General features: G+C 68.4%; 54 protein-coding genes and 1 tRNA gene (2 of these 55 cut by a window edge). 11 read left to right on the forward strand and 44 right to left on the reverse strand.

All coding sequences use genetic code 11. The features are described 5' to 3' along the window. The 11 genes from J2W22_RS02415 to putA all read right to left on the reverse strand — a co-directional run. Positions 1–655, reverse strand: partial view of a glutathione S-transferase family protein gene (locus J2W22_RS02415; protein WP_307116673.1) — the 5' portion only. The gene continues 17 nt to the left of window position 1, outside the view; the window shows 655 of its 672 coding nt (coding positions 1–655); it begins with the start codon at positions 653–655; its stop codon lies off the left edge, out of view. Between the two features lie 180 nt (positions 656–835). Continuing rightward, positions 836–1,267 (reverse strand): hypothetical protein, encoded by a 432-nt coding sequence (locus J2W22_RS02420; RefSeq protein WP_307116674.1) that lies wholly within the window; start codon positions 1,265–1,267, stop codon positions 836–838. A gap of 260 nt (positions 1,268–1,527) precedes the next feature. Further along, positions 1,528–6,036 (reverse strand): glutamate synthase large subunit, encoded by a 4,509-nt coding sequence (gene gltB / locus J2W22_RS02425; RefSeq protein ID WP_307116675.1) that lies wholly within the window; start codon positions 6,034–6,036, stop codon positions 1,528–1,530. Continuing rightward, positions 6,033–6,773 carry a DUF2059 domain-containing protein gene (locus J2W22_RS02430; RefSeq protein WP_307116676.1) on the reverse strand — a complete coding sequence of 247 codons (741 nt, stop codon included), beginning with the start codon at positions 6,771–6,773 and terminating at the stop codon, positions 6,033–6,035. Before J2W22_RS02430 ends, gltB begins: the two co-directional genes overlap by 4 nt. Further along, complete coding sequence (locus J2W22_RS02435) at positions 6,773–7,465, reverse strand: DUF2059 domain-containing protein (protein ID WP_307116677.1); 693 nt, start codon at positions 7,463–7,465, stop codon at positions 6,773–6,775. The genes J2W22_RS02430 and J2W22_RS02435 overlap by 1 nt, the downstream gene beginning before the upstream one ends. A 13-nt stretch (positions 7,466–7,478) precedes the next feature. Beyond that, on the reverse strand, positions 7,479–8,915 hold the full coding sequence (locus tag J2W22_RS02440; protein ID WP_307116678.1) for an NAD(P)-dependent oxidoreductase: 1,437 nt from the start codon (positions 8,913–8,915) through the stop codon (positions 7,479–7,481). A 122-nt stretch (positions 8,916–9,037) separates the two neighbouring features. Next, positions 9,038–9,844 carry an undecaprenyl-diphosphate phosphatase gene (locus J2W22_RS02445; RefSeq protein WP_307116679.1) on the reverse strand — a complete coding sequence of 269 codons (807 nt, stop codon included), beginning with the start codon at positions 9,842–9,844 and terminating at the stop codon, positions 9,038–9,040. A 41-nt stretch (positions 9,845–9,885) separates the two neighbouring features. Next, complete coding sequence (locus tag J2W22_RS02450) at positions 9,886–10,806, reverse strand: NAD-dependent epimerase/dehydratase family protein (protein ID WP_307116680.1); 921 nt, start codon at positions 10,804–10,806, stop codon at positions 9,886–9,888. A 152-nt stretch (positions 10,807–10,958) separates the two neighbouring features. Beyond that, the gene (locus J2W22_RS02455) at positions 10,959–11,705 is read right to left on the reverse strand and encodes a hypothetical protein (RefSeq protein ID WP_307116681.1); all 747 of its coding nucleotides are present in this window, start codon (positions 11,703–11,705) and stop codon (positions 10,959–10,961) included. A gap of 258 nt (positions 11,706–11,963) precedes the next feature. Continuing rightward, positions 11,964–12,872: a formylglycine-generating enzyme family protein gene (locus J2W22_RS02460; protein WP_307117973.1), complete on the reverse strand. Its 909-nt coding sequence runs from the start codon at positions 12,870–12,872 to the stop codon at positions 11,964–11,966. Between the two features lie 114 nt (positions 12,873–12,986). Beyond that, entirely contained in the window at positions 12,987–16,580 is a 3,594-nt protein-coding gene (gene putA / locus J2W22_RS02465; RefSeq protein ID WP_307116682.1) for a trifunctional transcriptional regulator/proline dehydrogenase/L-glutamate gamma-semialdehyde dehydrogenase, read from the reverse strand. Between the two features lie 98 nt (positions 16,581–16,678). On the opposite strand from putA, the gene J2W22_RS02470 reads away from it, so the two are divergent. Next, positions 16,679–17,140 carry an Lrp/AsnC family transcriptional regulator gene (locus tag J2W22_RS02470; protein ID WP_307116683.1) on the forward strand — a complete coding sequence of 154 codons (462 nt, stop codon included), beginning with the start codon at positions 16,679–16,681 and terminating at the stop codon, positions 17,138–17,140. A gap of 209 nt (positions 17,141–17,349) precedes the next feature. Here J2W22_RS02470 and J2W22_RS02475 read toward each other — a convergent pair whose 3' ends face one another. Continuing rightward, positions 17,350–18,513, reverse strand: coding sequence for a phospholipase D-like domain-containing protein (locus J2W22_RS02475; protein WP_307117974.1), 1,164 nt, complete (start codon positions 18,511–18,513; stop codon positions 17,350–17,352). 208 nt (positions 18,514–18,721) lie between these two features. Here J2W22_RS02475 and rpoZ point away from each other — a divergent pair, with 208 nt between their 5' ends. Both rpoZ and J2W22_RS02485 read left to right on the forward strand, forming a co-directional pair. Continuing rightward, positions 18,722–19,066 (forward strand): DNA-directed RNA polymerase subunit omega, encoded by a 345-nt coding sequence (gene rpoZ / locus J2W22_RS02480; protein WP_116839672.1) that lies wholly within the window; start codon positions 18,722–18,724, stop codon positions 19,064–19,066. 82 nt (positions 19,067–19,148) lie between these two features. Beyond that, on the forward strand, positions 19,149–19,796 hold the full coding sequence (locus J2W22_RS02485) for an immunity protein Imm33 domain-containing protein (protein WP_307116684.1): 648 nt from the start codon (positions 19,149–19,151) through the stop codon (positions 19,794–19,796). Between the two features lie 4 nt (positions 19,797–19,800). Here the strand turns inward: J2W22_RS02485 and J2W22_RS02490 are convergent, their stop codons facing one another. From J2W22_RS02490 to J2W22_RS02500, 3 genes are read right to left on the reverse strand one after another with little or no spacing between them, the layout of a single operon-like run. Beyond that, positions 19,801–20,088, reverse strand: coding sequence for a hypothetical protein (locus J2W22_RS02490; RefSeq protein ID WP_307116685.1), 288 nt, complete (start codon positions 20,086–20,088; stop codon positions 19,801–19,803). Further along, positions 20,085–20,768 (reverse strand): RlmE family RNA methyltransferase, encoded by a 684-nt coding sequence (locus tag J2W22_RS02495; RefSeq protein ID WP_307116686.1) that lies wholly within the window; start codon positions 20,766–20,768, stop codon positions 20,085–20,087. The genes J2W22_RS02490 and J2W22_RS02495 overlap by 4 nt, the downstream gene beginning before the upstream one ends. Beyond that, positions 20,765–21,832, reverse strand: a complete 1,068-nt coding sequence (locus tag J2W22_RS02500; RefSeq protein WP_373422928.1) for a Ppx/GppA phosphatase family protein — start codon at positions 21,830–21,832, stop codon at positions 20,765–20,767. The genes J2W22_RS02495 and J2W22_RS02500 overlap by 4 nt, the downstream gene beginning before the upstream one ends. 170 nt (positions 21,833–22,002) lie before the next feature. Here J2W22_RS02500 and J2W22_RS02505 point away from each other — a divergent pair. Then, a tRNA-Gln gene (locus J2W22_RS02505) sits at positions 22,003–22,076 on the forward strand. 103 nt (positions 22,077–22,179) lie between these two features. Here the strand turns inward: J2W22_RS02505 and J2W22_RS02510 are convergent. The 6 genes from J2W22_RS02510 to J2W22_RS02535 form a co-directional block, all read right to left on the reverse strand. Next, a complete protein-coding gene (locus J2W22_RS02510; RefSeq protein WP_307116688.1) occupies positions 22,180–22,707 on the reverse strand; it encodes an RcnB family protein in 528 nt (175 codons plus the stop codon). 63 nt (positions 22,708–22,770) lie between these two features. Continuing rightward, positions 22,771–23,835 (reverse strand): pyrimidine utilization protein A, encoded by a 1,065-nt coding sequence (rutA, locus tag J2W22_RS02515; protein WP_307116689.1) that lies wholly within the window; start codon positions 23,833–23,835, stop codon positions 22,771–22,773. A gap of 2 nt (positions 23,836–23,837) precedes the next feature. After that, a complete protein-coding gene (gene rutD / locus J2W22_RS02520) occupies positions 23,838–24,614 on the reverse strand; it encodes a pyrimidine utilization protein D (RefSeq protein WP_307116690.1) in 777 nt (258 codons plus the stop codon). Continuing rightward, positions 24,614–24,997 carry a pyrimidine utilization protein C gene (gene rutC / locus J2W22_RS02525; protein ID WP_307116691.1) on the reverse strand — a complete coding sequence of 128 codons (384 nt, stop codon included), beginning with the start codon at positions 24,995–24,997 and terminating at the stop codon, positions 24,614–24,616. Before rutC ends, rutD begins: the two co-directional genes overlap by 1 nt. A gap of 4 nt (positions 24,998–25,001) precedes the next feature. Then, entirely contained in the window at positions 25,002–25,730 is a 729-nt protein-coding gene (rutB, locus tag J2W22_RS02530; RefSeq protein WP_307116692.1) for a pyrimidine utilization protein B, read from the reverse strand. Positions 25,731–26,148: 418 nt separating this feature from the next. Next, on the reverse strand, positions 26,149–26,739 hold the full coding sequence (locus J2W22_RS02535) for a TlpA family protein disulfide reductase (protein WP_307116693.1): 591 nt from the start codon (positions 26,737–26,739) through the stop codon (positions 26,149–26,151). 16 nt (positions 26,740–26,755) lie between these two features. Here J2W22_RS02535 and argH point away from each other — a divergent pair, with 16 nt between their 5' ends. The 5 genes from argH to J2W22_RS02560 are packed head-to-tail and all read left to right on the forward strand — an operon-like array spanning position 26,756 to position 31,333. Further along, a complete protein-coding gene (argH, locus tag J2W22_RS02540; RefSeq protein WP_307116694.1) occupies positions 26,756–28,135 on the forward strand; it encodes an argininosuccinate lyase in 1,380 nt (459 codons plus the stop codon). Continuing rightward, entirely contained in the window at positions 28,132–28,368 is a 237-nt protein-coding gene (locus tag J2W22_RS02545) for a hypothetical protein (protein WP_307116695.1), read from the forward strand. Before argH ends, J2W22_RS02545 begins: the two co-directional genes overlap by 4 nt. A gap of 22 nt (positions 28,369–28,390) precedes the next feature. Then, positions 28,391–29,650 carry a diaminopimelate decarboxylase gene (lysA, locus tag J2W22_RS02550; RefSeq protein ID WP_307116696.1) on the forward strand — a complete coding sequence of 420 codons (1,260 nt, stop codon included), beginning with the start codon at positions 28,391–28,393 and terminating at the stop codon, positions 29,648–29,650. Between the two features lies 1 nt (position 29,651). Beyond that, positions 29,652–30,383, forward strand: coding sequence for a precorrin-2 dehydrogenase/sirohydrochlorin ferrochelatase family protein (locus tag J2W22_RS02555; RefSeq protein WP_307116697.1), 732 nt, complete (start codon positions 29,652–29,654; stop codon positions 30,381–30,383). Then, positions 30,380–31,333 carry a CorA family divalent cation transporter gene (locus J2W22_RS02560; protein WP_307116698.1) on the forward strand — a complete coding sequence of 318 codons (954 nt, stop codon included), beginning with the start codon at positions 30,380–30,382 and terminating at the stop codon, positions 31,331–31,333. The genes J2W22_RS02555 and J2W22_RS02560 overlap by 4 nt, the downstream gene beginning before the upstream one ends. 4 nt (positions 31,334–31,337) lie before the next feature. Here the strand turns inward: J2W22_RS02560 and J2W22_RS02565 are convergent, their stop codons facing one another. Further along, positions 31,338–31,895 carry a response regulator gene (locus J2W22_RS02565; RefSeq protein WP_307116699.1) on the reverse strand — a complete coding sequence of 186 codons (558 nt, stop codon included), beginning with the start codon at positions 31,893–31,895 and terminating at the stop codon, positions 31,338–31,340. Positions 31,896–31,948: 53 nt separating this feature from the next. After that, positions 31,949–32,485 carry an NADPH-dependent FMN reductase gene (locus J2W22_RS02570; protein ID WP_307116700.1) on the reverse strand — a complete coding sequence of 179 codons (537 nt, stop codon included), beginning with the start codon at positions 32,483–32,485 and terminating at the stop codon, positions 31,949–31,951. A gap of 108 nt (positions 32,486–32,593) precedes the next feature. Here J2W22_RS02570 and J2W22_RS02575 point away from each other — a divergent pair, with 108 nt between their 5' ends. Continuing rightward, positions 32,594–33,679, forward strand: a complete 1,086-nt coding sequence (locus J2W22_RS02575; protein ID WP_307116701.1) for a CaiB/BaiF CoA transferase family protein — start codon at positions 32,594–32,596, stop codon at positions 33,677–33,679. A 116-nt stretch (positions 33,680–33,795) separates the two neighbouring features. Here the strand turns inward: J2W22_RS02575 and J2W22_RS02580 are convergent, their stop codons facing one another. From J2W22_RS02580 to J2W22_RS02665, 18 genes are all read right to left on the reverse strand, one after another. Then, complete coding sequence (locus J2W22_RS02580) at positions 33,796–34,200, reverse strand: flagellar export chaperone FliS (RefSeq protein WP_307116702.1); 405 nt, start codon at positions 34,198–34,200, stop codon at positions 33,796–33,798. Further along, a complete protein-coding gene (gene fliD / locus J2W22_RS02585) occupies positions 34,200–35,603 on the reverse strand; it encodes a flagellar filament capping protein FliD (RefSeq protein ID WP_307116703.1) in 1,404 nt (467 codons plus the stop codon). The genes J2W22_RS02580 and fliD overlap by 1 nt, the downstream gene beginning before the upstream one ends. A 48-nt stretch (positions 35,604–35,651) precedes the next feature. Then, on the reverse strand, positions 35,652–36,788 hold the full coding sequence (flhB, locus tag J2W22_RS02590; protein WP_307116704.1) for a flagellar type III secretion system protein FlhB: 1,137 nt from the start codon (positions 36,786–36,788) through the stop codon (positions 35,652–35,654). After that, positions 36,788–37,555: a flagellar biosynthetic protein FliR gene (gene fliR / locus J2W22_RS02595; protein WP_307117975.1), complete on the reverse strand. Its 768-nt coding sequence runs from the start codon at positions 37,553–37,555 to the stop codon at positions 36,788–36,790. Before fliR ends, flhB begins: the two co-directional genes overlap by 1 nt. 109 nt (positions 37,556–37,664) lie before the next feature. Next, positions 37,665–37,934 (reverse strand): flagellar biosynthesis protein FliQ, encoded by a 270-nt coding sequence (gene fliQ, locus J2W22_RS02600; protein ID WP_307116705.1) that lies wholly within the window; start codon positions 37,932–37,934, stop codon positions 37,665–37,667. 5 nt (positions 37,935–37,939) lie between these two features. After that, positions 37,940–38,770 (reverse strand): flagellar type III secretion system pore protein FliP, encoded by an 831-nt coding sequence (gene fliP / locus J2W22_RS02605; RefSeq protein WP_307116706.1) that lies wholly within the window; start codon positions 38,768–38,770, stop codon positions 37,940–37,942. Further along, on the reverse strand, positions 38,767–39,015 hold the full coding sequence (locus J2W22_RS02610; protein WP_307116707.1) for a flagellar biosynthetic protein FliO: 249 nt from the start codon (positions 39,013–39,015) through the stop codon (positions 38,767–38,769). The genes fliP and J2W22_RS02610 overlap by 4 nt, the downstream gene beginning before the upstream one ends. A gap of 4 nt (positions 39,016–39,019) precedes the next feature. Beyond that, positions 39,020–39,316 (reverse strand): flagellar motor switch protein FliN, encoded by a 297-nt coding sequence (gene fliN, locus J2W22_RS02615; protein ID WP_183999175.1) that lies wholly within the window; start codon positions 39,314–39,316, stop codon positions 39,020–39,022. Then, entirely contained in the window at positions 39,313–40,260 is a 948-nt protein-coding gene (locus J2W22_RS02620) for a flagellar motor switch protein FliM (RefSeq protein WP_307116708.1), read from the reverse strand. Before J2W22_RS02620 ends, fliN begins: the two co-directional genes overlap by 4 nt. A gap of 6 nt (positions 40,261–40,266) precedes the next feature. Next, positions 40,267–40,893 carry a flagellar basal body-associated FliL family protein gene (locus J2W22_RS02625; RefSeq protein ID WP_307116709.1) on the reverse strand — a complete coding sequence of 209 codons (627 nt, stop codon included), beginning with the start codon at positions 40,891–40,893 and terminating at the stop codon, positions 40,267–40,269. 18 nt (positions 40,894–40,911) lie between these two features. Further along, on the reverse strand, positions 40,912–42,387 hold the full coding sequence (locus J2W22_RS02630; RefSeq protein ID WP_307116710.1) for a flagellar hook-length control protein FliK: 1,476 nt from the start codon (positions 42,385–42,387) through the stop codon (positions 40,912–40,914). A 34-nt stretch (positions 42,388–42,421) separates the two neighbouring features. Beyond that, positions 42,422–42,847: a hypothetical protein gene (locus J2W22_RS02635; RefSeq protein ID WP_307116711.1), complete on the reverse strand. Its 426-nt coding sequence runs from the start codon at positions 42,845–42,847 to the stop codon at positions 42,422–42,424. 133 nt (positions 42,848–42,980) lie between these two features. Continuing rightward, positions 42,981–44,309, reverse strand: a complete 1,329-nt coding sequence (locus J2W22_RS02640; protein WP_307116712.1) for a FliI/YscN family ATPase — start codon at positions 44,307–44,309, stop codon at positions 42,981–42,983. Beyond that, positions 44,303–45,034, reverse strand: a complete 732-nt coding sequence (locus tag J2W22_RS02645) for a FliH/SctL family protein (RefSeq protein WP_307116713.1) — start codon at positions 45,032–45,034, stop codon at positions 44,303–44,305. The genes J2W22_RS02640 and J2W22_RS02645 overlap by 7 nt, the downstream gene beginning before the upstream one ends. Beyond that, positions 45,027–46,043 carry a flagellar motor switch protein FliG gene (gene fliG / locus J2W22_RS02650; RefSeq protein ID WP_307116714.1) on the reverse strand — a complete coding sequence of 339 codons (1,017 nt, stop codon included), beginning with the start codon at positions 46,041–46,043 and terminating at the stop codon, positions 45,027–45,029. The genes J2W22_RS02645 and fliG overlap by 8 nt, the downstream gene beginning before the upstream one ends. Beyond that, positions 46,040–47,725 carry a flagellar basal-body MS-ring/collar protein FliF gene (fliF, locus tag J2W22_RS02655; protein ID WP_307116715.1) on the reverse strand — a complete coding sequence of 562 codons (1,686 nt, stop codon included), beginning with the start codon at positions 47,723–47,725 and terminating at the stop codon, positions 46,040–46,042. The genes fliG and fliF overlap by 4 nt, the downstream gene beginning before the upstream one ends. A gap of 3 nt (positions 47,726–47,728) precedes the next feature. After that, positions 47,729–48,100 (reverse strand): flagellar hook-basal body complex protein FliE, encoded by a 372-nt coding sequence (fliE, locus tag J2W22_RS02660; RefSeq protein ID WP_183999184.1) that lies wholly within the window; start codon positions 48,098–48,100, stop codon positions 47,729–47,731. Then, positions 48,097–49,353: a sigma-54 interaction domain-containing protein gene (locus J2W22_RS02665; RefSeq protein WP_307116716.1), complete on the reverse strand. Its 1,257-nt coding sequence runs from the start codon at positions 49,351–49,353 to the stop codon at positions 48,097–48,099. Before J2W22_RS02665 ends, fliE begins: the two co-directional genes overlap by 4 nt. Positions 49,354–49,576: 223 nt before the next feature. Between J2W22_RS02665 and J2W22_RS02670 the strand changes: the two genes are divergently transcribed. After that, the gene (locus J2W22_RS02670; RefSeq protein WP_307116717.1) at positions 49,577–50,470 is read left to right on the forward strand and encodes a flagellin N-terminal helical domain-containing protein; all 894 of its coding nucleotides are present in this window, start codon (positions 49,577–49,579) and stop codon (positions 50,468–50,470) included. A gap of 159 nt (positions 50,471–50,629) precedes the next feature. Here the strand turns inward: J2W22_RS02670 and J2W22_RS02675 are convergent, their stop codons facing one another. From J2W22_RS02675 to flhA, 3 genes are all read right to left on the reverse strand, one after another. After that, the gene (locus tag J2W22_RS02675) at positions 50,630–51,985 is read right to left on the reverse strand and encodes a M28 family metallopeptidase (RefSeq protein WP_307116718.1); all 1,356 of its coding nucleotides are present in this window, start codon (positions 51,983–51,985) and stop codon (positions 50,630–50,632) included. A 343-nt stretch (positions 51,986–52,328) separates the two neighbouring features. Beyond that, on the reverse strand, positions 52,329–53,063 hold the full coding sequence (locus J2W22_RS02680; RefSeq protein WP_307116719.1) for a sigma-70 family RNA polymerase sigma factor: 735 nt from the start codon (positions 53,061–53,063) through the stop codon (positions 52,329–52,331). Between the two features lie 29 nt (positions 53,064–53,092). Then, positions 53,093–54,696: the 3' portion of a flagellar biosynthesis protein FlhA gene (gene flhA, locus J2W22_RS02685; RefSeq protein WP_307116720.1), read on the reverse strand. The gene runs 478 nt beyond the window's last position; the window shows 1,604 of its 2,082 coding nt (coding positions 479–2,082); the start codon falls outside the window, past its right edge; the stop codon is at positions 53,093–53,095.

Below are 54,696 nucleotides of genomic sequence, written 5' to 3' on the forward strand. Positions count from 1 at the left end.
CGTAATCGGCGGGCGGCGGGATGCCTTCCATGCGCTCGCTGAGCAGCGGACGGAAGCTCGGGCGGCTCTTCATCCGGACATACCAACCCTTGGCCTGCTCATGGCTCTTCCAGTCGATCCCGCCGAGATAATCGGCGATCGAGATCTGCGCGGCGGCGGCGAGATCGGCGAGGCTCATCGTCGGGCCGGCCAGCCAGGTGCGGTGATCGAGCAGATAATCGATGTAGTCGAGATGGTTGACCGCTGCCTTCATCGCATTGCGCAGCGCCTGGCCATCGGGCGACTGCTTGTAGACGATGCGCTTGAGCATGCGTTCGTGGAGCAGGGGCGCGGTGATCTCGGCATAGAAATTGGTGTCGAACCAGATCGTCAGGCGACGGATCTCGGCGCGATCGGTGGCGGTGCCGTTGAGCATCGGCGCCTTGTTCACCGTCTCCTCGAAGAACTCGCAGATCACCGAGGAATCGATCAGCGTCACCCCGCGCTCGGTATCGGCCATCACCGGCACCTGGCCGGTGGGGTTCAGATCGAGGAACTCGTCGCGCCGCAGCCAGGGCGATTCCCGCACCGGCTCATAGCCGACGCCCTTTTCGCCCAGCAGCAGCCGGACCTTGCGCGAGAAGGGACAGAGGGGGAATTGATAAAGCTGCCACATCGGCCCGCTTTAGGACTCGGGATGCGTCCGCGTAAAGCGCCAGCCGGCAGATAGCACAACTTCCTGCGTCACCCCGGCCCTGTGCTGGGGTCCACTGCACCGCGAGCTATGCCGGCAGAGCCTCTTGTCCATTACTCGCCTCCCGGTGGACCCCGGCACAAGGCCGGGGTGACGGGATGGTTATTTGGGGTCTAGCGCGCCGCGCAGGGGCTGGAGCGCGGCGCGGAGGCGTGCGGCGGTCTCGGCGAGCGAGTCCTGCATCTGGAGCGCGCCCTCGGTCAGCTTGCCGGCGACCACCACGGCACTGCGTGCGTTCTTGTGGAAGTTGCGGTCGAAATTGGGATCGCGGCGGCGCTGGATGTCGCCCAGCGTATCCTGCTCGCGGATCGTCGGATCAAGATATTGGGCGGCGGGGCCGACGCGGGTGTCGAGCACGATGCCGGCCAGGTTGGTCAGCATCGCCGCGGCGCCTTCCTGCACCATCGGGTTGTTGAGTGCGCGGGCGAGCGCCTCGGTCTTGTCGCGGGTGCTGGGCTCGGGCTGCGGCTGCGACTGGGCGAAGGCCGGGGTGGCGGCGGCGCAGAACAGGGCGGCGGTGAGGACGAGACGCATGACTGGCTCCGGTAAAGGACTCGGATGACGGAGCCTTATATCACAGATGGTTGGCGGTTGCGGAGCCCGGTTGCGACGAGTTGTGGCGGTATTGCCGTTGCACGATGCAATTCCTCCCCGAGCTCGCTCGGGGAGGGGGACCGCGACGCGAAGCGTCGTGGTGGAGGGGTCGGCGCACCGCGCCGTGACGCCACGCCCCTCCACCACCGCCTTCGGCGGCGGTCCCCCTCCCCCAGACAAGCTGGGGGAGGAATTGGAAGTTACTCCGCCGCCACCGCTTCGACGGTGTCGTCATTCAGCGGCATCGGCAGGCGAGTCAGCATTTCCTTGGGCACGACCTGCCAGAAGCTGCCGACCGCGCGGGCCCAGTCCTCGAGCAGACCGGCGGCCCATTTGCTGTCGGTGGCGAGCACATGCGCCTCGACCAGCCCGCGCAGCTTGGCTTCCCAATGCGCCGAGGACAGGCGCTGCCAGACGATGCTCTCCGGATTGGCGCGCTGCTCGAAGCTGCCGTCCTCGTCATAGACGAAGGCCATGCCGCCGGTCATGCCCGCTCCGAAGTTCATGCCGACCTGGCCGAGCAGCACCGCGGTGCCGCCGGTCATGTACTCGCAGCCATTGGCGCCGCAGCCTTCGACCACCACTTCGGCGCCCGAGTTGCGCACCGCGAAGCGCTCGCCCGCCTGGCCGGCGGCGAACAGCTTGCCGCTGGTCGCGCCGTAGAGGACGGTGTTGCCGATGATCGTGTTCTTCCAGCTCTCGACCGGCGAGCTGACCAGCGGACGCACCACGATGATGCCGCCCGACAGCCCCTTGCCCACATAATCGTTCGAATCGCCGAACACTTCGAGCGTCACGCCCTTGCACAGGAAGGCGCCGAGCGACTGGCCCGCCGAACCGCGCAACCGGACATGGACATGCCCGTCCGCCAGCGTCGACATGCCGTAGAGGCGGGTGATCTCGGACGAGAGCCGGGTGCCGACCGCGCGGTGGGTGTTCCGCACATTATAGGTCAGCTGCATCTTCTCGCGGCGCGCGAAGACCGGGGCGGCATCCTTGATCATCTGCGCATCGAGGCTGTCGGGCACTTCGTTGCGGAAGGTCGACAGGCTGAAGCGGCGCTCGGCGTCGTCCGCATCGACCTTGGCGAGGATCGGGTTGAGATCGAGATCGTCGAGATGCTCGGCGCCGCGGCTGACCTGACGGAGCAGTTCGGTGCGGCCGATCACTTCGTCCAGGCTGCGGAAGCCGAGCTTGGCAAGGATCTCGCGGACCTCCTCGGCGATGAAGGTCATCAGGTTGATGACCTTCTCGGGCGTGCCGACGAATTTCTGGCGCAGCTTCTCGTCCTGGGTGCAGACGCCCACCGGGCAGGTGTTCGAATGGCACTGGCGGACCATGATGCAGCCCATCGCGACGAGGCTGAGCGTGCCGATGCCGAACTCCTCGGCGCCGAGGATCGCGGCGACGACGATATCGCGCCCGGTCTTGAGGCCGCCATCGGTGCGCAGCTTCACCCGGCCGCGCAGGCCGTTGAGCGTGAGCGTCTGGTTGACTTCGGTCAGGCCCATTTCCCAGGGCGTGCCGGCATATTTGACCGAAGTCTGGGGCGAGGCACCGGTGCCGCCGACATGGCCGGCGACCAGGATGACGTCGGCATGCGCCTTGGCCACACCAGCGGCAACCGTGCCGATGCCCGCCGAGCTGACCAGCTTGACGCACACCCGGGCGCGCGGGTTGATCATCTTGAGGTCGTAGATGAGCTGCGCCAGGTCCTCGATCGAATAGATGTCGTGGTGCGGCGGCGGCGAGATCAGCGTCACCCCCGGCGTCGCGTGGCGCAGCTTGGCGATGAACTCGGTGACCTTGAAGCCGGGCAGCTGGCCACCCTCGCCGGGCTTGGCGCCCTGGGCGACCTTGATCTCGATCTCGTCACAGGCGTTGAGATATTCGGCGGTGACGCCGAACCGGCCCGAGGCGATCTGCTTGATCGTCGAGTTGGCATTGTCGCCATTCTCGTACGGCGTGTAGCGCAGCTTGTCCTCGCCGCCCTCGCCCGACACGGCCTTGGCGCCGATGCGATTCATCGCGATCGCCAGCGTCTCGTGCGCCTCGGGCGAGAGCGCGCCGAGCGACATGCCCGGGGTGACGAAACGCTTGCGGATCTCGGTGATCGCCTCGACCTGGTCGATCTGGATGCCTTCGTTCGGGAAGTTGAACTCGAGCAGGTCGCGCAGATAGACCGGCGGCAGGTCGCGCACGCCGCGCGAGAAGGCCATGTAGGACGAGTAGCTGTCGGTCGACACCGCCGTCTGCAGCAGATGCATCAGCTGGGCCGAATAGGCATGGGTCTCGCCGCCGTGGCGCTGGCGATAGAAGCCGCCGATCGGCAACGTCGCGACGCCGCGGTCGAACGCCGCCTCGTGGCGCATCATCGCCGAGAGGTGGAGCGAGGCATAGCCTTCGCCCGAGATCTTGGCGGGCATGCCGGGGAACAGGTCGTTGACCAGCGCGCGGCTGAGACCCACGGCCTCGAAATTATAGCCGCCGCGATAGGAGGAGATCACCGCGATCCCCATCTTCGACATGATCTTGAGCAGGCCCTCGTCGATCGCCTTGCGGTGACGCTTGAGGCACTCGTCCAGGGTGATGTCGCCGAACAGGCCGCGGGCATGGCGATCGGCGATCGAGGCCTCGGTCAGATAGGCGTTCACCGTGGTCGCGCCGACGCCGATCAGCACGGCGTAGTAATGCGTGTCGAGGCATTCGGCCGAGCGGACATTGACCGAGGCGTAAGAGCGCAGGCCGCGGCGGACGAGGTGGGTGTGCACCGCCGCTGCCGCCAGCACGCCGGCGATCGCGGCGCGGCCCTCCGAGACATGCTCGTCGGTGAGGAACAGCTCGGTGCAGCCGGCGCGGACCGCCTGCTCTGCCTCGTAGCGGATGCGCTTGATCGCCTCGCGCAGGTCCTCGGGCGTGCCGCCGGCGGCAAAGGTGCAGTCGATCTCGGCCGACTGGCTGCCGAAATGGGCGCGCAGCCGGTCCCAGTCGCCATTGGTCAGCACCGGGCTCTCGAGCACGAGCACCTTGGAGCCACCGCCCTCGGTGTCGAGGATGTTGGCGAGGTTCCCGAAGCGCGTCTTGAGCGTCATCACCTGACGTTCCCGAAGACTGTCGATCGGCGGGTTGGTGACCTGGCTGAAATTCTGGCGGAAGAACTGGCTGATCAGGCGCGGCTTGTCCGAAATGACCGCAAGCGGCGTGTCGTCGCCCATCGAGCCGATCGCTTCCTTGGCGGTCTCGACCATCGGGGCGAGGATCAACTCCATGTCCTCGAGCGTCTGCCCCGCCGCAACCTGGCGGCGGGTGAGCTCGGCGCGCTCGAAGCGCAGCGGCTGGGCCTCGGGCGCGGGCAGGTCTCCGACGGTGATGAACTCGCCGATCATCCCGGCATAGTCATGCTCGCCGGCGATCTGGTCCTTGATCGCCTTGTCGCAGAGCAGCACGCCCTGGTCGAGATCGACCGCGATCATCTGGCCCGGGCCCATGCGGCCCTTGGCGATGACGGTCGATTCGGGGATCTGGACCATGCCGGTCTCGGAGCCGACGATCAGCAGGCCATCGCTGGTCTGGGTGTAGCGGAGCGGACGCAGCGCGTTGCGATCGACGCCGGCGACTGCCCAGCGGCCATCGGTCATCGCCAGCGCGGCGGGGCCGTCCCACGGCTCCATCACCGAGGCGAGATATTTGTACATCGCCAGATGCTTGTCGGGCGTGTGCTCGTCCCAGGCTTCGGGGACCAGCATCAGCTTGGCGGTGGGTGCGTCGCGGCCCGAGCGGCAGATCGCCTCGAACACCGCGTCGAGCGCGGCGGTGTCGGACGCGCCAGCCGGGATCACCGGCTTGATGTCCTCGCTGCGCTCGCCGAACGCGATGCTGGCCATCTTGATCTCGTGGCTGAGCATCCAGTTCTTGTTGCCGCGGATCGTGTTGATCTCGCCGTTATGGGCAAGGCAGCGGAAGGGCTGGGCCAGCCACCATTGCGGGAAGGTGTTGGTCGAATAACGCTGGTGGAAGATCGCGACGCGGCTGGTGAAGCGCTCGTCCTTGAGGTCGGGGTAGAAGTCCGACAGGCTCTCGGCGAGGAACAGGCCCTTGTAGATGATCGAGCGGGTCGACAGCGAGCAGATGTAGAAGCCGCTGATCTGCGCGGCGATCACCGCCTTCTCGATCCGGCGGCGGACGAGATAGAGCTCCTTCTCGAACTCGGCAGCGTCCATCGCATCGGGCTGCGGGCCGGCGATCATGATCTGCTCGATCTCGGGGCGGGTCGCCTGCGCCTTCATGCCGATCACCGACACGTCGACCGGCACCTGGCGCCAGCCATAGATGGTGTAGCCGGCCTCGATGATCTCGGACTCGACGATGGTGCGGCACGCCTCCTGCGCGCCGAGATCGGTGCGCGGCAGGAAGACCATGCCGACGGCGAGCCGGTTCGGCAGCACGCGGTGGCCGCCGGCGGCGATCGCATCGTCGAAGAAGCGGACGGGCAGGTCGACATGCAGGCCGGCGCCGTCGCCGGTCTTGCCGTCTGCATCGACGGCGCCGCGGTGCCACACCGCCTTGAGCGCATCGATCGCCGACTGGACGACGCGGCGCGAAGGCAGGCCGTCGGTCGCGGCGACCATGCCGACGCCGCAGGCATCGCCCTCGAACTCGGGACGGTACATGCCCTCGCGGGCCATCCGCTCGCGTTCGCCCAACTTCATTTCGACTGCTCCTTCTCGAGGATCCTGGTCACCAGGTCCTCGGTGATCTTTTCCAGCTTCGCGTCCAGCTCCGGACTTGCCTCGCGGCTCCAGTCCGAGACCGCCTTGATCACCTGCGAATTCAACCGCTGGATCTGGGCACCGGCCGGGGTGAAGGCGAATTGCGCGAGCGCCTTCTGGTCTTCGGGCGAGAGCGCGCGGGCCGCGCCCAGCGCGGTCGACCCGAGGCTCGCCCCCAGCGCCTTCTCGCTGATATCCTTTTCGGGATCGGCCATCACTTCGCTCAGCATCGCCTTCACATCGAGATTGCCGACCATTGCCGCGCGCAGGCGCACACCGACCGGGCCGGAATAGAAGGCGATCGCGTCGCGCAGCTCCTGCTCGCTCATGTTGGCGGCATAGAGCGCGCCCAGCCGGTCCCAGAGCTTCGGCAGCGTCCGCAGCGTCTGCTCGCGGATCGGCGGTGCCATCGCGTCGAGCATCATCTTGATCACGCCGGGATGCTCCTTCTCGAGCGCCCGCATGTCCTCATTCTCGGCGAACATCTTGGCGACGCTGACCAGCATCGCGCTGATCTGGTTGTCGGCCGAGACCTCGTCATTGTTGAGCTTGGCAAGGTCGTGCCCGAGCGCCAGCTGCTGCGGCGAAGCGATGGCCTGCGTCTGCGCGGAGGCGCCCCCCGGCACGGCAAGCGGCGAGAGCGCGAACAGCGCGGCGGCGAGCGGAAGCGCGCGCATCAGCCGCCCTTCTTCTTGGCGAGATACTCGGCGACCGCCTTCATCGCCAGGCCTTCGAGCTGAGGACGATTGGCGGCGACGAGCTTGAGCGCCCAGGCCTGGCTGGTCGCGGCGATCTTCGGGTTGACGCTGCCCATCTTCTGCGCGGCAGGGCTGCCGGCGAACGCCATCAGCGCCGGATAATCCTCCGGCGTCAGCTTGGCCATCACCGCGGCCATCGCCGCCTGCTGCATCTCCTGCGCCGACTGGCCGGGCGCGCTGCCCATCGTCTCATAGACTTCGGCACGCACCTTCTGGCCGGTCGGGCTGGCGAAGAAGGTCAGCGTGTCGGTGATCTCGCCCGGGGTAAGATCGGCCTTGAGGATGGTCTCGATCTCGCCGCGCAGCGACGGCAGCGCCGCGATCAGGATACGGGTGAACTGGCCGCGCAGCTGGCCGCCAACCTGCTCGCGCAGCCCCGGATTGGCGTCATAGGTCGCCTTCATCTTGGGGTCGGCAGCGATCTGCTGGTCCATGCCCGTGTCGAAGGCGCGGCCCGCGATGCGCCCGATCGACTCCTCGGGCACCATCAGCGCGACGAGCTTCTGGAGGTCCCCCTCGGCGACGGACGCGGCGACCGGACCGGCGGCGAACGCCTGGGCCGGGGCCAGCAGGGCGGCGCCAAGAGCAAGGGCAGCGAGGAACGACTTCATCGGGTCAACCTTATCAAGCAGCCCGTGCCGCATCGGCGCGGGCGCGCATCCAGGCATGCATGTGCGCCGCCACGTCGCGGCCGTCGCGAATCGCCCAGACGACGAGACTCGCGCCGCGGACAATATCGCCCGCCGCGAAAACACCGTCGAGGCTGGTCATCATCGTGCGCCCATCGGTGCGCAGCGTGCCCCAGCGGGTGACGCCGAGTTCCTCGGCACCGAACAGGCGCGGCAGGTCCTCGGCCTCGAAGCCGAGCGCCTTGATCACCAGGTCGACCTGGAGCTGGAAGGCGCCGCCCGGATCGATTTCCGGCGCGCGGCGGCCCGAGGCATCGGGCGCACCGAGCCGCATGCGCGAGGCGCGCACGCCGGTGACCTTGTCGCCGCCATCGAACGCTTCCGGCGCCGAGAGCCAGACGAACTCGACGCCTTCCTCCTCGGCATTGGCGGTCTCGCGCTGCGAGCCCGGCATGTTGGCGCGGTCGCGGCGATAGAGGCACTTCACCGAGGTGGCGCCCTGGCGCACCGCGGTGCGGACGCAGTCCATCGCGGTATCGCCGCCGCCGATCACCACGACATGCTTGCCGTTCGCATCGAGGCTGCCGTCGTCGAACGCCGGCACCGCATCGCCAAAGCCTTTGCGGTTCGAGGCAGTGAGATAGTCGAGCGCCTCGACGATCCCCTGCGCGCCGACGCCCGGCGCCTGGATGCCGCGCGCCTTGTAGACACCGGTGGCGATCAGCAGCGTATCGTGGCGCTTGCGCAGATCGTCGAGCGTCGCCTCACGGCCGACCTCGAAGCCGAGATGGAAGACGACGCCGCCCTGCTCGAGCCGCTCGACGCGGCGCATGACGATGTGCTTCTCGAGCTTGAAGCCCGGGATGCCATAGGTGAGCAGCCCGCCAGCGCGGTCGTGCCGGTCATAGACATGCACGTCATAGCCATATTCGCGGAGATACTCGGCAGCGGCGAGGCCGGCCGGGCCGGCACCGACGATGCCGACCGACTGGCCCCGCGCGGGGCCCACCGCGACCGGCTCGACCCAGCCTTCTTCCCAGGCGGTGTCGGTGATGAACTTCTCGACCGAGCCGATCGTGACGGCGCCGTGTCCGGAGAATTCGATGACGCAATTGCCTTCGCACAGCCGGTCCTGCGGGCAGATGCGGCCGCAGATCTCGGGCATGGTCGAAGTGCTGTTCGACAGCTGATAGGCCTCGCGCAGCCGCCCCTCGGCGGTCAGGCGCAGCCAGTCGGGGATATGGTTGTGAAGCGGGCAATGGACCGAGCAATAGGGCACGCCGCACTGCGAGCAGCGGCTGGCCTGTTCCTCGGCGCCGGGCACCGCATAGCGATCCGCGATCTCGCGGAAGTCCTCCGCACGCAGTTCCGCCTCGCGCTTGCTCGGATAAGCCTGCGCCGTTCCAACGAATTTGAGCATCGTTTCCGCCATGCGGCGCGCCTAACGCCGCAAGCGAGTCGATAAAAGTCAGCAAACCTGACCTATATTGGGTTTTTCAGCCTAATCGGCGCAAATTTGAAAGATTATTGCGCCGATTTATGGCCGATCCGGACTTATCGCATCGAAAGCCAGGCGATGGCGGCGATGCCGGCGGCGATTCGGTACCAGGCAAAGGGCGCGAAGCCGTGCTTCGAGACGATGCCGACAAATGCCTTGATCACGACGATCGCGACGATGAACGCCGTGACGAAGCCGATGGCGATCTCGTCCCAGCCCACCCGGGCCGAGACGATCGCATCGTGGTTCTTGGCCAGCTCGAGCACCGTCGCGCCGAGCATGGTCGGGATGGCGAGGAAGAAGCTGAACTCGGCGGCGGTGCGCCGCTCCACGCCCAGGCTGAGCGCGCCCATGATCGTCGCGCCCGAGCGGCTGACGCCCGGGATCATCGAGATGCACTGGATGAAGCCGATGCCGATCACGCGGACCAGCGGGATCTCGGCGATGCCGTGGATCGTCGCGTTCTTCACCAGCCGCTCTATGACCAGGATGGCGATGCCGCCGATCACCAGCGCCCAGGCCACCACCATCGGCTCGCCGAGTAGCGCCTCGATATGCTTGTGCAGCGCCAGGCCGATCACCGCCGCCGGGATGAAGGCGACCAGCAGGTTGCGCACGAAGCGGATCGAGACCGGGTTCAGCCTGATCAGCCCTTCGGCCACCGCCCAGAAGGTCCGCCAGTAGAGCACCACAACCGCCAGGATCGCGCCGAGCTGGATGACGACGTTGAACATCCCCCAGGTGGCGGCGTCATAGCCGAGCAGCTCGGAAGCGAGGATCAGGTGGCCGGTCGAGGAGACGGGCAGGAATTCGGTGATCCCCTCGACGATGCCGAGGAGAATCGCGACCAGGGTTTCGCTCATGCTTGGCTAGGCTCCGATGCGCTTGCGGCGCGGAAATGCGTTCAGGCGGCCAGCTTGCCGAAGCGGCCGTGGCGGCGATAGCGGACCAGCCAGCCCGGCGCGACGCTGGCGAGCGGCGTCGCGGGGACGCCGAGCGCGGCGAGGCCGGGGGCATCGCCGGCGACATTGTCCGCCTGGAGCATCCGCCACTGGTCCCGCGTGATCGGCGTGCCGGGCAGCAGCGCGATCAGCGCGCCGAGCGGATCGGGCAGCTCGGCAAAGGCCGGCCGGTGGCCCGTCGCGCCCGCCAGCCAGTCGAGCAGGCCGCGCATGGTCAGCGTGTCGGGGCCGCCCAGCGCATAGGTCTGGCCGGCATGCGCCTCGGGCGAGGCGAGCGCGGCGACGACGGCGCGGGCGACATCGACGACATAGACCGGCTGGAAGCGGACATCGGCGCGCAGCACCGGCACGACCGGGCCCATGCCGACCATCGCGGCGAAGCGGTTGGTGAACTGGTCCTCGCGCCCGAAGACGAAGGAGGGGCGCAGGATGGTCGCGTTCGGGAAGGCCGCGCGCACCGCCGCCTCGCCCGCCGCCTTGGACTGGCCATAGGCGGAGGCCGACTCGGCATCGGCACCGAGCGCGGAGAAATGGATCAGCGTCTCGACGCCGGCGGCCTGGGCGGCCGCGGCGACGTTGCGCGCGCCGGCGGCGTTGACGCCGTCGAAATCGCCGCTGAGCACCCCGGCGAGGTTGACCACCGCATCGGCACCGGCGACCGCCGCAGCAATCGTATCGGGCTGGGTCACGTCGGCGGCGACGAACTGGGTCTGGCCGAGGCCGCCGAGCGGCTTGAGGAACCAGGCGTCGCGCGGACGGCGCTGGGCGATGCGCAGGCGGGCACCCGCCGCGAGCAGTTCCTGGGCGATATAGCGGCCGACGAAACCGCCGCCGCCGATCAGCACTACGAGTTTGTCCTTCATGCCTATTTCCTGGAACTGAAACTGTCTGTCGGTGGAGCCTTCCCATGCCGCGCGGCGGGCGGGGAGGCAAGCGCAGGATCACGCGGTTCGGCGTGCCGGGGTTCGCATCCCAGCGGGTGGCGACCTTTACACCCGCCCGGCGCCGTGCTGGCCTAGCTCTTCTTCTGCATCCGCAGCGTGGCGGAGCCCAGCCATCCGCCAAGGCCCGGGACACCCAGGGCGGCGAACACCGCGACGAGCAGGCCCGACACGGCGAAGGGCATCGGATCATCCTTGAGCTTGTCGGCGGCGCGCTTGGCGAAATGGACGCTGGACGCGACCAGCCCCTCGCCATCGATCCAGGGCGATTCCGCATTCTCGGCGGCAGCCAGCAGCGCACCCAGCGCGGCATGCAGATCGCGCAGGGCTGCCAATGCCTCCTTGCGCTCGTCGAGCGGCGGACCGCCATTGTCGCCCGGCCTGTCGAGTTCGACGATGAGCGAATCGACCGCGGCCAGCGCGACCGGGGCCAGCTGCTTGAACGCGGCCACGCGCTCCGGCAGGCTTGCGATCCCGGTCCAGGAGGAAGACGGGATCGTCGGTGCCGGCTCTGGCGGTGCCGGGCTTATCGTCACCATTTCCGGGACAATGCCGGCCGCCTCCCGGGCCTCGCCTCGGCCCTGCCGGAGAATCGCGCCGGCGATCGCCGACAATGCCGCGCTTACACGGTCTTCCGAGGTCAGGCCCGTGTCGAAATAGACATAATAGCCGATCGAGCCGCCCGCGCCCCTGACCTCCGTCACGCCGCGGATTTCCGCCGCCTGCTCCTCGAAGCTGGCCTTGGAGGCTGCGGGCCAGCCGCTCACCTCGACATAGATGCGAGGCTCCTTGCCGGTGGAGAAGTTCAACGTGTCCGCCATGGGCAAGGATTAGAAGTGCGGCGGAAATCGCGTCAACCGTCGCTGCCGCGGAGCCTGCCGGCCAAACGCCTTGCAATGTAGGATTTCCCATGTTTGCGTCGGCAACGCCCGGAGGAAGGTCCGGCCGCTCTTTCTCATGGCGAGACATCGCCGCACGATAATCCGGACCGGGTAAAACCGGCCGTAGCAAAGCCGATGCCGCGCAGGCCCCGGATGTCGTGACCTTTGTGAACTTTCATACCCAGCCTGGGTAAAATCCTAGGCCTTTCGCGAGATACAGCGGAAGCCGATATGGCTGGTCGCGCTGTCGACCTGCTGGGGATGGCGCGCCGCCGGGCGGTAGCGCTGGCAATAGTTGACCGCGCAGAGATGCGAGCCGCCCTTGAGCACCCGCCGTCCGATCTTTCCGCCCGGCGCATGCGATTCATAGCTGTCGCCGATCGTGGCCCCGCGCGGATTGACCGCCTCGCAGCAGCTGCCCTTGATCGGCTGCGGCGTGCCGTACCAGTCGCGCGTCCATTCCCAGACATTGCCGATCATGTCGAACAGTCCATGGCCATTGGCCGGAAAGCTGCCGACAGCGCTGGTGCGATAGCGGTCGTCGGGCTTGAGCGTGGCGAAAGGGAACATGCCCTGCCAGTAATTGGCGAGGATCGCGCCGTCGGGGGCCAGCTCGTCGCCCCAGGCATATTCCTTGTCGACCAGCCCGCCGCGCGCGGCGAACTCCCATTCCGCCTCGGTCGGCAACGCCTTGCCCGCCCATTTGGCATAGGCATCGGCATCCTCGAAGGCGACATGGACGACCGGATGGTCCTCCAGCCCCGCGATGCTGCTGTCGGGCCCGGTCGGATGCCGCCAATCGGCGCCGGGCACGAACGCCCACCACTGGCCATGATCGTCGAGCGACACCGGCTGGGGCGTGCGCCGGAAGACCAGCGAGCCGGGCACCGCCAGTGCCGGGTCCATGCCCGGATAGGCGCGCGGATCGGGTGCCTTCTCGACGAAGGTGACATGGCCCGTCGCCGCGACGAATTCGGCGAACTGCGCGTTGGTGACCGGCGTCTCGTCGATCCAGAAGCTGTCGACCCGCACCCGGCGCAGCGGGCGCTCCTCCTCGTAGAAGCGCTCCGAGCCCATGGTGAAGCTGCCGCCGGGGATCAGCTTCATGCCTTCATGCGAGACTGCGCGGGTGGCGGGGCGGGGCGCGACCTTCTTCATCGCGCCCTCCTATGCGGGCCGGCCGCCCCGCCGATCAAGCCCCCGCCGATCGAGCCCTATGCGTCAGCCGATCGTCATCAGGCTGGCATTGCCGCCTGCCGCGGTGGTGTTGATCGAGATCGACACTTCCTCGAGCAGCAGGTCGGTCGGATAGCCCGACGCGCCCGGGGTGAGCAGGGTCACGATCGGGCCGTCGCGCTCGGCCAGTTCCTGCGCCACCGCAGCGACCTGCGCCGCATCACCCTCGACCAGCGCGGCGGCGATGGGCTCGTCGCCGGGTGCGAAGGCAGCGGCGACGCGCGGCGGCAGGCCGGCGGGGAGCGCCATGCCCTGCAGCGTGCCCCGGTTGCCGGTCGCCAGCACCGTGGCGATCTGGGCGTGGAGGCCGGCGGTCGTGACCGGGCGCATCAGGATGCGGCCGCGCGGGTGGAGCGCGTAGAGATTATCCTCGCCGACCGGCCCGGGCAGCGTGCGCTCGGCACCCAGCGCCGAGACCGTGCCATAATGCAGCGCGGCCCGGGCCGCCTTGGCCTCGCCCTGCGCTTCGAGCCAGGCGGCGAATTCCGAAAGCGGCGTCGCGGCCGTGCCGCTCGGCTCGACCGCCACCGGCGCCTCGTGCACCAGCCGACCGAGATAGAGCGGTCCGCCCGCCTTGGGCCCGGTGCCCGAAAGCCCGTGCCCGCCGAATGGCTGCACCCCGACGATCGCGCCGATCACGTTGCGGTTCACATAGAGGTTGCCGGCCTTCACCCGGCTGGTGACCTCGGCGATCGTCGCGTCGAGGCGGGTGTGGAGGCCGAAGGTGAGGCCGTAGCCGGTGGCGTTGATCGCATCGATCAGCGCGGACAGGTCGTCGCGGCGGTAGCGCAGGACGTGGAGGACCGGGCCGAACACCTCGCGCTCGACATCGGCGATATGGCCGATCTCGATGATCGTCGGCGGCACGAAGGTGCCGTGCCCGGCGGCGGCGGGCAGGTCCTGCTGCTCGATCCTGTGGCCGCGGACACGCATCGTCGCGATATGGCGCTCGATATTGCCTTGCGCTTCGGCGGTGATCACCGGGCCGGTATCGATGGCGAGCGCGTCGGTCCGCCCGATGCGCAGCTCCTTGAGCGCGCCCTTGAGCATTGCCAGCGTGCGATCGGCGACTTCCTCCTGCAGGCAGAGGATGCGCAGTGCCGAGCAGCGCTGGCCGGCACTGTCGAAGGCCGAGGCGATGACGTCGGCCACGACCTGTTCGGCGAGCGCGGAGCTGTCGACGATCATCGCATTCTGCCCGCCGGTCTCGGCGACCAGCGGGATCGGCTTGCCGGCGGGCGACAGGCGGGTGGCGAGCTGGCGCTGGATCAGCCGGGCGACGTCGGTCGAGCCGGTGAACATCACGCCCGCGGTCTCCGGCGCACCGACCAGTGCCGCGCCGATCGGGCCGTCGCCGGGGACGAGTTGGAGCGCATCGGCGGGCACGCCTGCGTCATGGAGCAGCGCCACGGCCTGGGCGGCGATCAGCGGGGTCTCCTCGGCCGGCTTGGCGAGCACCGGATTGCCCGCGACCAGCGCCGCAGCGACCTGGCCGGTGAAGATCGCCAGCGGGAAGTTCCACGGGCTGATGCAGACCACCGGGCCTAGTGGCGCCTGGGCCGGGCCGAAGGTGGCGCGGGCGCGCTCGGCATAATAGCGCAGGAAGTCAATCGCCTCGCGGACCTCGGCGATGGCGTTGGGCAGCGACTTGCCCGCCTCGCGCACGATCAGGCCGAGCAGCACCGGCATGCGCGCCTGCATCGCATCGGCGGCGGCCTCGAGCATCGCGGCGCGGCGGGCGACGGGGGTGGCGCCCCAGCTCGATGCGGCGGCGCGGGTGACAGCGGCGGCGGCAGCCTCCGGCGAGACCTCGACCACTACGCCTACCGTGTCGCGGTGATCGGCGGGATTGCAGACCTTCCGCTCGGTGCCCTGTCCGTCGGCGGGTTCGGCGCGCCAGGCGATCGTCGCGCTGTGCTGGAGCGCCTGGCCGAGCGCGGCGAGCGCCTGCTCGTCGCTCAGGTCAAGACCGTCCGAGTTCCGGCGATCGGGATACAGCGCATAGGGCAGGGCGATCCTGTCGTGATGCGCGCCGGGGTTGGGCATCGCCTGCACCTGCGCGACCGGGTCGGCGACCAGCTCGGAGACGGGGATGTCGGGATCGGCGATACGGTTCACGAAGGAGGAATTGGCGCCATTCTCCAGCAAACGGCGGACGAGATAGGCCAGGAGGGTCTCGTGCGTGCCCACCGGCGCGTAGATGCGGCAGGGCCGGTCGAGCTTCTCCTTGCCGACGACCTGCTCGTAGAGCGGCTCGCCCATGCCGTGGAGGCACTGGAACTCGTACTTGCCGACGACGAAGTCGGGCCCGGCGAGCTGGTAGATCGTCGCCAGCGTCTGGGCATTGTGGGTGGCGAACTGGGGGAACACGCGATCGGTCGCCGCCAGCAGCTTCCGGGCGCAGGCGATGTACGCGACATCGGTGTGGATCTTGCGGGTATAGACCGGAAAGTCGGGCAGGCCGTCGACCTGGGCGCGCTTGATCTCGGCATCCCAATAGGCGCCCTTGACCAGCCGCACCATGATCCGGCGCCCGGCGCGTCCGGCAAGGTCGATGATCCAGTCGATCACGAAGGGACAGCGCTTCCCGTATGCCTGGACGACGAAGCCGAGCCCGTCCCAGCCGGCCAGATCCGGATCGAGCGCCAGGCTCTCGAGCAGGTCGAGCGACAGCTCGAGCCGGTCGGCCTCCTCGGCATCGATGTTGAGGCCGATGTCATAGCTGCGGGCCAGCGCGGCGAGCGTCTTCACCCGCGGCAGCAGCTCACCCATCACCCGATCGGCCTGCGAGCGGGCATAGCGCGGGTGGAGCGCCGACAGCTTGATCGAGATGCCCGGCCCTTCATAGATGCCGCGCCTGGCCGACGCCTTGCCGATCGCATGGATCGCGTTCTCATAGTCGCGGTAATAGCGCTCGGCATCGGCACCGGTCGTCGCCGCCTCGCCCAGCATGTCATAGCTGTAGCGGAAGCCCTTGGCCTCCTCGTGCCGGGCGCGCTTCAGGGCCTCGGCGATCGTCTCGCCGGTGACGAATTGCTCGCCCATCATCCGCATCGCGATGTCGATGGCGCGGCGGATCACCGGCTCGCCGGCGCGCGCGACCAGCCGCATCAGCGCGGCGCCCAGGCCCTTGTCGTCGGCGGTGCCGACCAGCTTGCCGGTCACCACCAGCGCCCAGGTCGCCGCGTTGACGAACAGCGGCTTGCCGCCGAGATGCGCGCGCCAGTCGCCATCGGCGATCTTGTCGCGGATCAGCGCATCGCGGGTGGCATCGTCGGGGATGCGGAGCAAAGCCTCGGCAAGGCACATCAGCGCGACGCCCTCCTCGCTCGACAGCGCATATTCCTGGACCAGCGATTCGACCGCGCCGCTGCGGCGGCGGGCGCGGAGACCCGTGACCAACTGGTTCGCCGTCTCGCGGACCGCAGCCCGGGTCGCCTCGTCGAGCGTCGCTGCCTCGATCAGCGGCACCAGGGCCTCGCGCTCATCGCGGCGATAGGCGGCGGTGATCGCCTGGCGGAGCGGCGTCGGCTCACGGACGGGCGGAGCGAAGGTGGCGAAGGGCGCTGGCTGGGTCATCGCGCCAATATATGCGCTTGCCCTTGGTCGATCCGACTTATCCGCGAGCAATTACAGGCGCATTCGCCATATTACTGGCGATCTGCTAGGCGAAAATCATGAAGAGACCCCCCGCAATAGTCGATCTGGACGAGTTCGACCGCAAGATCGTCGCCGCGCTGGCCGCGGACGGGCGGATGACCGTCACCGATCTCGCCAGACAGGTGGGGCTCTCCAAGACGCCCGCCCAGGTGCGGCTCAAGCGCCTGATCGACACCGGCGTGATCCGCGGCTTCCGCGCGATCGTCGATCCGGCACGGCTGGGGCTCGACCATATCGCCTTCACCGAAGTGAAGCTGGCCGACACGCGGGAGAAGGCGTTGCAGGAGTTCAACGCGGCGGTGCGGCGCATTCCCGAGGTCGAGGAATGCCACATGCTGGCGAGCAATTTCGACTATCTGCTCAAGGTGCGCACCGCCGATATCCGCCGCTACCGGATCGTGCTGGGGGAGAAAATCTCCAGCCTGCCGCATGTCGCCAGCACATCGACCTTCGTCGCGATGGAGACGATCAAGGATTAGTTTGCAAACTTTGCTTGGACGGAATTGCAAAGGTTCGTCTGCGCATCTTTTCCGTCACCCCGGCCTTGTGCCGGGGTCCACGGGGAGGCGAGTCGTGGACAGGAGGTTCGAGTCCGGCCGGTGCGGCACAGTGGACCCCGGCACAAGGCCGGGGTGACGCAGTATTTGTTGAAACCGTGTCATCGACGGAATTCCGAAGCGCCCAGCCCCTATGGCCGCGAGCGCTTCGGCGCGAAGTTCAGCCGGCGGGTGACGTTATAGTCGAGCACCGCCATCACGAAATACGCCGCCGCCTGCTTAATCCGCGTCCAGGGGCCGGTGCGCGCCTTGTAGAGCTCGGGCGTGATCCGCTCGGACCGCGCCACCTCGCCGTCGACAAAGGCGCGGACATAGGCGGCGAAGGCGGGATCCTCGACGCGGAACATCAGCTCGAGGTTGAGGAACATCGAGCGGATGTCGAAATTGGCCGAGCCGATGTTCACCACATCGTCGAGCAGGAACAGCTTCGCGTGGAGCTTGGTCGGCTGATATTCGTAGATCTGGACGTTCTTGCGCAGCAGGCCGGCGTAGGTGAAGCGCGCCGCCCAGATCGCCGCGCCGTGATCGAGCTTGGAGGGCAGCACCAGCCGCACCCGTCCGCGCTGGCCGGCGCGGTCGAGCCGGCGGAGCATCGCCGGGTTGGGGGCGAAATAGGCGGCGATGATGTCGATCGACTGCGCCCGGTCCATGTCGCGCTTCACTTCGCGCGCCCAGGGCGAGAGCCGGCGCATCGGCCCGCCGAGCAGCCAGCGCGTCGCGCCTTCGGGCTCGCTCCAGGTGCGCAGCGTCTTGGCCAGCTTGCGCAAGCTGGCGCGCGGGCGCTTGGCCCAGTTCGACAGCGCGTCGAAATAGCCGACCAGCCGCCCGGCCGCGGGCCCCTCGACCAGCAGCCCCAGGTCGCGCCAGGCGGCCTCGGCGATCGTGCCGAAATAGCTGTCCTCGATATTGAACCCGCCGATGATCACCCGCTCCTCGTCGGCGAGCGCGAGCTTCTGGTGGTTGCGCAGCAGATAGCGCCGCCCCCAGCGCGGCACGAAGCGGCAGACATCGACGCCGGCTTCGTGGAGCGGATCGAAGAAGCGGCGGCTCTGGGCATGCTCGCTGCCCAGCCCGTCGACGATCAGGCTGACCTTCACCCCGCGCGCCGCCGCCTCGATCAGCGCCTGGCGCACCGCGGCGCCGGCCTCGTCATCGACATAGATGTAGTAGAGCACGCGCAGCGTGCGGGTCGCGCGGCGCATCAGGTCGAGCAGCGCCTCGAGCCGTTCGGGCCCGTCGGGCAGCAGCGTCAGCCGGTTGCCTTCGACGGTGTAGCTCGGCTGGTTGAAGCGCATCGGCTGGTGATGCGGGACCATCGCTTGCGGAGCAAGGGGGGCGAGCGCTTCCAAGGGGACTCCGCGGACATCGTTGCGATGGCGTTCCCAACGCGCGGGCGGCGATTCGGTTCGCCGCGCGGGCGGGGCGCCCATTTTCTTGACTTTTCCACAGCTGGACCCTAAATCGCGCCCTTTCCCGGACACTCCGTTTTTCAAGGAAGCGTAGATGGCGCGCGTCACTGTCGAAGATTGCGTCGACAAGGTTCCCAACCGTTTCGATCTCGTGCTGTTCGCGGCGCAGCGCGCCCGCCAGATCTCGGGCGGCGCCGATCTGACCATCGATCGCGACCGCGACAAGAACCCGGTCGTCGCCCTGCGCGAGATCGCCGAGGAGACGGTTCGCCCGACTCACCTGGAAGAGGCCGTGGTCTCGAGCCTGCAGCGCGTGCAGATCGACGACGAGGAGGCCCCGGACGAGGTCGGCTCGATCGCAGCTTCGGCCGAGGCGCTCCGCCTCACTGCCGCTGCCCCGCCGCGCAACCAGAATCTGGGCGGCGACTACGACGGCTGAGCCGGCGAATCGCTGAACTTTGCAAAGGGCCGGGGGCAACTCCGGCCCTTTTGCTTTGTGCGTCGCGGGCTAGGATGCGGCCATGCCATCCGCCGATCCGCGCTACCAACTGAGCGATCCCCGCATCAATGCCGCGGAAGCGCCCTATACCTTCTTCCTGCCCAGCGCGGCCGAGATCGCCGCGGTGGGCAAGGACGATCACGCCAAGCTGATCTTCGAATATCTCCATCCGACCGAGCAATGGTCGGCGGAGCGGATGTGGGTGCTGATCGAGACGGTCGACGGCGATGCAATGACCGGCACGCTCGACAACGTTCCCCTGGAACCAAGCTCGACGCTGCAATTGGGCGAGCCCGTCCGGTTCGCACGCCATCACGTCATCGCGATCGACTGGGCAGATGCAGAAGCTGCGCCACCGCCTGTCGAACATCGTGAATACTGGGAGCGCTGCCTCGTCGATGCCTGCGTGCTCGACGGTTCCGAACCGGTCGAGTTCCTCTATCGCGAAGCGCCGGAAAGCGAGGAGGGCGAGCAGCATCCGGACAGCGGCTGGCGGATACGCGGTCGCATGGGCGACGCGACCGACGCGGAGATAGAAGCGCGCGAGGTGCACTATACCGCGGTCGGGGCAGTGCTCAACCGGGACGACAGCTGGCTGCACCTGATCGATTCGCCCGCTGGATCGGCATTCCTGCGCGACTTCGCAGCGAACCGCTACAACCCGGAATAGGTGGCTATCCCGCGCGCCCGAAGCGGCGCCAGGCGATCAAGGGCACCGCGACGAGCACGAAGACCATCAGCAACGGATAGACGAGCATCCCCGCACGGTCCCGCTCGATCCAGGCAATCGCGATCAGGCACGGCACCGCGAGCAGCGGAGTGATCTTGGTCGCCCCCCACAGCAACCGCCCCCGAGAGGAAGCCAGCCGCGCCTCGGGCGATCGCGGGAGCAGGACCAGCGTCGCGGCCAGCTTGACCCCGAGCAACAGGATCACGGCCGCCCAGAGCAAGTCGACGGTCATTCCCCGGCCGGCGCCGCCTTCCGCCCCTTGAAGCCCTGCGCCACCACGAACCATTCGACCGAGCCCTTGCGGCTCGACGGCGGCTTGGCGTGCTTTACGGTGGTGAAGTTGCGCCTCATCTCGGCGACCAGCGACGAATCGGCGCCGCCGGCGAACACCTTGGCGACGAAATCGCCGCCGGGCTCGAGCACCTGGATCGCGAAATCGAGCGCGGTCTCGACCAGGCCCATCGTCCGCAGCGCATCGGTCTGCGGATGGCCGACGGTGTTGGCCGCCATGTCCGAGACGATCAGGTCCGGCGCGCCGCCCAGTTCCTCGATCAGCCGGTCGGGCGCGGCATCGTCCATGAAGTCCATCTGGAGGATGATCGCGCCGTCGATCGGATCGACGGGCAGCAGGTCGATGCCGACCACCGGCGCCTTGGGCAGCCGCCTACGCACCACCTGGGTCCAGCCGCCCGGCGCGATGCCCAGGTCGAGCACGCGCTTCTTGCCCTTGAGGAAGCCGAACTTCTCGTCGAGCTCGATCAGCTTGTAGGCCGCGCGGCTGCGATAGCCCTCGGCCTTGGCGCGCTTGACGTACGGATCGTTGAGCTGGCGTTCGAGCCAGCGCGTCGACTGCGCGGTGCGCTTGCGCGCCGTCAGCACGCGGGTATGGCCGCGTCCGCCGCCTCTGCTCACAAGATTCTCCCGTTGATCAGGCGGCGGAGGATGCCTTCGCGGATGCCGCGATCGGCGATGCCGAGCCGTTCGGCGGGCCATAGATCGAGAATCGTCTCGAGGATAGCGCAGCCGGCAACGACCAGGTCGGCACGCTCGGAGCCGATGCACGGCACCTGGCTGCGCTCGGCCATGCTCATGCCGGAGATGCGCTGGCTGACCTCGCGCATCGCCGGGGCCGGGACGATCAGCCCGTCGACCACCGATCGGTCATAGGCGGCGAGCCCAAGATGCACGCTGGCGAGCGTGGTGACGGTGCCCGAGGTGCCGAGCAGCCGCCGCGTGCCGCGCGGGGGGCGGAGGCGCTTGGCGAAGGGCGCGAAGCTCTCGGCGACGCGGGCGCGCATGCCGGCATAGAGCGCGGCACGGTCCTCCGCCGTCTCGGCGTCGCCCGAAGCCTCGGTCAGCGAGACCACGCCCCAGGGCGCGCTGTGCCAGTCGAGGATCCGAGGCACGTCGCCGCCGCGCGAATCGACCAGCACCAGCTCGGTCGAGCCGCCGCCGATGTCGAACACCAGAGCCGGGCCGTCGCCGGGCTCGAGCAGTGCGTGGCAGCCCAGCACGGCGAGCCGCGCCTCTTCCTCGGCGGTGATGATGTCGAGCGCGATGCCGGTCTCGCGATAGACGCGCTCGATGAACTCGGTGCCGTTGGACGCCTGGCGGCACGCCTCGGTCGCCACCGAGCGGGCGAGCGTCACGTTGCGGCGCTTGAGCTTCTCGGCGCAGATCCGCAGCGCGGCGATGGTCCGCTCGATCGCGGCGTCGGAGAGCCTGCCGCTGGTCGCCAGCCCCTCGCCCAGCCGGACGATTCGCGAAAAGGCATCGACCACCGCGAAGCCCGATCCCTGCGGACGGGCGATCAGCAGCCGGCAATTATTGGTGCCCAGGTCGAGCGCCGCATAGTGGCGCGCCTCGCCCGGCCGGCCGCGCATCGGCCGCTCCTGGGGCCGCTGTATCGGCGGCGCGCCCCTCCGGACTTTTCCGGAACCACGGCCGCGGGGCATATTGGCGGTGCCATCCCCCATCATATCACTCGCTTATGTTCTGTTCCGTCACGGCTTTTTCGCCGCCGGTGCTTGGATGCGAGGCTAGCGGAGAGTGGGAGCGGGAGCAAGAAGGCGGCGGGGCAGGGGGCGTTGACAGCGCCGGATCAGCACCGTATTGCGCCCCGCCTGCCGGCAGTGATGCCGCGTGATGCCCCGTCGTCTAAAGGTAAGACTACGGACTCTGACTCCGTCAATTGAGGTTCGAATCCTCACGGGGCATCCAAATTTCATCCTCAGATCAGCGAACCGCCGCCGCCCCGGCAGCGAATCGTCGTGCCCGAAGTATCGGAAACGGGCGCGATCCGGGTCGGACCGCGCCCGCCCGATCAGTAGAAGGCGCCGTAGATCACATCGACCACGCGGCGAGTGCGCACATTGACCAGCAGCAGGTCCGGGCCGTAGCGCACCCAGCGATAGCCGCGCGGCGGCGCGCCGAGGCCGAGATCGTACCAGTCGTCATAATAATAATTGTTCGACAGGAAGAGCAGCGGCAGCAGCCCGCCGATCGACCAGCGCTGGTAGCGATAGCCGGGCGGATAGCGGAAGCCCGGACGGTGGATCGGCCGGAACTGTGGCGGACGGCCGATGCCGGGCCGGTGCGGCGGGCGCGCCACCGGAGGCCGCGGGTTCGGCGGACGGACGATCGGCGGGCGCGGCGTCGGCGGCCGGACGCCCGGCTGGCCCGGATTGGGCCGGCCCGGACCACCACCAGGACCGCCGGGTCCGCCATGATGCCCGCCGGAGGGCGGGCGCTGCTGGCCGGGAGGCCGGTCGCCCGGACGGTGCTGCTGCGCCTCGGCCAGCGCCGGTGCCAGGAGGATCGCCATCGCGGCGAGGGAAGTCAGCTTCTTCATGTGCTTCTCCGACTTCGAGAAATCCCACCCCCGAAACGATCCGCCGGCCAAAAGGCTGCGCGCTCAGCGCCCGGCGCGGCTCTTCATCAGCGGCTGGATGCGCGTGCCGAAATTCTCGACGCCTTCGAGGAAGTCGTCGAAGGTCAGCAGCACGCCGCCGGTGTTGGGCACTTCGGCCATCTCGTCGAGCATCCGCGCGACGCTCTCATAGCTGCCGACCAGGGTGCCCATGTTGATGTTCACCGCCCCCTCCGGCGCGGCGAGCTGGCGGACATTGGTGGTCGGGTTGTTCTTGTCGGCGGCGCCCTGGTCGATCAGCCAGCGCACTGCGTCGATGTCGAGGCCGTCGCGGTACAACTGCCATTTGGCCATCGCCCCCTCGTCGGTCTCGTCGGCGATCACCATGACCAGCACGAACACCTTCACGTCGCGTCCGGTCTTCGCCGTCGCTTCGGCGAGCCGCTCGTTGTTGAAGGCGAAGGCAGTGGGCGTGTTGACGCCCTTGCCGAGGCAGAAGGCATAGTCCGCCCATTTCGCCGAGAAGGCGAGCCCCTCGTCCGACGAGCCGGCACAGATGATCTTCATCTCGCCCTGGGGCGTGGGGCGGACGAGGCAATCGTCCATCTGGTAGTAGGTGCCCTTCAGGTCGCTGCGCCCGGTCTCCCACAGCTCGCGCAGGATCTGGGCGTATTCGTCGAGCATCTGATAGCGGTTGCGGAAATGCTCGTCGCCCGGCCACAGACCCATCTGGCTGTACTCGGGCCGCTGCCAGCCGGTGATCAGGTTGAGCCCGAACCGGCCATGGCTGATCGAATCGATCGTGTTGCACATCCGCGCGGCGAAGGCCGGCGGGATGACCAGCGTCGGGCAGGTGGCGTAGATCTTGATCTTCTCGGTAACCGCGGCGAGGCCGGCCATCAGCGTGAAGCTCTCCAGCCCATATTCCCAGAACTCGGTCTTGCCGCCGAACCCGCGCAGCTTGATCATCGAGAGCAGGAAATCGAGGCCGTGCTTCTCGGCGCGGAGCGCGATCTCCTTGTTGAGATCGAAGCTCGGCATGTACTGCGGCGCGTTCTCGCTGATCAGCCAGCCATTGTTGTTGATGGGAACGAAGACGCCGACTTCCATTGTTATTCCCCCAGAAATGCGAGCACGCGGGCCTCGAAGCCCGGCGGATCGGTGACGTTGCAGGCGTGCCCTCCCCAGGGCATGCGGACAAGCTGCGCCTGCGGCAGGGCTTGCGCAAGCCGCTCCGAGCAGCTGGGCGGGACGAGGGCATCGTCGTCGCTGACCAGCAGCAGCACGGGCCTGGCGAGCGGCCTGGCCTCCAGCCGGTCGATCAGGTCGAACTGCAGCGCCTCGAGGATGCGCGCCTCGACCATGTCGGCGGGGAAACCGGCGACATGGTGCCGCGCCTCTTCCTCCAGCCGCGCGTCATTTTCCGAAATCCAGCGAGGCGGGAACAGGAAGATCGGCTGGGCATCGACATATTTGCCCGGGCCATAGGCGCGCAGCAGCGCGAGCCGGGCATCGAAGCAGCGCTGCGTATAGGGGTCGAGCCGGCCCCAGCCATTGACCACCACCAGCTTCTCGATGCGCTCCGGCATGTCGAGCGCCAGGCTGAGCCCGCCCATGCCACCGATCGCATGGCCGAGGATCGAAGCCCGCGCGATGCCGAGCGCGTCCATCAACAGGCGGATATCCTCGCCGATACTCTCGATCCGCGGGGTGACGGTGCGGTCCGAGCGGCCGGTGCCGCGATGGTCGTAGAGGATGACGCGGTGGCGCTCGGCAAGCGCCGGCAGGTTCGGCCGCCAGTAATTGCCCGAACCGCCCATGCCGGCGGAGAGGATCAGCGGGGGACCGCTGCCATGTTCCTCATAATAGAGCCCCGCCGCCTCGGGCATCAGCCGATATGCGCCACCGAGGCAATCTCGACCAGGCAATCGGGCTTCACCAGATCGGCCCGGATGCAATAACGGGCCGGCTTGGCGCCGGGGAAATACTCGGCATAGATCTGGTTGAAGACCGGATAGTCGGCGAAATCCTTGAGGAAGATGTGGTTCATCGCCACGTCCTCCAGGCTCGCGCCGGCCGCCTCGAGCGTGGTCTTGATCACCTCCAGAATATGGCGCGTCTGCCCCGCGGCATCGCCGACATGGAGGACGATGCCACCCTCGCCCAGCGCCAGCACGCCCGAGACATAGACGGTGTTGCCCGCCTTGGCGCCGGCCGAATAGGGGGCGATCGGGGTGGGGAACTGGGGCGGATTGATCGGCTCGAAGGGCATGAGGCTACTCCCTGGGCAATTGGCCGAAGCTGCCGCAGAAGTCGGCGGTGGTCGAGACCCAGCCGAAGAACTTCTCGACATTGTAGACCGTGGCTTGCTGCATCATCGGCGGACCGAGATGGTGCGTCGCATCCTCGAGCATCACCCCGAAATATTCGAGGTGGAAGCCGTCGCGCAGCGTGCTCTCGACACAGACATTGGTGGCGATGCCGACGAAGACGATGTTGCGGATGCCCCTCGACCGAAGCGTCGAATCGAGCTGCGAGTTGAAGAAGGCGCTGTAGCGGGTCTTGTGGAGGCGGATGTCGCCCGGCTTCGGTGCCAGCGCATCGACCAGCTCGTAATCCCAGGTGCCGCGGGCGAGCAGCTTGCCGCTGAGCTCGGGCCTGGCGCGCATCGTCTTCAACGCATTGGACTTGTGCCAGTTGGGCGAGCCGGGGCCGCCGGCTTCGACATAGTCCGGGTCCCAGCCATTCTGGAGATAGATCACCGGCATGCCGGCCGTGCGGGCGGTGTCGAGCACCGCGGCGATCTTGCCGATCGTCCCCGCCGAGCCCGAGATGTCGAACCCGGCCTGGTCGACATAGCCGCCGGGCGAGGCATAGGCGTTCTGCATGTCGATCACGACGATCGCCGTCTCGTCGGCATGCACGCGGATCGGCTCGGGCCGGGCGGGAAGCGTGACGATGCGCGGGCCGGAAAGGTCGCGGCCTACCGTGGGTTCGCCTGTCATTTCGGGGAGTGTTCCCGAGAATGGCGCGGCGCACAAGTCCTACATCGGGTGCTGCGCCGACTCGGCAAAGTCCACGAAGTACACGCCCGAAGCGGGTTTTCGCGGCGCCTATTTTCCCTGTTTTCCCGAGAACGCACCGCATCCCGCAACTTCCTTGCGCGGGCGGGATCCTATTTTTCCTACGGCATCAAAGAGCGGCCGGGATTAGATCCGGCCGCGGAAGCGGAGCAGACGGAATCCTACATTGCAAGGTGAAACGGATAGGGGCCCCAACCCATCGTCATCCCCGCGCAAGCGGGGACCCATCTCCTGCGCTATCGGCAGATACAGCCGGTTCGCGCCTGGATAGTCCTGGAGATGGGTCCCCGCTTTCGCGGGGATGACGGTTGAGAATGGGGAGAGGATGGTGTTGGACGGCCTAGCCCGCCTCCGCCAGCAGCGCGGCGGCCTTGGCGCCGGCCCAGTCCATCTCGCCCGAGACGCGCCAGACTTCCTTGCCGGCGGCATCGTAGAGGATCGTGGTCGGCAGATTGGCCTGCATGCCGAGGCTGAACGCCGCATCCATGTCGGTCCAGGGCTTGAGATGCTTGAAGCCGGCCTTGGCGAAATAGGGATCGACGGATTCGCGGCCCTTGAAGTCCTGGCTCAGCGTGATCACCGGCAGCGCATCGCCCTTCTGGCCGGCGAGCGCATCGAGCGTCGGCATCTCGGCGCGGCACGGGATGCACCAGGTCGCCCAGAGATTGAGCAGCACCGGCTTGCCCTTGAACGCGGCGAGCGTCGTCTTCTTGCCGTCGGGATCGGTGAAGGGGGTGGCGGGCGCCGCCTCCCCCTTGTGGCTGCGATCGATCTTGCCCTTGTCCGCCGGCGCTTCCGCCGCTGCCGGGGCACCTGCCGCCGCATTGGCCGCAGGGATAGTTTCGTTTGCTTGGCTTCCGGGCCCGGAGCGCTTATCGCACCCCGCGATCATCAGGGTGCCGAGCAGGAGAAGTGAGATAGCCGAGCGCAAGGACAGCTCCAATGCCATGTGGGGTGGGCGCTTCGCCGAAGGCCCGTCTGCAGTCATGCGCGAGATTAACGCATCCATTCCCTTCGACAAGCGAATGTGGCGCCAGGATCTGCGCGGGAGCCAGGCACATGTGACCATGCTGGGCGCGCAGGGCATCGTCGCCGCCGAGGACGCGGCGGCGATCCATGCCGGGCTGGGCGCGGTCGCGGCCGATTTCGAGGCGCAGGGCGTGCCCGAGGACCTGGCGCTCGAGGACATCCACATGCTCGCCGAATCGCGGCTGGCCGAGAAGATCGGCGCGACCGCGGGGCGGCTGCACACTGCCCGCTCGCGCAACGACCAGGTGGCGACCGACTTCCGCCTGTGGGTGCGCGATGCGATCGACCAGGCCGAGGCTGCGCTGGGCGCGCTGCAGGACGCGCTGCTCGCGCGCGCCGAGGAACATGCCGACAGCGTGATGCCGGGCTTCACCCACCTCCAGGTCGCCCAGCCGGTGACGCTCGGCCATCACCTGATGGCCTATTTCGAGATGATCGGGCGCGACCGCTCGCGCTTCATCGATGCCCGGGCGCGGCTCAACCTCTGCCCGCTCGGCTCGGCGGCGCTGGCCGGCACCGGCTTCAACCTCGACCGTGAGGCCACCGCAAAGGCACTCGGCTTCGACGGGCCGACGCGCAACTCGCTCGATTCGGTTTCCGACCGCGACTTCGCGATCGAGTATCTCACCGCCGCCGCGCAGACCGCGCTGCACCTCAGCCGCCTGGCCGAGGAATTCGTGATCTGGGCGAGCCAGCCCTTCGGCTTCGTGTCGCTGAGCGACCAATGGTCGACCGGCAGCTCGATCATGCCGCAGAAGCGCAATCCCGATGCGGCCGAGCTGGTGCGCGGCCATTCGGGCCGGATCACCGGCGCGCTGGTCAGCCTGATGATCACGATGAAGGGCCTGCCGCTCGCCTATTCGAAGGACATGCAGGACGACAAGCCGCCGGTGTTCGAGGCGCATGACCTGCTGGGGCTCAGCATCGCGGCGATGACCGGCATGGTCGAGAGCGCGACCTTCCGGCTGGAGCGGATGCGTGCTGCGGCAGAGGCTGGGTTCTCCACGGCCACGGACCTGGCCGACTGGCTGGTGCGCGAGGGCGGCATCCCGTTCCGCGAGGCGCACCACATCACCGGGCGCGCGGTGGCGGCCGCCGAGAAGGCGGGCATCCGTCTCGATCAGCTATCGATCACCCAACTCAAGGAAATCGACACGCGGATCGACGAGCGCGTATACGGCGTTCTCAGCGTCGACGCCTCGGTGTCGAGCCGTACCAGCTTTGGCGGCACCTCGCCGAAGCGGGTGCGCGAAGCGATCGCGGCGGCGCGCAAGGGCCGTCAGGAGGAAGGGCGATGAAGCGACTGGTGGTGCTGGCACTTGGGCTTGCCCTGGCGGGCTGTGGCGCGCGCGAGGGGCTCAAACCCGCGGCGACGGCATCGCTGCCGGCCGCGCCCTATGGTGCGAAAGCGACGCCGTCGCCGACCGACCTGCTCCAGCCCCCCGTCCAGACGCGTCCGGCACGCAGCGACGACCTCATCCAAAGCTCTGATCAGCGGCGCAGCGACACGTTCGACCTGCCGCCGCGCTAAGGCCCAACAGGAAGTCTTTTCAGTGTCCCATTTCGAAGTGATCGGCGGCGAACTGCACGCCGAGAATGTTCCGCTCGCGCGCATTGCCGAGCAGGTCGGTACCCCCGTCTATGCCTATTCGACCGAGGCGTTCCGCGAAGCCGCGCGTGCCTTTCGCGACGGCCTGAAGCCGGTCGGTCGGCATCATGTCGCCTTTGCGGTGAAGGCCAATCCGAACCTCGCCGTGCTGCGCCTGTTGGCCAACGAGGGCTTCGGCGCCGATGTCGTCTCGGGCGGCGAGCTGTCGCGCGCGCTGGCGGCGGGCATCCCGGCGCAGGACGTGGTGTTCTCCGGCGTCGGCAAGACCCGCCGCGAACTGCACCAGGCGCTCGATGCCGGGATCGGCCAGTTCAACCTCGAGCTCGAGGAAGAAGGCGCCGTCCTTGCCGAGATCGCGCATGCCAAGGGCATCGTCGCCCCGGCGGCGCTGCGCGTGAACCCCGACGTCGATGCCGGCACGCACGAGAAGATCTCGACCGGCAAGGCCGAGAACAAGTTCGGCCTGCCGATCGACCAGGCCCCGGCGATCTTCGACCGGCTGGCGAAGCTGGAGGGCATCAACCTGCGCGGCGTGGCGGTGCATATCGGCAGCCAGCTGCTCAGCCTCGCCCCGCTCGAAGCCGCGTTCGAGCGCGTCGGCAAGCTGGTCGCCGAGCTGCGCGCCGCCGGCCACACCATCACCCATGTCGACCTGGGCGGCGGCCTGGGCGTCGCCTACAAGCCCGGCGACGTGCCGCCGACCTCGGCCGCATTCGGCGAGATGGTCGCGCGGGTGACGAAGGACTGGGACGTCGAGCTGATGTTCGAGCCGGGCCGTCACATCTCGGCCAATGCCGGCGTGCTGCTCACCGAGGTGCTGTGGGTGAAGCCGGGCGTGACCAATCCCTGGGTGGTGGTCGACGCGGCGATGAACGACCTGCAGCGCGTCGCGCTCTACGACGCCTATCACGGCTTCGCCTCGGTCACGCCCTCGGGCGAGACGATGGTCGCCAATGTCTGCGGGCCGGTCTGCGAGAGCAGCGACGTGTTCCTGAAGAATCGCGAGATCGACGCAGTGAAGAGCGGCGACCTGGCGGTGCTGCAGAGCGCCGGTGCCTATGGCGCGACCATGGCGAGCACCTATAACAGCCGTGCCCTGGTGCCGGAGGTGCTCGTCTCGGGCGACCGGTTCGAGGTCGTCGCGGGACGGATCACCGCCGAGACGATCATGGGCGAGGAACAGATCCCGGACTGGCTGAAGTAGGATGACGCTGACCGCCCTGCCGATCTTCGTGAAGCTGGCAGGGCGGCCGGTGGTGCTGGTCGGCAGCGGCGAGGCGGCCGAAGCGAAACGCCGGCTGCTCGAGCGCGCCGGCGCGGCGATCGTCGGCGAGGAGGCCGAGGCCGCGCTCGCCATCGTCGCCACCGACGATCCCGAACCCATTGTCGCCCGGCTGCGTTCGCGCGGCATGCTGGTCAATACCGTCGATCGCCCGGATTTGTGCGACTTCACCCTGCCCGCGATCGTCGAGCGCGATCCGGTGCTGGTGGCGGTGGGCACCGGCGGGGTCTCGGCCGGGCTGGCGGCGGCGATCCGGCAAAGGCTGGAGGCCGAGCTGCCCGCCGACCTGGGCGAGACCGCGCGGGCGCTGCATGCGGCGCGGCCCGCGCTGCGCGCACGCTTCCCCGACATCGCCGACCGCCGCCGCGCGATCGGGGCGGCGCTCGCCGAAGGGCTGGGCGGCGACGTGGTCGGGCGGATCGGTGCGCCGGAGGCGGCGCGGCTGCTGCGCTTCACCCTGGCCAGCGCCGATCCCGACGATCTCACGCTTCGCCAGGCGCGCGCGCTTGCGCAGGCCGAGCGGCTATACCATTTTCCCGGCGTGCCGACCGCCATCCTCGACCGCGCCCGGGCCGACGCCCCGCGCATCGCCTGCCCCGCTCCGCCCGAAGCGCCGGGTCCCGGCCTCTCCGTCTGGCTGGAGATGCGGACATGAGCGGCTTCGCCTATATCGTCCATGACGGGAAGGTGGAGCAGCCGATCCTCAAGGAGGCGCTGGGCAAGAATGCCCCGCTCAGCTGGATCCACCTCAACACCAATGACGAGCGCGCCCAGCTCTGGCTGAGCGGCGAGGCCAAGCTGCCCCAGCCGGTGATCGAGGCGCTGACCGCGATGGAGACGCGGCCGCGCTGCGACCTGTTCGGCCCGGCGGCGCTGATCAACCTGCGCGGCATGTCGTCCGAGACGCTCGACAGCTCCGATCCGCTCGCCTCGATCCGGATGTACGCGCATGGCGGCTGCGTCTTCTCGGTCTCGCGCAAGCAGCTCAATGCGATCACGCCGGTGCGCAAGCAGGTCGAGGACGGCAAGATCCTCGATCCGGGCGACCTGATCGCGGCGATCGCCCAGGCGATCACCGAGGAGCTCGACCCGATGGTCGCCGAGCTGGGCGATTCGCTCGACGATTGCGAGGAGCAGATCTCGCGGCACCGCGCCTTCGACCTGCGCCGGCTGGTCAACGAGACGCGGGTCAAGGCGATCGGGCTGCGGCGCTTCCTCTATCCGCAGCGCGCCGCGCTGGAGAAGCTGGCCGGGCTGCCGGTCGAGTGGCTGGCCGAGGACGACCGGCTCCACCTCGCCGCCGCCGCCGACCGCGCCGCGCGCATGGCCGAGGAGCTGGAGAGCATCCGCGAGCGCGCCGCGCTGACCCACGAGACGCTCACCGACCTGCGCTCCGAGCTGATCGACCAGCGCTCGCTGATGATCGCGGTGGTGGCGATGGTGTTCCTGCCGCTGACCTTCATCACCGGGCTGTTGGGCATGAACGTCGCCGGCATCCCCTTCGCGCACGAGCCCTGGGCCTTTGCCGGGGTGGTGGCGCTGTGCGTGGTGCTGGCGGTGGCGATCACCGGCTATTTCCTCGGCCGGCACTGGTTCGAGCGCTAAGCGCTCAGCAGCGACGGCAGCGTTCCAGCTCGACGCGGATGGCGGCGAGCTCGCCCCGCGCCTCGCCCAGCTCGATCGCCCGTGCGGCGATGCGCGCGTCGAGCGCGAGGTTGGAGCGCTTGAGCTCCTCCATCCGGTCCGAACGGGCCAGCACGCGCTCGATCCGCGCGGCGAGCTCCTCGAATTCATAGGGCCGCTCGAGATAGTCGTCGGCGCCGGCCTGCAGCGCCTCGATCGCACCGCGCGGATCGCTCTGGCTGGTGACCATGATCACCGGCAGATCGGTGGTGTCGCGCGTGGCGCGGATCTCCTGGAGGACATGGAGGCCGGAGACTTCGGGCATCACCCGGTCGACCAGGACGAGGTCGAAGCCGCGCGCGGAGATCAGCTCGAGCGCCTGAGAACCGCAATCGGCGAGGACGACGAGATAGCCGAGCTGGCCGAGGCGATGGGCGAGGACGTGCAGGTTCGTCCGGCTGTCGTCGACCGCCAGGATGGTACGCGTGGCACGCCGGCGATTGCCGATGCCTTCCTGTGCCGAAGCCTCGTCCATGGCCGGCATATTACGCCTGCAACAATCACGAAACAGTTAAGTCGGGCGCAACCTTGCTTGGATCAGCGTTCCAGGAAGTTGAACAACTGTCCCACCATCACGTCCATCGGGCCGTTGCACTTGTCGAGCGCGTCGCCCGGCTCGGCAGTGTTGACCGCCAGCCCCATCGGAGTCGGCCAGCCGCGCAGGGCATGGGTGATGGTGCGCAGCGCCTGCAGCGTCGAGACCGCCGCCTGCCAGCCGGCGGCGGTGGCGATCAGGCCGACGGGGAGGCCGTCGAAATAGGGCCGCTCGTCCCTGCTCAGCGCCTCGACATAATCGAGCGCGGTCTTGACCAGGCCGGACAGTGTGCCGTGATAGCCGGGCGAGCCGACGATCACCGCATCGGCGGTGCGCAGCGCCTCCAGATAGCGCATCACCGCCGGATTCCCCTCGACATTGCCCGGCTCGTAATGGGGGAAGGCGATCGCCTCGCCGGTGAGCAAAGTGGTGCGGGCGCCCCGCGCCTCGGCCCTGGCGAGCGTGGCCGCAAGCAGGCGTCCGGTGGCGGATTCGGGGCGCAGGGTGCCGCCGAGCGCGACGATATGAGGTGCCGACATGCGGTTGCGCTAACCCAAAGCTCGGGCGAGCGCCAGAGTGCGCGCCGCCGTGGACCTGGGGCGCGGGCTGCGGCTATGCATCGGCAGAATCACCCAAGGGGGAGCCAAATGGTCGCAGCAACGCACGGTCCCCTGGCGGGGCTGCGCATCGTCGAACTCGACATGCCGGGCACCGTGCTGTTCACCGGCATGCTCCTCGCCGACCTGGGCTGCGACGTGATCCGCATCCGCCGGCCGGGCAGCGAAGGCAGCGCCGTGGCCGCGCCGCTCTATCGCGGACGATCGGAAGTGCTGCTCGACCTCAGCCAGGCGGCGGGGCGCGAGCAGGCGCTGTCGCTGATCGCCGAGGCGGACGGGGTGATCGAAGGCTATCGCCCCGGGGTGGCCGAGCAGGTGGGGCTCGATCCGGCGCGCTGCCTCGCGCTCAACCCGCGGCTCGTCTATGCCCGGACCAGCGGCTGGGGGCGCGAGGGACCGCTGGCCGGCACGCCGGGCAATGACATCAACCATCTGGCGCTCTCCGGCGCGCTCCATGCGATCGGACCGGCCGCCGCGCCGGTGCCGCCGCTCAACCTGATCGGCGAATATGCCGGCGGCGCGCTGCACCTGGCGCTCGGCCTGGTCTCGGCGATCCTCGCCGCCCAGGCGACCGGGCGCGGCCAGGTGATCGAGGCGGCGCAGGCGGATGGCGTCGCGTCGATGATGACGCTCTACTACGCGCTCCACGCCGCCGGGCGCTGGGCCGATGCGCGCACGGCCAACATGGTCGATGGCGGCGCGCCCTATTATCGCTGCTATGCCTGTGCCGATGGCCGCCACGTCGCGGTCGGCGCGCTCGAGCCCGCGAGCTTTCGCGCGCTCTGCGCCGGGCTGGGCATCGCTGCGGCCAAGTTCGACCAGTTCGACCGCGCCTGCTGGCCGGCGCTGACCGAGGAATTCGCCGCCGCCTTCGCCTCGCGCGGGCGCGACGAATGGGCGGCGCTGTTCGAAGGCGGTGAGGGCTGCGTGACGCCGGTGCTGTCGCTCACCGAGGCGCCGCTCCATCCGCACAACCGCGCGCGCGGGACCTTCACGGCGGTGGGCGAGACGGTGCAGCCGATGCCGGCGCCGCGCTTCTCGGGGACGCCGGCCGAGGCGCTTCCGGCGGTGGAGGAAAGCGTGGCCGAGGTGCTGGCGCGCTGGGGCGGGGAGTAGAAGTACCGCCCCCAGTGCCGTGTTCCGGCTAAAGCAGGAACCTAGGGTAATCGGGTACTTCGCCGCCCTGGGCTCCTGCTTTCGCAGGAGCACATGGAAGGGCGGTTGGCCTTATCTCAAGCGACGCTGGCCTTGAGGCTGCTCCAGGCGCGGGCGATCTCGTCGAGGCTGTTCGCCGCCTCGCGGAACGGTGCCGGGTCGGTGCCGGTGGCTGCCTGCAATATCTCGCCGCGCAGCCCGTGATAGAAAGTGGCGAGCGTCCGGGCGACCTCGCCGCCCTTGTCGAAATCGAGCCCCGCCTCGAGCGCGAACAGGATCGCGGTGGCACGCGCGACCCGCTCGCCGCGGACCGAATAGTTGCGCCGCTCGACCGCCCAGGCGGCGGTGCGCAGCGCGGCGATGCCCTCTTCGTAGAGCAGCCCGACCAGCGCATGCGGATCGCCACCGGCCGCCCGGCCGACAATGTCGATCTGGCGATAGGTGTCGGCAGGGTTGGCGGCGAGAGCCGAGGCGTAGCGCATCAGTCCTTCGCGTTCCAGGCGTCGATCTGCTGCTGCAGGAAGGTCTGGGTCGACTTATAGGCGGCGACCTTGGCGTCCATCGCGGCGAATTGCTGAGTCATGCGCTCGCGCAGCTTCTCGGTATCGCCGGCGACCTTGGTCTTCTCGTCCGCGAGATCCTCCTGCGCCTTGCTGTACTTGTCGGCGCTGGCACCGAGCCCGCTCTTGGTGCTGGTCGCGATATCCGAGATGTCGGAAAGCGCCTTGGTCAGCCCCGCACTCTCGGCGAAGATCTTCTCGACGTCGTTGGGATAGTCGGTGAGCACCTTGGAGAGCCGTGCGCTGTCGAGGCTCAGCGTGCCGTCGCGATTGGTCTTCACCCCGAGATCGGCGAGGTTGGACGGCGCATCGACGCCCGCGCCCGGCACCAGGTCGCTCAATGTCAGCCGCTTGAGCTGCTGGAGCAGCTGCTTGGCTGCGGGATCGGAGCGAAGCGGGCCGCTGACCGGATCGGTCGCGGTCTGCACCGCCTTGAACACTTCGTTATAGGTCTCGACGAAGTTCGAGACCGCCTGGCTGAGCGCACTGGTCGGCGAGCTGGCGCCGATCGTCACCTTGGTGCCGATCGATGCGGAGACCAGGTCGATCCGCGTTCCGGGGATCATCGTGGTGATGCTGTTGGTCGGATATTTCGCCTCGACCCCGTCGATCGCGACCCGGGCATCCTGCGCCGTCGCGCTGATCGTCGAGCCGGTGGCGCCGGGGCCGACATCGAGCTGGGCGAGCCCGTCGGCGCCGCTCAGCGTGAACGCCTGGGACGAGCCGGTCGCGCTCTTGAGCACCAGCCGCGCGCCGGTCGAATCGCTGAGGATTGTGGCGGTGACGCCGGCCTTCTTCGCATTGATCGCGGCGGCGACGTCGGACAGCGTGGCGTTGGCGGGCACGTCGATCTCGACCGGGGTGCCGCCGCCCTGGGTGAAGCCGGTCATCGCGCCGTTGCTCACCGTCGCGGTGCCGAAGCTGAGCGTCAGCTTGCCCCCACCGATGACGCTGCTGCTGCCGCCGCCGAACGCCTGCGAGCTGGAGACCTGGCCCTGGGCAAGCTGGCGCACTTCCATCGTCGCGTTCAGCCCGGCGAGATCGGCGCCGGAAAGCCGGGTGACGTTGACGATGCCGGTGTTCGAGCTGGTCGGCTGGGTGGCGAGCGAGCCCGAGCTGGTGAGCGAGGCAAGCGCCGAGGCGAAGTCGCTGATATTGCCCTTGATCGTGCCGACCGAGGAAATCTGCGCGGTAAGCGCGTCGTTCTTGTCGGTGATCGCCTTGTTCTTGTTGGCGAAGCTGTTGTCGACGAGCGACGTGACCAAAGCGGTGATGTCGATCCCCGATCCGGTGCCCAGCGTCTTCGCGATCGATTCGACGGCCATTTCGTCCCCCTGCTCTCCCACCGGTAAACGGCAGGAGCGGCGCGGATTTTAGTGCGCGCGCGCCTGTTTCCGGCCGTTTTCGTCGAAAAGCGCCGTCTCGGGCACGGTGACCGGCGGCTGGACCGCGCCGGCGCGCCTGCTGAGCTGGAAGACGAAGGCGAGCACGGTCGCCACCGCCATGTAGAGATCGTCGCGGATCTGCTGGTTTTCCTTGCTCGTGTAATAGACCGCGCGGGCGAGCTGCGGATATTCGAGGATCGGCACATCGAGCTCGCCGGCCAGCTCGCGGATGGCGAGCGCAGTCGCGCCGCGCCCCTTGGCGACCACCACCGGCACCTGGTCCTTGCCCTGCTCGTAGCGCAGCGCGACGGCGAAGTGCGTCGGGTTGGTGATCACGACATGCGCGGTCTCCACCGCCTTGCGGAAGCCGCCCTTCAGGATCTGGCGCTGGCGCTGGCGCTGCGCCATCTTGGCCTCGGGCGAGCCTTCGGCTTCCTTGTGCTCGTCCTTCACTTCCTGCTTGGTCATGCGCAGCCTGGCCATGTGGCGGAGGATCTGGATCGGCAGGTCGACGCCGGCGATCAGCAGCAGCCCACCGGCCATGACGAAGAGCAGGTAAAGGAACTCGTTGCCCATCGCGCCGATCGCGCCGTGCAGGTCTGCCTCGACCAGCCCGAGTGAACGGCCGGTCAGCGACCAGAGCAACCAGATGCCGATGCTGCCGAGCAGGACGACCTTGAGCAGGCCCTTGCCCAGCTCGATCCAGCCATTGGGACCGAAGATGCGGGCCAATCCCGAGCCGGGATTGATCCGCGATGCCTTGGGCGCGAACAGCTTGGAATTCCAGCGCAGCCCGGCGAGCCCGACATGGCTGAGCACCGCGCCGGCGAGCGCGAACAGCAGCAGGCCGCCGATCGGCAGCTCCAGCTTCCAGGCCGCAGCGGCGATCGGGCGCCAAGGCTCGAAATCCTCGACATCGGCAACGGTGAAGGTGAAGCTGCCGACCATCACTTCCTTGCAGGCGCGGACCAGCGCGGGGCCGAGCGTCGCCATCCAGGCACAGCCGAGAAGGACGATCAGCGCGGTGCCGAAGTCCTTCGAGCTGAGTATTTGCCCCTCTTCGGCAGCTTTCCGCTTGCGCTTGGGTGTTGGGGCTTCTGTCTTTTCGCCGCCGGACTCGGACATCAGCCGAGCACCAGCTGCGGCATCATCTCGAGCGCTTCGCGGATGATGACGACGAGATAATCCCCCATCGCAGGGAGCGCGAGCAGCAGCGCGACCACGCCGAACAACAGGCTGGCGGGCAGGCCGACCGCGAACAGGTTGAGCGCCGGGGCGGCGCGGCTGAGCATGCCGACGATCAGGTTGAGGCAGAGCAGCAGGAAGCCGATCGGCAGCGAGAGCAACAGCCCGGCAAGGAAGGTATAGCCGCCGAACATCGCGATGCCGAGCAGCCGCTCGGGCGCGATCCAGGCGCCGGGCGGCATCACCTGATAGCTGCGCACGACCAGGTCGACGAGAACCAGATGACCGTCCAGCGCCAGGAAGACCAGGGTCAGCATCAGCGACAGGAAGGTACCGATCGCCGGAGTCGAATGGCCGTTATTGGGATCGACCGCATTGGCGAAGCCCAGGCCCATCGACATCGAGATGACTTCGCTGGCCACCATCGGCGCGGCGAAGGCGACCTGGAGCACGAAGCCCATGGCGAGGCCGATCAGTGCTTCGGCTGCGATGGCGAGGAAGGTGGTGAGCGAGAAGATCTCGGCCGGCGGGGCGATATGCGCGACGTTCAGCACCAGCACGCCGATCGCGCCGATCAGCGCGATGCGCGCGGGCAGCGGGATCGCCATCGCGCTGAAGATCGGCGCGGTGATGAACGCCGCGCCGATCCGCACCATGGCGAACAGCAGCGCCCAGAGCTGCGGCTCGATCGAGAGGCCGAAGCCCATCACTACCGGTTCCCCTTCCGCTTGCGGGAGGGGTTAGGGGAGGGGATGTACGGAAGACCGGTGAGAGACAGCCCCTCCCCCGGCCCCTCCCGCAAGCGGAAGGGGAGATTCACTTTACCAGGTCCGGGATGCGCTCGAAGATGCTCACGGTGAAATCGCCGAGCAGCCCCATGATCATCGAGCCGAAGATCACCAGGCTGATCGCCACGACGACCAGCTTGGGCACGAAGGTAAGCGTCTGCTCCTGGATCGAGGTGGCGGCCTGGACCATGCCGAGCACCAGGCCGGCGAGCAGGGCGGGCACCAGGATCGGGGTGGCGGCGAGCGCCAGCACCCACATCGCCTCGCGGCCGACGGTGAGGAAATATTCGGTGTCCATGTGCGCTAACTCACGAAGCTGGAGGCGAGCGAGCCCATGGTCAGCGCCCATCCGTCGACCAAGACGAAGAGCAGCAGCTTGAAGGGCAGGGAGATGATCGTCGGCGACATCATCATCATGCCGAGCGCCATCAGCACGGTGGCGACGACGAGATCGATGACGATGAAGGGCAGGAAGATCAGGAAGCCGATCTGGAAGGCGGTCTTGAGCTCGCTGGTGACGAAGGCGGGGAGCAGCACCGAGAAGGGCACGTCGGCCGGCTTCGCATAGGGACCGCTCTTGGCCATCTGGGCGAACATGGTGACGTCCTTGGTGCGGGTCTGCTTGATCATGAAGCCGTGCAGCGCCTCGCCCGACTTGGCGATCATCTCGCTCGCGCCGATCTTGCCGGCCGAATAGGGCTGGATCGCAGTCGTGTTCATCGTGCCCAGCGTCGGCGCCATCACGAAGAAGCTGAGGAACAGTGCCAGGCCGATCAGCACCTGGTTGGGCGGGGTCTGCTGGAGGCCGAGGGCCTGGCGGAGCAGGGCGAGCACGATGATGATCCGGGTGAAGCTGGTCATCATCAGCAGGATGCCCGGCAGCACCGAGAGCAGGCCCATGATGATGAGGACCTGCAGCGACAGGCTCAGCGGGGCATTGCCGCCGCCAAGGTCGCCGAGCGCGCGATCGACTGCGTCGCCGACGCCCGGGGTGGCGACCGGAGCCGGCACCGCCGGCGCGGCACCCTGCGCGAAGGCCGGGAAGGCGAACAGCACGAGGAAGGCCAGGATGCCGATGAACAGCGCCGCGCGGCCCCCGACCGTGCGCGGGGCGGAGACGATCGCGCGGGTCATTGCTGCTTGTCCACCAAGGTGACGCCGCTGCGGCTCACCGAGACGAGCAGCTTCTGCCCTTCGAACTCGATGACGGCGAGGCGCAGGCTCGGGGAGAGCATCATCGTCTCCTTGAGCTGCACCATGCGGGTCTGCTGGTTCTTGGGCAGGCGCGATTCGAGCTTGCGCCAGGCATAGAGGCAACCGACCAGCAGGCCGCAGACGAGCGGCAGCAGCACGATCAGCTTGATGATGTACCAGGTCATGGGATCAGCGGCCCGCGCGCTTGTCCGGGCTGACCAGCTCGGTCATCCGCACGCCGAACTTCTCGCCGACCGTGACGACCTCGCCGCGGCCGATCAGCGTGCCGTTGACGAACACGTCGAGCAGCTCGTTGGCCTCACGATCGAGCTCGATCACGCTGCTCTCGCCGAGCGCGAGCAGCTCGCGCAGGGTCAGGCGGGTCGAGCCGATCTCGACGGTCAGCTTGACGTCGACGTCCTGCAACAGCCGGAAATTGGCGGCGACGGCAGAGTCGACCGGGAATGCGGTCGTCATGTCGTTCATTGGAAGTCCTCTGCGTTGATCTCTTCGAGCGAAGTGAGGCGGACCGCGGCGCGGCCGTTGGCGGTGCCGACAAGGCCGGTGCCGAGGCGGCGCTTCGCCACCATCACCGGAACCTCGGGGCCGAAATCGATCGGGATGATGTCGCCTTCCTTGAGCTCGAGCAGGCGGCCGAGCTGCATGGTCGGTTCGGCAAGCACCGAGCGGACCGGCAGGGTCACTGCCATCACGGCTCGCGTAAGACCCGAGCGCCATTCGGGCTCGACCCCGTCCTTCGGCCCATGGACCTTGACCATCAGCGCGGCGCCGTGCGGCTTCAGAGCGGCGACGGGATAGAGAATGTCGAAGAAATGCGGGCGGCCCTCGCCCTCGGCCAGGCCGAAGCGGGTGACGACCACCGGATCGTCGGCGCCGAGATCGGGCGCGGCGGCGAGATTCGCCGCGCCCTCGGCCCGGAAGACGACGCGCGACAGCGGCTCCCAGGCCTTGTCGAGCAGCCCGGCGGCCGACTGGGCAAGCCGGCCGACCAGCGCCTCGGCGGCGAGGGTGAACTCGCCCGGCAGCGGGTTCGGCGCTTCGCCGTCGCCACCGAAGAATGCGTCGAGCATCTCGAAGACCAGCCCAGCCTCGAGCACGAACTGGGCGCGCGAACGGGCATTGCCCATCGCCAGCGGCTGCCAGGCGGAAAGCATGCCGCCGCGCTCGGCCTTGTAGTCGGCGAAGCGCTGGACCGAGAGCGGCTCGGCCCAGGCGCGGAGATCCTTGCGAAGCAAGCCCTCAAAGGCGCCCTTCAACGACTTGGCCAGACGCGCGCTCAGATGCTGCAGCGTGACCAGATCGCCGAACGGATTCAGGTTGGCCGTCCCCAGTACCGGCGCGTGTTCCGCGCTGGTCCGGGGGCGTTCCCGCCGATCGGCTGAGCCGTCTGGTGAAGGGCTGTTAACCATGCCCGTTCACTGAACGATGAAATTGGTAAAGTAGACGTTACTAACCCCGCCAAAACCTTCCTTTTCCTTCAAAACGCCGTTGATCGCCTTGGCGAGGCGGTCCTGGATGTGGCGCTTGCCCTCCGCGGTGAACACCTCGTCCTCGGTGGTCTCGCCCAGCGCCATCAGCACGGCCGAGCGGATCGCGATCTCGTGCGTCTTGATGTTCTCGAGGACCCGCTCGTCATAGGGCGTCGACACGGCGATGCCGACCTGGACGAAATGGACGCTGTCCTGGAGATTCGAGGTGAACTCCTTCTCCATCGGATAATAGGAGGAAGCGTATTTGTCGCCGCCCTCGCCCTTTGGCGTGGGCTTGCCGCCATGGCCGGGCGCTTCGCCCTCGCCTTCGCCGCCATGGCCACCCTCGCCACCGCCCTTCAGCGAGGCGCGCTTCTCCTCGCTCTTGGGCACGAGATGCGGCTCATCGGCGCCCTCGGCATGCGCCGCAGCGCTGAACCAGCCGGCCTGCATGCCATAGAATGCCGCGCCCCCGCCGCCGCCGAGCAGCAGCACCGGCAGGCCCACGAGCAGCAGCAGCTTGCCCTTTTTCTTCTTCGGCGCAGCGGCGCCCGCGTCCTTGATATCGCTCATCGTCTATCTCCGCGGATCTCAGGCGATCCGTTCGTCATCCTGGGTGGAAGTCTGGGCCTCGCGGCGCGCGCCGGGCGGCGCCGAGGGCTGGTGGCGGTTGGGCGCGGCGTCCTGGCGCTGGCCCTGGTTCATCTGCGGATTGGCATTGCCGGCGCCGGTTCCGGTCGCGTTCGATTCGACGCTGGTCGAGCCGAGGCGGATGCCGCGCTCCTGGGCGATCTCGGCCAGCTTGGGCTGGGCATCGGCGATCAGCTGGCGGGCGGACTGGGTATCGGTGTTGAACTGGACATGGATGCTGCCCGAATCGTCCTGGCGGATCGCGATATCGACCTTGCCCAGCGCCTCGGGCATCAGGCTGAGCCGGGTCTCGCGGGCCGGACCGGCGCCCTGCAGCGTCTCGATCCGGTCGATCATCTTCGACGTCCACTCCTGGTGGCGCATGTCGAGCGCGACATCCTGGCCCTGGCCGGTGGCAGCGACGGCGGTGGCGGACTGTGCGCCGGTCGCCGGCGCGGCGAGCGTCGAGAGATCGATCTGCGGGTCGCTCGACGTGCTGGTAGCGACGGCACGCGTGGCGGGCCGATCGAACGCGGCGAAGATCTGGTCGGCGACCGACGGGGACGGCGGCACGGTCGCGGTCGGAGCCGGCTGGAGCGGGGCCGGAGTCACATCGGCGATCGACAGCTTCTCCTGCGGTGCCGGCTTGTCGGTCGTGATGCGTACCACCGGCGCTTCGGCAGCGGCCTGGCGCAGTTCGCGCGGCGGCTGGGCGAGAATGGGCTGCGGGGTGGTATCGGTAGCGGTGTCGCTGATGGCGGCAGGCGCGATGCCGGTACCGGCCATGGGTGCCTCCACCACAGGATCGGCCGGCGCAACAGCGACTGCCGAAGCCGCGACCTTGGGCTGGCCGGCGGTGTTGCGTGGTACCGGCTGCGGCCGGGCCTCGGGGAGGATCGCCGGTGCGGGAGTTGTGGCAGTAGCTGTCGTGGGTGTAACGATGGGCTTGGGCACCTCGGCCTTCGCCTCGGGTGCGGCTTTACCGGTTTCCGCGATCGGACCCACGGGCAGCTGAGCTTCGCCACCCGCGCGCTTGCCGCCGGTCTCGACGGTCACGTCCGACACGGCTTCCGCCTTGGCCTCAGGCGAGGCAACCGGCGGCGTGACGGCGAACCAGGCGAAGGCGGGCGGCGGCGCGTCCTCGGCGGTCGCGTCCTCCTTGTCGTCCGTGTCCGACCCCGGCTGTTCCTCGCCCTTGCCGTCGAGGCCGAGCACGGCATCCGGCAATTCCTTGCCGTCGCCGGCAAGATCCTGCCCCTTCGGCAGCGCGATTGCCGCGTCCGCCAGCTTGCCCTGGGGCGCGGCGGCATGGGCCGCGATCTTTGGCATCAGCGCACCCATGGCCAGCGCAAAGCCGCTCACATCCACGGAAATCGCGGCGTTCGGCTTGGCGGGATCCACGGCGATGCCGGGAAGTGCGATGGTGAGATGGATCAAGTTCGAGCCCCCGTGACACGTGTTCACGGCGTACTCAGCAAATATCGTGCCGGTTTTTGCCCATGGGTGGAAGCTGTTCGAGCTCGCGCAGCGCCTTGAGCGCGGCATCGGCTTCGGCGCGGGTGATCAGCTTCTCGATCGCATTCTGGTCGCGCCGCGCCTCGCGGGTGGCGGTGCGGGCGATCTCGAGGCTTTGCTCGGCGACTTCGACACGCTTGTCAGCGGCGAAGGCGGACTGGTGGAGCCGATCGCGGAAATGCGCGGCGGCGGCGAGGCTGGAGGCGGATTCGGACGCACTCGGCGCCGGCGCGACATTCGCGGCGAGACTGGCGATGCGGTCGCGCAGCTTCGCTTCCTGATCGACCTTGGCGAGCGCGCGGACTTCGTCTGCGCGGACCAGGTCGAGCTGGAGCGTGCGGACGCGCAGCAGGCGATCGAGCTTTTTTACGGAGCGGGGCATCTAGATGTTCCCCGGCGAAGGCCGGGGCCTAGTTGCCACGTCGTTCGAGAGGTTCCCGCGCCAGCGATAGTGCGCCGAAACTGGGCCCCGGCCTTCGCCGGGGAAAAGGCTAGGGGAGATGGGAGGGACTACATCACCCATGGCCGAAGACGCCGACCAGTTCGGTCACCGCGTCGGGCAGGGTGACGATCTCGTCCGAACCCTGGCGGATATATTCCATCACTGCCGGATGGCAGGCGATCGCCGCGTCGATCTCGGGATCGGCGCCGGCGCGATAGGCGCCCATCAGGACGAGATCGCGATTCTCCTCATAGGTCGCGAGATGGCGGCGCAGCACGCGGGCCGCGGCGACATGCTCGCGCGGCGCGATGTCGGTCATCACGCGGCTGACCGAGGGGCCGAGGTCGATCGCCGGATAGACGCCGCGCTCGGCGAGCGCGCGGCTCAGCACGATATGGCCGTCGAGAATCGAGCGTGCCGAATCCACCACCGGATCATTGCCGTCGTCGCCGTCCGCCAGCACGGTGTAGATCGCCGTGATCGATCCGCCGGTGTGCACGTCGGTGCCGGCGCGTTCGATCAGGCTGGGCAGCATCGCGATGGCCGAAGGCGGATAGCCGCGCGCCGAGGCCGGCTCGCCCAGCGCCAGGCCGATCTCGCGGCCGGCATGGGCGACGCGGGTGAGCGAATCCATGATGAGGAGGACCTTCTTGCCCTCGGCGCGGAACGCCTCGGCAATGGCGGTGGCGCGCAGCGCGCCGCGGATGCGCAGCACCGGCGAGTGATTGGCAGGCACCGCGACGACCACCGAGCGCGCACGGGCGGCGCCGGCCACCTTGGTCTCGAGGAAGTCGGCGACTTCGCGCGAGCGCTCGCCGATCAGCCCGATGACGATCATGTCGGCTTGCGCCGCACGCACCATCATGCCGAGCAGCACCGACTTGCCGACGCCCGAGCCGGCCATGATGCCGACGCGCTGGCCCTGGCCGATGGTGAGCAGCCCGTTGATCGCGCGGACGCCGACATCGAGCGGCTGAAGAACCCTTCCACGGTCGAGCGGCGACTGGAGCTTGCCGGCGAGCGGCCACTTGCCCGCGCCGCGGATCGGGCCGAGCCCGTCGATAGGCTTGCCCGAGCCGTCGACGACGCGGCCGAGCATCGCGGCACCGACTTCCGCCTCGCCCGGCGCGCCGATCGGGCGGACCGGGGCGTTGGGGAGCAGGGCAGCGGGCCCGCCCAGGTTCATCAGCAGCGTCTTGCCCGAGCGAAAGCCGATCACCTCGGCCTCGACCCGGCTCTCGCCATCGCCGATCGCGCAGACAGTGCCGACCGGCAGCTGCAGGCCGACGGCCTCCATCAGCAGCCCGTCATAGGACGAGAGGCGGCCGGAGATGCGCGGGCGCGGCGCGAAATCGCCGCAGCGCAGGCCCTCCAGATAGTCTTCGGTGAACAGGTTCAGCATACGGGCGGAATCGGCACGCGATCGATCGCCTGGGCGAGCTGCTCGAGCCACAGATCGGGGCCGTCCTCGACGATGGTCGATGCGCTCTCGATCACGAAGCCGCCGCGCTGGACATGCGGGTCGCCGACCGGGAACACGCTGGCGGGCAGCTTGCCCTGGACGAAGGCGACATCGTCGGGATGGAGGCGGAGCAGCGCGGACTCGGCACTGTCGGCAAGCAGATCGATCGCGGCGTTGATCCGCTGGGCGAGGACATCAGGCGCGACGCCGACTTCGCCGACCAGCTTGGTGACGAGGTGCAGCACGGTCTGGCGCAGCTGGCCGGCCATCCGATCGCGATCGAAATGCGCGCCGGTGGCGAGTGCGGCCGAGACCTGATCGAGCAGGGCCGTTTCGCGCGCGCGGACGGCTTCGGCCTCGACCAGTGCCGCGGCATGGCCCTCGGCGAACCCCGCCTCGTGCGCCGCGGCGATCGGATCGATGAACGGCCCGGGCTCGGCGGCATGCTGGGTATCGGCCGAGAAGGGATCCCAGCCTTCGGTGGGGTTGGCCTGCGGATTGGCGGGCGCGAAGTGGCGCGGCTGGGCCGGCGCTTCCTCGAACACGCGGCGGCCGATCCGGTCGACTTCCGACGGCGCGAAGCCGACGCCGTCGCCAAAGGCACGGGCCAGGACATGCTCGGCGGCGCGGATCCGCCCGGAAAAGCCCGGCGCGAAATCAGACATAGTCGTCGTCCCCGCCCTTTGACGGCATCTGGATCGTGCCGTCCTTCACCAGCCCGCGCGCAATCGCGATCATCGCCTTCTGCGCATCGAGCACATCGGCCATCTTCATCGGGCCGAGCGACTCCATCTCGTCGCGGATGCCGTCGGCGGCACGGCTCGACATGCAGCCGAGGAAACGCTCGCGGACCTCTTCCTCGACGCCCTTCAGCGACTTGACCAGGATATTGGTGTCGATGTTGCGGATCAGGGTCGACAGGTTCTTGTCGTCGAGCTCGAGCAGATTGTCGAAGACGAACATCGCCTCCTCGATCGCGCGGGCAACCTCGCGATCGATCTTGGCGAGCTTGGGCATGACGCGCTGCTCGGTGATCTTGCGGGCGCCCGAGAGGATCTTCGCGGCTTCACGCGTGCCGCCGAGCTGGAGCCCACCGCTCGACTTGCGGCCACCCATGCCGGCGCGGCCCTGGAGCATCGTCTTCAGCGTCTCGATCGCCTCCGGCGGTACCGGGCCGAGCTTGGCGATGCGGCGCAGGATCTGCGGCTGCGCGACCTCGGGCAGATGCTCGAACACCTTGGCGGCGATATCGGGATCGAGATTGGCGAGCAGCACCGCGGCGATCTGCGGATGCTCGTTCTCGATCATCCCGGCGATCTCCTCGGGCTCGAACCAGTCGAGCCATTCGATCGAGGCCGCCTGGCTGGCCGGCATCACCCGGGCCAGCACGCCCGAGGCACGCTCGGGGCCGAGCGCCTTGGTCATGATGCTCTCGATCTTCGGCGCCGGATCGAAGGTGACGCCGGTGCGCTCGCGCGCCTTGAACACGAAGTCGTCGAGGACGATCTCGACTTCGGCCTCGCTGACATCGGCGACGTTGAACATCGCCTTGCCGAGCGAGCGGACCTCTTCCGGATCGAGCTTCTGGAGGATGGCGGCCGCCTCCTCCTCGCCGACCAGCATCATCAGGACGGCGGCGCGTTCGACGCCGTTGAAGCTGCGGATGGCGTTCATTGCGCGTCTGCCTTGATCATGTCGCGGACCGCCAGCGCGGCGCGGGCGGGATTGTCGCGGGTGAAGCCGCGGACCAGGCCGACACGCTCGTCATAGCTGTTGCCGGCGCTTTCGAGCATGTCGATCGACACGGGCGCGGCGCCCGGACCGGCCTCATCGCCGCCCGCAGGGCCGCTCATCGACAGCGCCGGGCGGTTGCCGGCGGCGGGCTCTTCGCGCTTCTTGAGCAAAGCCTTGGTGAGCGGGCGGACGCCGAGGAACAACACGAGCAGCGCGATCACCAGCGCGGTGGCGTTGCGCGCGGCGAGCGGCACCCATTCGGCCTCGTACCAGGCCGGGCCCTTGTCGGCGGCATCGGCGGCGGCGTTGAACTTGCGGCTGATCACGGTGACCTGGTCGGTGCGGCCCTGATTGTAGCCGACCGCGGCCTGGACCAGCTGGGTGATCTGCTGGATCTCCACCGTCGAGCGCGGCTTGCCCGATTCCTCGCGGAGCAGCACCGCGACCGACAGGCGCTTGATGGCGCCCGGGGCCTGGCGGGTGACCGAGACCTGCTTGCCGGTCTCATAGGTGCGGGTGAAGCTGTCGCTCTGCTTCTGCGGCGTCGTGGTGCTGGCGCCGGCAGCAGTGGTGCCGGCGGCGGGCGGCGCGCCCGGCGTCGGCTGCGCATTGGGTGCGGTGACGGTGCTGGCCGGCGGCGGCGTGTTGGAGAGCGCGCCGGGGATGCCGCCCGGGGCCTGGCCGTCCTTGGTGCCGGTCCAGGCGCCCTGCTCGGCGGAAATGACCGCGCCTTCCTTGTCATAGCTTTCGCGGGTCGCCTGGCTCTCGTCGAGATCGACATCGGCCTGCACCTCGGCAGTGAAGTTGCCGGCGCCGACCAGCGGCGTCAGCAGCTGGACGAGCTGTTCGCGATACTTGTCCTCGATGCGGCGCTGATAGTCGATGCGGGCATCGCTCGCCGAATTGGCTTCGTTGCCCTTCTTCGAGAGCAGCGCGCCCATCTGGTCGACGATGGTGACGTTCTCGGGCGCCATGCCGGGGACCGAGGAGGCGACGAGGTTGACGATCGCGCGGGTCTGCGCGTCGCCGAGCGCGCGGCCGGGCTGGAGCTTGAGGACCACCGAAGCGGTGGGCGCGGTCTTGTCGCGCACGAACACGCTGGCCTCGGGCGTGGCGAGATGGACGCGGGCCTCGGCGACGGAGTCGATCTCCTCGATCGAGCGGGCGAGCTCGGTCTCGCGGGCCTGGCGCAGGCGCTCGCCCTCGACGGCGCGGCTGACGCCCATCGGCAGCTGGTCGAGGATCTGGTAGCCGCCCGGCGCCGCCTTGGGCAGGTTCTGGCTGGCGAGCAGCATCCGCGCCTTGTGGTAATCGTCCTCGGCAACGGTGATCGAGCCCGAGCCGTCGATGCTCGACTTGATGCTGGCGCCCTGCAGCGCCGAGCTGATCGCCGCCTTGTCGGCGTCGGTGACGTTGGCGAACAGGATGCGCTGCGGCGGGGTCGAGACAAGCGACCAGGCGAGGAAGCCGGCGGCGACCAGGCCGATCAGGAAGATCAGCGGCATCGCGCGCTTCACCGCAGGCTGGGCGAGGATGCCGCGCATCTGGGCGAGCGGCGCACCAAGGCGGCCCGCGGCGGCAGGCATCAGGGGTGCATCGGTGGGGGCGAGGGCGTTGCTCATGGATTACACCGGCATGCTCATGATGTCCTTGTATGCGGACAGGAGTTTGTTGCGGACCTGCAGGGTCGCCTCGAAGCCGACCGAGGCCTGCTGGCGGGCGAGCATCACCTTGGCGATGTCCACGGTCTCGCCGCGCTCATAGGCTTCGGAGAGCGCGCCGGCCTGGGCCTGGGACTGGTTGACCTGCTTGAAGGCCTCTTCCATCGACGCGGCGAAGCCCGCGGGCTTGCCACCCGCGGCGCCTGCGACCGTGCCGGCCGGAGTCTCGTTGGCCTTGGCGAGCGCGGCGTTGCGCTCGAGGATCTGGGCGCGGAGCGCCATCACGCGGTCGACGCTCATCGCGCCGCCGCCGCCGATTCCGTCGATACCGCTCATGCCGAAGCCCTCGCCTTACCGAAGTCGATGCTCTCGCCCTGCTCGCGCGCCTTGGCGAGGCGGTAGCGCAGGGTGCGCTCCGAGATGCCGAGCCGCTTCGCCGTCTCGATCCGGCTGCCGCCGCATTCGGCAAGCACTTCGCGGATCGCGGCGAATTCGTGCATCTGGACGATGTTGGACAGCGAGCCCGAGGTCTCGACCTCTAGGCGCGGCGCGGCCGGGCGGTCGAAGATCAGATGCTCGGGATCGATCGTGCGGCCGCCACAGAGCAGCAGCGCGCGCTGGATGACATTCTCGAGCTCGCGGACATTGCCCGGCCAGTCATGGTCGCTGAGCACCTCGAGCGCCTCGTTCGAAATCCACGGCATCGCACCGCGGCCGCCGGCGTGGCGGACGACCATAGCGGCGGCGAGCGCGGCGATGTCGCCGGGGCGATCGGCCAGCGCCTTGGTGGTCAGCGGGAAGACCGAGAGGCGATAGTACAAGTCGGCACGGAAGCGGCCGGCGGTGACTTCGCCCTGGAGGTCGCGATTGGCGCAGGCGACGACGCGGACATCGACCTTTTCCGGCATGGTGCCGCCGATCGGCACCACTTCGCGCTCCTGGAGCACGCGGAGCAGCTTGGCCTGGAGGGCGAGCGGCATCTCGGCGATCTCGTCGAGCAGGATGGTGCCGCCATGCGCGGCGCGGAAGAAGCCCTGGCCGCCCGAGGAGGCGCCCGTGAAGGCGCCCTTCTGGTGGCCGAACAGCATCGCCTCGAGCATCGTCTCGGGCAGGGCGGCGCAGTTGAGCGCCACGAAGGGCCCGTCGCGGCGGGTGGAATTGTTGTGGATCGCCCGGGCCAGCACTTCCTTGCCGGTGCCGGTGGGACCGTTGATCAGCACGGTGATGTCCGACGCGGCGACCCGCTCGACCAGCGCGAGCAGCGCCAGGCTCTCGGGATCAGCGGCGACCGGCTCGTGCGGGCCACGCAGCAGAGCGGTCGCAAAGCCGGCGCCGACGGCGGCATCCTCGGGCGGGTAGGAAAGACGGGCGGGGTTGCCGTCGCCGAACGCGATCGCCTGTCTGCCTTCGTCGCCCAGGATCAGCGTGCGGGCGGCAGCGGGGGGCACTTCACCCTCGGCGACCAGGAACAGGTCACCCGGGTTGCGGCCTTCCTCGCCGGTGCCGACCGCGAAGCCCTGGGCGCGCAACGACGAGACGAGCGCGTATTTCTGGCGCAGCACGGCGGCGGACGGGACGATGGATCGCATTGTTACCCCCTGAGACACCATCCCCTTTTGGGACTAGGTTGGTTAACGGTGGGTAAAATTGCGTACTCCGCGACCATCTTGGTCCGGGCGCGTCTACGCGTGCGCACGTAGCGCCGAAATTTTTTGCTTAAGCCGGGCGCAGCGCTGCCGTTCCTTGGCTTGGCGGCTCCGAGCTCCCGTTCAGGGGGGTAAATGGGAAGCCGACGAGCATGGAGTAACGAACATGACTGTTATCTCGACCAACACCGCGGCGCTGCGCGCCGCCAATGCCTCGACCGGCGCGAACAAGACGCTGAGCACGGCCATGGAGCGCCTGTCGACCGGCAAGCGCATCAACAGCGCGAAGGACGACGCCGCCGGCCTGGCGATCGCCTCGACCATGACCGCCTCGATCCGCGGCATGACCCAGGCAGTCCGCAACGCCAATGACGGCATCTCGCTGGCGCAGACCGCGGAAGGCGCGCTCAACGAAGTGACCAACATGCTGCAGCGCGTCCGCGAGCTGGCGGTCCAGTCGTCGAGCGGCACCTATTCGGACGACGACCGCAAGAATCTGCAGGCCGAAGTCACCCAGCTGACCTCGCAGATCAAGGACGTGCTGACCAACACCAAGTTCAACGGCAACGCGCTGTTCCAGATCGGCAAGCCGCCGGCGGACCCGACGGACGTCCAGGCTGACGAGACTGCGGCCAAGACCTTCTCGATCCAGACCGGTTCGGAATCGACCGACAAGATCACGATCAGCGTCGACGCGCTCGACCTGGGCACCATCACCGGTGTCGGCGCCGACCCGGCGGATGCCGATTATGTCGCGCCGCTTTCGATCGGCACCTCGGGTAATGCAGACACCGCCCAGGGCACCGTCGACACCGCGCTGAAGTCGGTCGCCACGCTCCGCGCTTCGCTCGGCGCCGCGCAGAGCCGTCTCGACTCGGTGGTCAACAACCTGACGACCAACATCGCCAATCTGAGCGACGCCCGCAGCCGCATCGAGGACACCGATTATTCGGCAGAGACGACGGCGCTGGCCAAGGCCCAGATCCTGTCGCAGGCATCGACCGCGATGCTCGCCCAGGCCAACCAGAGCCAGCAGTCGGTTCTGAAGCTGCTTCAGTAAGCGCGTGCCGGTCGGGGTGTCACCCCCCTGACAGGCACCAAGGCCGGTCACCCCTTTCTCGGGGGCGCATGGGGAACCCCGGTGGTCGTTACCACCGGGGTTTTTCTTGTCCGGTGACGGACTCCCCTCCCTTCCAGGGGGGAGCGATGACGTCAAATCCTACTTCTTCTCCGGCCGGCCGCCCGGCTTCCACTCCGGCTTGGCAGTGCTGTTCGCCAGCGACTTGAGCGGCGCGACCAGCGACTGGATCGCCCGGGTCATGAACGCGATGTCGAGATTCTCCAGCGTGTCCTGCGCGGTATGATAATTGGGCGTGACCGCCCAGCCCGAAATGGTGTGCGCCACCACCCCGCGCACCGCGAGCGAGTAATTGTCCGAACGCTCGAAAAAACGCTGCTCGGGATAGGGATCGGCGGTGACCAGCGCGCCATGCGCCTTCAGCGTCTCGCCCAGGGTCGAGCGCTCGAACCCGGTCATCATCATCGTGCCGGCGGGAAGCTTGGGATCCTGCGCGCCGATCATCTCGATCTCGATATTGGCGACGATCTGGTCTAGCGGCACCGGCGGATGGTCGCCGAAATAGCTCGAGCCATAGCCGCCGATCTCCTCGCTGCCATAGGCGACGAACAGCAGCCCGCGCTTCGCCTTCTTCGCCGCCGCCATCGCCCGGGCGAGCTCGAGCACCGCCGTGGTGCCCGAGGCATCGTCATTGGCGCCGTGCATGATCGTGCCGTCGGGGCGCTTGCCGAGATGGTCGAGATGCGCGGTGACGAGGATCACGCCGGCCTTGGGATCGCTGCCCGGCAGCCAGCCGATCGCATTGGTGGTGACGGCTTCCTCCTTCGCCACCGGCAGCGCGAAGCTCACCTGCGCACCGGCCTGGGCCACTGCCTGATCGAAATCGGCCGAAGGCAGCGTGGCAAGCGCGGCGAAGCCCGGCAGCGCCGCGCCCTCGAGCCCGGCCGGCAAGCGCGGCTTGCCGCCGATACCCTTGAACATGCCGCGGGTCGCATCGTCCTCGCGCGCGATCACCAGCTTCACGCCGGCGGCATTGGCGGCGCGGACGATCTGCATCGGCGAGCCCTTGCCGCCGGTGAAGAACAGGACGTCGACATGCGGGATCTTGCTCGGGTCGGCGCCGTCGAACACCGCCGAAGTGCCGGAAATGGGATCGATCGCGCCGAGCAGCACGGTGGGCGTCGCAGTCGCCTTGCCGCCGATGCTGAGCGTCGCCGGGCCGCTCGCCGCATAGCGGATGATCTTGGCCGCCTGGAGATAGCCGGGCATGCCCGGCGCCGGCTTCAGCCCATAGCCTTCGAACTGCGAGGCGACATACGCCGCGGCGATCGCTTCGTCGCGGGTCGCGCTGCCGCGGCCCTGCAGCGCGTCGCTGGCGAGGAAGCTTTCATGCGCGCGGACCCATTCGGGGCGCACGGTCCAATTGTCCTGGGCAAGCGCCGGCGAGGCCATCAGCCCGAACGCCATCGCGCCGGCCAGGAACAGATGCTTGGTCACGTGAAATCCCCCACAAGATACGAACGGGGCGGATTTCTGCGGCAAGCATCGGAACGGCGCAAGCGGGCTGCAGGCGGAAAGTTTCGAAAGTTACGATTGCGGCACCTGGTTTCCTTTTCCCCGGCGAAGGCCGGGGTCCAGTCTCAGCGTGCGCGGGGAAGACGCGCCAAGGCGCGTGACTCTCAACTCTGGGCCCCGGCCTTCGCCGGGGAAAGAAGAAGGGAATGGTTCAGGGGACCAACCCCCTCCCAATCGTCATCCCGGCGAAAGCCGGGATCTCATGCGGCTCCTTCCCCGCGCCATCTCCTGAGATCCCGGCCTTCGCCGGGATGACGGGTTTGCTTCAACCCAGCCGCCGTGCCAGCCCCTTCTTCAGCCGGGCATGCGCGCTCGCCTTTATCTGGCAGATGCGCGCGGCGCCTACCCCCAGCACCTGCCCGATCTCCTCGAGGTTGAGTTCCTCGACATAATAGAGCTGGATCACCTGCTGCTCGCGCTCGGGCAACTCGGTGATCGCAGCGATCAGCGCCTCGCGCTGGTCGCTCTCGGCCAGCTGGTCGAAGGCGCTCGGTTCGTCGGACATGAACCAGGGACTCTCGTCCGAATAGGCTTCGTCGATCGAATCGAAGCGCACCGCCTCGGCATTGGCATAGTCGGCGCGCAGTTTCTCCGGCGTGACGCCAAGCCGCTCCGCCACCTGCTCGTCCTCGGGCGCGCGGCCCAGCTCACTGGTCAGCATCGATACCGCTTCCTGATAGGCCTTGCGCCGGCGCATCGCCCCGCGCGTGGTGGTCGCCTGGCGGCGCAGCTCGTCGATCATCGCGCCGCGCAGCCGGGTGGCGAGATATTGCTCGAAGGTCACCTGGCCCCGGTCCTCGAAGCTGCCGGCAGCCTCGATCAGCGCGACCAGCCCGACCTGGATCAGGTCCTCCACCTCGACGAGCGAGCTCATCGAGCCATGGATGTGCCAGGCGATGCGGCGAACCAGCGGCAAATGCCGGCGCACCAGCGCCTCCGGATCGCGGCGCGGCGGCGTAGGCGAATAGGTCAGCGGTGCATCGAGAGCCAGTGAAGCCATGGCGTCGAGTTTCCCTGGGGTGAAAGCGTTCATGCGGGCAGCGCCTCCGGCGCGCCGATCACGGCAACGACTTCGACGGCCTTGTCCTCGGGCACTTCGAAGAAGCTCATCACCGGCGTGTCGGGCAGCACGTTCCTGACCAGCTTGCGGATCGCGACGCGGATCGAAGGCTGGACGACGAGCGCGAAGGGCTTGGCCTCGGCGATCAGCGGCTGGGCGGCGCGCTGCAGCGCATCGGCGATGCGGCGGCCGAGGTCGGGCTCGATCGTGTGCCGCTTCGACGGATCGGAGCGGACCGCCTGGCCGAGCAGGGCCTCGAGCTGGCCCTCAAGCGTCATCACCCGCAGCGGCTCGCGCACGCCGCACAGGCGCTGGATGATCAGCGGGCCGAGATCGGGACGGATCAGCTCCATGATCTCGTCGGCGTCGAGCGTCCGCTGCGCCGCGACCGCGATGGCGGCGGCGATGCGGCGGAACTCCTTGAGCGGGACGCTCTCGGCGAGCAGGCCGCGCAGGATCTGGGTGAGCGTGGTGAGCGGCACCGGCGACGGGCAGAGCGCCGCGACGAGCTGGGGCGAGCGCTCCTTGAGTCCTTCGAGCAGCGACTGGACCTCGTCGGCACCGAGCAGGTCGGACGCGTTCTGGATCAGGCACTGGTTGAGATGGGTGGCGACCACGGTGCCCGGATCGACGACGAGATAGCCAAGCCCGGTGGCGGCATCCGAATCACCCTGGGCGATCCACATCGCGTCGAGCCCGAAAGTCGGGTCCTTGACCGGCTTGCCGTGCAGGCGCCCGGCGGCCTGGCCGGTATCGATCGCCAGCACCTCGTCGGGCGAGACATTGTCCTCGGCCACGACCACGCCGCCGATGACGATGCGATATGTAAACGGCGCCAGGTTGATGTCGTCGCGCACGCGCACCTGCGGCACGACGAAGCCGAGCTCCTTGGAGAGCTGACGACGCACCCCGGTGATGCGGCCCATCAGCGGACCGCCGCGGCGCTCGTCGACCAGCGGCACGAGCCCATAGCCGATGTCGAGCATCACCTGCATGTTGTCGGTGACTTCCTCCCAGCCGATCCGCGAGAGATCGACCGGCTCGGCCGGCGGCGCGGCGACGATCCTGGGGCGGTTGGCGACCTTGCGCAGGTGCCAGGCGGCGACGCCGGCAGCAGCTGCGGCGGGCAGCATCAGGAAGTGCGGCATGCCGGGAAGCAGGCCGAGCAGGCCGAGGATGACCGCGACCGGCATCCAGGTCTTGTAGCTGGCAAACTGGGTGCCGATCTGGCCGGCCAGGTCGTCGCTCGACTTGACGCGGGTGACGATGGCGGCGGCGGCGATCGAGAGCAGCAGCGCCGGCACCTGCGCGACCAGCGCGTCGCCGATGGCGAGGAGGACATAGGCGGAGGCCGCTTCGCCCACCGCCATCTGGTGGCTGACCACGCCGAGGATCAGGCCGCCGATCACGTTGATGCCTAGGATCAGCAGGCCGGCGATCGCGTCGCCCTTCACGAACTTGGACGAACCGTCCATCGCGCCGTAGAAATCGGCTTCGGTCGAGACCTCGACGCGCTTGGCGCGGGCCTCGTCCGGGGTGATCAGGCCGGCATTGAGATCGGCGTCGATCGCCA

The organism is Sphingomonas kyeonggiensis (genome assembly GCF_030812785.1).
Taxonomy (GTDB): Bacteria; Pseudomonadota; Alphaproteobacteria; order Sphingomonadales; family Sphingomonadaceae; genus Sphingomonas; species Sphingomonas kyeonggiensis_B.

What these genes read in the sequence shown, in the direction of transcription:
- rutB (WP_307116692.1), bottom strand. Translation starts at nt 25,730, where the DNA reads ATGACAGGCGAACCCACGGTAGGCCGCGACCTTTCCGGCCCGCGCATC.
- argH (WP_307116694.1), top strand. Translation starts at nt 26,756, where the DNA reads ATGTGGGGTGGGCGCTTCGCCGAAGGCCCGTCTGCAGTCATGCGCGAG.
- J2W22_RS02670 (WP_307116717.1), top strand. Translation starts at nt 49,577, where the DNA reads ATGACTGTTATCTCGACCAACACCGCGGCGCTGCGCGCCGCCAATGCC.
- J2W22_RS02485 (WP_307116684.1), top strand. Translation starts at nt 19,149, where the DNA reads ATGCCATCCGCCGATCCGCGCTACCAACTGAGCGATCCCCGCATCAAT.
- rutA (WP_307116689.1), bottom strand. Translation starts at nt 23,835, where the DNA reads ATGGAAGTCGGCGTCTTCGTTCCCATCAACAACAATGGCTGGCTGATC.
- J2W22_RS02490 (WP_307116685.1), bottom strand. Translation starts at nt 20,088, where the DNA reads ATGACCGTCGACTTGCTCTGGGCGGCCGTGATCCTGTTGCTCGGGGTC.
- J2W22_RS02580 (WP_307116702.1), bottom strand. Translation starts at nt 34,200, where the DNA reads ATGCGCTACGCCTCGGCTCTCGCCGCCAACCCTGCCGACACCTATCGC.
- J2W22_RS02645 (WP_307116713.1), bottom strand. Translation starts at nt 45,034, where the DNA reads ATGTCTGATTTCGCGCCGGGCTTTTCCGGGCGGATCCGCGCCGCCGAG.
- J2W22_RS02435 (WP_307116677.1), bottom strand. Translation starts at nt 7,465, where the DNA reads ATGAAGTCGTTCCTCGCTGCCCTTGCTCTTGGCGCCGCCCTGCTGGCC.
- fliN (WP_183999175.1), bottom strand. Translation starts at nt 39,316, where the DNA reads ATGAACGACATGACGACCGCATTCCCGGTCGACTCTGCCGTCGCCGCC.
- J2W22_RS02450 (WP_307116680.1), bottom strand. Translation starts at nt 10,806, where the DNA reads ATGAAGGACAAACTCGTAGTGCTGATCGGCGGCGGCGGTTTCGTCGGC.
- flhB (WP_307116704.1), bottom strand. Translation starts at nt 36,788, where the DNA reads ATGTCCGAGTCCGGCGGCGAAAAGACAGAAGCCCCAACACCCAAGCGC.
- J2W22_RS02565 (WP_307116699.1), bottom strand. Translation starts at nt 31,895, where the DNA reads ATGCCGGCCATGGACGAGGCTTCGGCACAGGAAGGCATCGGCAATCGC.
- J2W22_RS02570 (WP_307116700.1), bottom strand. Translation starts at nt 32,485, where the DNA reads ATGTCGGCACCTCATATCGTCGCGCTCGGCGGCACCCTGCGCCCCGAA.
- J2W22_RS02440 (WP_307116678.1), bottom strand. Translation starts at nt 8,915, where the DNA reads ATGGCGGAAACGATGCTCAAATTCGTTGGAACGGCGCAGGCTTATCCG.
- J2W22_RS02575 (WP_307116701.1), top strand. Translation starts at nt 32,594, where the DNA reads ATGGTCGCAGCAACGCACGGTCCCCTGGCGGGGCTGCGCATCGTCGAA.
- J2W22_RS02640 (WP_307116712.1), bottom strand. Translation starts at nt 44,309, where the DNA reads ATGCTGAACCTGTTCACCGAAGACTATCTGGAGGGCCTGCGCTGCGGC.
- J2W22_RS02555 (WP_307116697.1), top strand. Translation starts at nt 29,652, where the DNA reads ATGACGCTGACCGCCCTGCCGATCTTCGTGAAGCTGGCAGGGCGGCCG.
- gltB (WP_307116675.1), bottom strand. Translation starts at nt 6,036, where the DNA reads ATGAAGTTGGGCGAACGCGAGCGGATGGCCCGCGAGGGCATGTACCGT.
- J2W22_RS02430 (WP_307116676.1), bottom strand. Translation starts at nt 6,773, where the DNA reads ATGCGCGCGCTTCCGCTCGCCGCCGCGCTGTTCGCGCTCTCGCCGCTT.
- fliG (WP_307116714.1), bottom strand. Translation starts at nt 46,043, where the DNA reads ATGAACGCCATCCGCAGCTTCAACGGCGTCGAACGCGCCGCCGTCCTG.
- J2W22_RS02665 (WP_307116716.1), bottom strand. Translation starts at nt 49,353, where the DNA reads ATGCGATCCATCGTCCCGTCCGCCGCCGTGCTGCGCCAGAAATACGCG.
- J2W22_RS02475 (WP_307117974.1), bottom strand. Translation starts at nt 18,513, where the DNA reads ATGCGCTTCAACCAGCCGAGCTACACCGTCGAAGGCAACCGGCTGACG.
- fliD (WP_307116703.1), bottom strand. Translation starts at nt 35,603, where the DNA reads ATGGCCGTCGAATCGATCGCGAAGACGCTGGGCACCGGATCGGGGATC.
- J2W22_RS02470 (WP_307116683.1), top strand. Translation starts at nt 16,679, where the DNA reads ATGAAGAGACCCCCCGCAATAGTCGATCTGGACGAGTTCGACCGCAAG.
- J2W22_RS02445 (WP_307116679.1), bottom strand. Translation starts at nt 9,844, where the DNA reads ATGAGCGAAACCCTGGTCGCGATTCTCCTCGGCATCGTCGAGGGGATC.
- rutD (WP_307116690.1), bottom strand. Translation starts at nt 24,614, where the DNA reads ATGCCCGAGGCGGCGGGGCTCTATTATGAGGAACATGGCAGCGGTCCC.
- putA (WP_307116682.1), bottom strand. Translation starts at nt 16,580, where the DNA reads ATGACCCAGCCAGCGCCCTTCGCCACCTTCGCTCCGCCCGTCCGTGAG.
- J2W22_RS02620 (WP_307116708.1), bottom strand. Translation starts at nt 40,260, where the DNA reads ATGGTTAACAGCCCTTCACCAGACGGCTCAGCCGATCGGCGGGAACGC.
- J2W22_RS02635 (WP_307116711.1), bottom strand. Translation starts at nt 42,847, where the DNA reads ATGCCCCGCTCCGTAAAAAAGCTCGATCGCCTGCTGCGCGTCCGCACG.
- rpoZ (WP_116839672.1), top strand. Translation starts at nt 18,722, where the DNA reads ATGGCGCGCGTCACTGTCGAAGATTGCGTCGACAAGGTTCCCAACCGT.
- fliR (WP_307117975.1), bottom strand. Translation starts at nt 37,555, where the DNA reads ATGGGCTTCGGCCTCTCGATCGAGCCGCAGCTCTGGGCGCTGCTGTTC.
- J2W22_RS02680 (WP_307116719.1), bottom strand. Translation starts at nt 53,063, where the DNA reads ATGGCTTCACTGGCTCTCGATGCACCGCTGACCTATTCGCCTACGCCG.
- J2W22_RS02610 (WP_307116707.1), bottom strand. Translation starts at nt 39,015, where the DNA reads ATGACCTGGTACATCATCAAGCTGATCGTGCTGCTGCCGCTCGTCTGC.
- J2W22_RS02625 (WP_307116709.1), bottom strand. Translation starts at nt 40,893, where the DNA reads ATGAGCGATATCAAGGACGCGGGCGCCGCTGCGCCGAAGAAGAAAAAG.
- J2W22_RS02420 (WP_307116674.1), bottom strand. Translation starts at nt 1,267, where the DNA reads ATGCGTCTCGTCCTCACCGCCGCCCTGTTCTGCGCCGCCGCCACCCCG.
- fliF (WP_307116715.1), bottom strand. Translation starts at nt 47,725, where the DNA reads ATGAGCAACGCCCTCGCCCCCACCGATGCACCCCTGATGCCTGCCGCC.
- J2W22_RS02545 (WP_307116695.1), top strand. Translation starts at nt 28,132, where the DNA reads ATGAAGCGACTGGTGGTGCTGGCACTTGGGCTTGCCCTGGCGGGCTGT.
- fliQ (WP_307116705.1), bottom strand. Translation starts at nt 37,934, where the DNA reads ATGGACACCGAATATTTCCTCACCGTCGGCCGCGAGGCGATGTGGGTG.
- J2W22_RS02510 (WP_307116688.1), bottom strand. Translation starts at nt 22,707, where the DNA reads ATGAAGAAGCTGACTTCCCTCGCCGCGATGGCGATCCTCCTGGCACCG.
- fliE (WP_183999184.1), bottom strand. Translation starts at nt 48,100, where the DNA reads ATGAGCGGTATCGACGGAATCGGCGGCGGCGGCGCGATGAGCGTCGAC.
- J2W22_RS02500 (WP_373422928.1), bottom strand. Translation starts at nt 21,832, where the DNA reads ATGGGGGATGGCACCGCCAATATGCCCCGCGGCCGTGGTTCCGGAAAA.
- fliP (WP_307116706.1), bottom strand. Translation starts at nt 38,770, where the DNA reads ATGACCCGCGCGATCGTCTCCGCCCCGCGCACGGTCGGGGGCCGCGCG.
- J2W22_RS02460 (WP_307117973.1), bottom strand. Translation starts at nt 12,872, where the DNA reads ATGAAGCTGATCCCCGGCGGCAGCTTCACCATGGGCTCGGAGCGCTTC.
- rutC (WP_307116691.1), bottom strand. Translation starts at nt 24,997, where the DNA reads ATGCCCTTCGAGCCGATCAATCCGCCCCAGTTCCCCACCCCGATCGCC.
- J2W22_RS02455 (WP_307116681.1), bottom strand. Translation starts at nt 11,705, where the DNA reads ATGGCGGACACGTTGAACTTCTCCACCGGCAAGGAGCCTCGCATCTAT.
- J2W22_RS02560 (WP_307116698.1), top strand. Translation starts at nt 30,380, where the DNA reads ATGAGCGGCTTCGCCTATATCGTCCATGACGGGAAGGTGGAGCAGCCG.